Genomic DNA, 53,886 nt, shown 5'->3' with positions numbered 1-53,886 from the left:
GGAAGACGCGTACCAGCATCGACGACATCGCCGCGTACGGCGCTGAGCTCGACGAGGGCCAGCTGCTCCAGGTGAGCGGCGGCGCCAAGAGCCAGGTCATCGTGATCCACGGCGGCCACTCGCACACCTCCGGCGACAGCAACTAGTGTGCCGCGGGGGCGCGGCCCGGGTCGCGCCCCCGACCGGAACCACGCTGATGATCCTCGTACTGACCTGCGACGGAGACGAGCACGCCGAGCGCGTCGTGGGCACGCTCGCCGGGGCGGACGTCACCGTCTTCGACCCCGCGCGCTTCCCCGCCGACGCCACCTTGCAGATCGGCCATCCGGGAGACGGCTCGACCGTCCGCACCCTCGTCCAGGACGGACGACGTCTCGTCCTCGACGAGCTGACCGCGATCTGGTACCGCCGCCCGGGCGACCCGGTGGCCCATCCTCGGACCGTCGCCCGCGACCACGTCGAGGAGGAGTGCCGCGTCCTGGCCGAGAGCCTGTGGGACGGCCTGGGGTGCCTCAAGGTCCCGGCCTCCAGGCCGGTCATCGACCGTGCGGGGCGCAAGCCGTACCAGCTGGAGGTGGCCAGGCGGCTGGGCTTCGACCTGCCCGCGACGCTGATCACCAACGATCCCGACTGCTTCCTCGACTTCTACGACCGGCACGAGGGCCGGGTGATCACCAAGCCGGTGCACGGCAATCAGCCGGAGGCGGGCGGTGAGCGGTTCGGGCGGTTCGCGGCGCCCGTGACCCCGGCCGACCTCGGTCACGCCGACGCCCTGCGCCTGTGCCCGGTCATCGTCCAGGCGTACGTTCCCAAGCGGGTCGAGGTGCGGGTGACGGTGGTGGGCGGCGAGCTCTTCGCCGCGGAGATCCACTCCCAGGTCAGCAACCACACCCGCTACGACTGGCGGCACTACGACCCCGGGGCCACCCCCGTCCTGCCGCACGACCTGCCCGGCGACGTCGCCGGACGCTGCCTGGAGCTGGTCGAGCGGCTCGGGCTGACGTACGGCGCGATCGACCTGATCCTCACGCCGGACGGCCGCCACGTCTTCCTGGAGATCAACCCGAACGGCCAGTTCCTGTGGATCGAGGACGCGACCGGGCTGCCGATCAGCACGGCGATCGGCGAACTGCTCAAGAACGGAGTGCGGCGATGACGTACGGGCCGATGCTCGCCGACGCGGTGGGCCTGCTCAGCTCGGGCGCGCCCGAGGGCGGCCTGGAGGGGTTCCGCGCGGCGTACCCGCACACCCGGACGCGACTGGTCGCCCAGCGCGAGGAGTTCGACGGGTCACTGCACCACGCCCTGCTCATCAAGGACGGCGACGGCGCCACGATCTCGCTGTCCTGGTGCGCCGACCGGGCCCTGCCGTGGCCGTTGCGCGGCGTGCACCGCGCGGGCGAGCACCTGCTGCTCCGGGTCAACGGCATCGAGACCCCCGTGGCCAGGGCGATCGCCTGCCTGGACTTCATCTGGGACGAGTCCGCGCTGGCCGACCGGCTCATCGCCGACAGCCTCGTACGCGAGGAGTTGGCGGAGGCGCGGGAACCGCTGAGCGACGCCGCGCTGCAGCAGGCGATGGACGCCTTCCGCCGCGCACGCGGCCTGCTGACCGGGGCGGCGACCCGGGCCTGGATGGACCGCAACCGCATCTCCCACCGGGAGCTGGAGGAGCTGGTCGCGGTCGAGGCCGCCGTCGCCGCGCTGCGCTCGCGGGTGACCGCGGGACGGGTGGAGGACTGGTTCGCCGAACACGGCGGGGAGTTCGACGTCGTCCGGGTCGCGCGCGTGGTGTTCGCCGACGTACCGGCCGTGCCCGACGCGGCCGCGTTCCTCCAGATGGTCGAGCGGGCCTTCGCCGATGGCAGCGCCCGGCCGGGCGAGGTGTTCGCCACCCTCCGCCGGGGCGACCTCGACGCGGAGACGGCCGAGCGGATCTTCGGGGCGCCTCCCGGGACGGTCGCCGGGCCGTTCCCCGTGGAGGGCGGGCACCTGCTGGTCAAGGTCCTGGCGGTGGAGCCGGCCGTGCTCGACGGGACGGTCCGCGACCTCGTCGAGCGCCAGATCTTCGGCGAATGGATCGAGGAGCGCAGGCACGCGGCCAAGATCGAGTGGTTCTGGGGGGTCGCGGAACGGACGTCGGGCAGGTGACGCCGCTTCCATAACGGGGAAGGCGGTTCGTCCCCATCGGGGTGCCCCGACGGCCGCCCTCGCCCTGGCCACGGCCACCACCGCCGCGCGTATCCAGGCCGGCACGGCTCAGGCGAGCACGGCCCTGGCCGGGTGGCACACCCAGCGGCACGAGGCGCTGGGCCCGTACAGGGATACTTCTCGACCGCGGAGTGGAACCGGCCCTCGGGCGTACGCGTGATGCAGGTCAAGGCCCGCTGCTGGGGCGGCGGCGAGAGGATCGCCAAGTCCGGCACGTGGCCCTGCAACGGCGAGTACGGCATCGTCCGCCAGGGTCGGCAGCGGTCAGCCCGGCACGTCGGTGGGGAAACGTTCGTAGCCCAGCACCGCGAGGAGTTCCAGCTTCTCGCGGGCCTCGGTGCGCGGCGGAGCGGTGAGCACCAGGAGCGCCTGCGACTGATCCTCGGTGAACAGTGCCTGGCAGTCGAGCTCGATCGGCCCGAGCCGGGGATGGACGATGATCTTGTGGTCCGCGAAGCGGGCGGCGACCTCGTGCCGGTCCCACAGCGCGACGAACTCCGTGCTCGCCTTGCACAGCGTCCGCACGAGCTCGCCGGCCCGCGAGCGCGGCCCCATCGTGCCGTACGCGGCCCGCAGGTTCGCGACCAGAGCGCGGCTCTGCCGGTCGCGGTCGTCCTCGGGGTAGACGAGCCGCTCGCCGGGGTCGGTGAACCAGCGGTAGATGTCGCTCCTGGCAAGCCCGGTGTGGGCGGACCTGTCGCCGAACAGCGCCTCGGCCATGCGGTTCTGCACGAGCGTCTCGCACAGGTTGGACATGATGAGCGCGGGGGTGTCGCTGAGCCGGTCGAGGACGCGCAGCAGCGCGGGGGCGACGTGCGTGGCGGCCGTGACGGCGGCCGGGGCGTTCTGGCCCGCCACCCGGAACAGGTAGTCGCGCTCGTCGGTGGTCAGCCGCAGCGCGCGGGCCAGCGCGGCGAGCATCTGGAGGCTGGGCTGCGGGCCGCGCCGCTGTTCGAGCCGGGTGTAGTAGTCGGTCGACATCATGGCGAGGGCGGCGACCTCCTCGCGCCGCAGCCCCGGGGCGCGGCGGCGGGCACCCGCGGGCAGTCCGACGTCCTCGGGCTGCAGCGACTCGCGGCGGCGTCGGAGGAAGTCGGCGAGCGATGCGCGGTCCATGCCTCCCAGTATCGTGCCGCCTCACCAGGGCTGATGACCGTCAGCCAGGGATCGCCGATCCCCCGATGAGCGCTCTCTGCACACGCTGCGCCCGGAGGGGGAACCTGGACGGCATGAACATCTCAGGCAACACCGTCTTCATCCCCGGTTCCACGAGCGGGATCGGGCTCGCCCTCGCCCTCGCGCTGCATGCCAGGGGGAACACCGTCATCGTCGGCGGGCGGCGCGCCGACCTGCTGGAGCGGATCGCGGCCGAGCACCCGGGCCTCGACACCGTGCGGATCGACACCTCGGACGCCGCGAGCGTCGAGTCGGCCGCGAAGGAGGTCCTGGCCAGGCACCCCGATCTCAACGTGCTGGTCACGATGGCGGGGATCATGCGCGTCGAGGACTGGCACGACCCCGCGACGTTCCTCGCCACGGCCGAGGAGACCGTGACGACCAACGTGCTGGGCCCGATCCGGCTCATCGCCGCGTTCATCGAGCACCTGCGGTCCCGGCCGGACGCGACGATCGTCACCGTCTCCTCGGGGCTGGCGTTCGCGCCGCTGAGGATCACGCCGAGCTACAACGCCTCGAAGGCGGCCGTCCACATGCTCAGCGAGTCGATCCGGCTGCAACTGGCCGACACGTCGGTGAAGATCGTGGAGCTCGAACCGCCGGCCGTGCGCACCGCGCTGCTGCCCGGCGAGGAGTTCGTCGAGCACGCGATGCCTCTGGAGGAGTTCGTGGCAGAGGTCATGGAGCTGCTGGAGACCCGGCCGGACGCGAAGGAGATCCAGGTCGAGCGGGTGAAGTTCCTGCGGTACGGCGAGGCGCGCGGCGACTACGACCAGGTCGTGGCCACCCTGAACGCCTAGCGCGACGTCCCCTGCCTCGCCGGACGCGAGCTCCTCTGGCAGGGTTCGGCCATGCACGATCATGAACTGGACGACGGGGTGGTACGGCTCCGCGCGTGGACCGACGAGGACGCCGGCTGGTACGCCGAGAGCGTGCGCGACCCGCTCATCCAGCGGTTCACGACCGACTCGCCGACCCTGGACGCCGCGCAGGTGCTGGCCGCGATCGTCCGGCTGCGCGAGTCGGCGGCCGACGAGGGCTTCCTCGTCTGCGACTCGGTCACCGGGCGGCGGCTGGGCAACATCGCGCTGCGGCATGACGGCCGGTTCGGGGAGATCTCCTACTGGGTGGCCGCCGAGGCGCGCGGGCGCGGGGCGGCGACCAGGGCCGTGGCCCTGTTCAGCGCCTGGGCCTTCCGGAACGTCGGCCTGGGCGAGCTGTGGCTGCGTGCGCATCGCGACAACGTCGCCTCGCGGCTGGTGGCATCGCGCACGGGGTTCCGTCGTGATCCACGGCGGGACGAGACGCAGGAGGTCAAGGGCGAGGTGTGGCCGATGCTCGGTTATACGCTCGCCCGGCCCGCGTCCTGACCGGGGACGGCGTACTGCGCCATTCCAGGCCGGCGGCAGTCTCCATTCGAGTATGCGGGTCTGCGCCATTCTCAAGTTCAGGCCGGCGACATTCTTGCTGTGCGACCATGGGCGGGTGTCCCCCGTTTCCGGTGCCGTCACGTGGACCGCCGTTGCCGCCGCGCTCATCCAGGCGGTCGCAACAACGCATGACGTTCGTCACGGCCGGAATTCCGATTCACCCATGGCCGCGGCGAACACCCTGGTGATCAGGATGTGCCTGGTCGCCACGGTGTTCGCGGCCGTGTGGGTGGCAATGGTGAGCTACGCGCAGGAACGCCGGCAGTTCGCCACACTTTCCTACATCGCGATCCGCGACGACCTGGACACCCCGTTCATTCAATTGGCGCTCTTCGTCGGCGACGTGGTCGCCGAGATGCTCTTTCCCATTCTGGCGGCGGGGATACTCGGCGCGGCCATCAACATTCTGCTCACCGAACGCCCGAGCAGGCCCGAGACGTTTGTCCATGTCGCGACGCTGGTCACGATCACGGCAGCCGGCGTGTCGGTCATCGCCACCAAATTCAGCATTTCCCATGACTTTCACATTCCTTGGCTGATCATCGTCATCGCCACCGTCAACAACCTTCTGGCGACCGCCATCGGCCCCTTCCGACGACCACGTGACGACGGCGGCCACATTGACGGCCGGGCCGTTCAAAGCCCCGCCCGCGGACGGGTGTTGACCGTTCTGGGATGGACACTGGGCGCCCTGGCATTGTTGGTGCCTCTCATCGGCAGCTCGCTGTACAAAGAGCTGGTGTCCGATGCGGATCTTCCCTTGTGGGCGCCGCCGCTGATCGCGGTCGCGATCGTGGTGCCTCCGATGCTGCTCTACGGTGTCAGCGCCGATCTCCTGAAACGGGGAAGGCGGCACCGCCACCGGATCATCCCGTCGTTCGAGGAGCTCGCCGGGAAACGGTATCTGCTCTATCTGCGCCCCTTCGCCGTCGACCCCGCGATGGCCCTGCCCCCGGACCAGGCTCCGGGCTGGACCACCCGTTCGCCCTTCGAGCTGCCCGGGACGCAGGAGGAGTTCCTGGTGCGTCAGTTCCGCGGGCTGGGTCGCGTCGTCGCGATCGGGCAACCCGGCGAACGCCTGCCGGAGCTGGGGGCCGAACGCGGATATCTGCCGGTCGACGACTGGCAGGGCACGGTGAGCGGGCTGATCCGGGGCGCGCACGCGGTGATCATGACGGCGGCCCCCGGTCCCGGGACGATGTGGGAGTTCACCGAGGCGCTCCGCACCACCACGCCCGTCCGGCTGCTGCTGCTCGTCTATGACGACGAGATCTACCACGCCTTCCGGGAGAGCGCCGCCCAGGAGTACGCGACGAGGTCGTCCGCCGAGCCGGACGTCGACTGGCCGCCCCTACCGCTGCTGCCGGACGTCCCGCCGCCCGACCCGCACGCCAAGGGCCTCCGCTGGGACTTCCCGCTCCAGGGAATCCTGTCCTTCGACCACGCGTGGCGTCCGCGGTTCACCCCGTTCCCGCCGACCGTGCCGCGACTGAGGCATGTGTGGACCATCCGCCGGCTGGTGCGGCGCAAACTGAGGCCCGTACTGCACCCGGTGTCCCAGTTGCCCCCGGCGCCGCCCCGGTGATGAGTACGGACACGCGGCTGGACGGGGTCGACCGCCCTCCTCGGGCTCCACCTCGTCCCGGCGACGGTGGTGATCCCCGTCCTGGCGCGCAGCCTGCGCGCCAGGACCGGCTGACGGTCCCGCTACGGGTGTCCGTCGCGCTCGCCGGCGAAGGCCGGGGGCCGGTCAGGCGGTCTCGCCAACGATGCGCTGGTGCCATTCCGCCAGCTCGACGAGCAGCCCGTCGGCCGCGCCGCCGAACATCGCCGTCAGTTCCTCCGCGTCGTCCACCACCACCACGTGATCCAGCAGGTCCGCGCGCAGCCGGGCCGCCCTCGGGTCGCCGGCGCCGTCCGGGTCGAAGGCGGTGGCGGCCAGGAACAGGCCGCCGACCCCGGCCAGCGCCGCGGTCTGCCGGGCCTGCGTGCCGAGCACGGTCGCCGCGTCCGCCGGTACGACCGGCAGCGCCGGCCGCCCGTCGCGGAGCAGCAGCGTCAGCGGGCGAGCGGGCACCTGCTCCCCCGCCTCGCCCGCCGGCACGTGGGTGCTCCCGTCGGCGTGCCGGGCGGTGTGCCGGGGACGCCCCCACGGCACACCGTCCGCCTGGTCCTGCGCACTCGCGCGCGTGAACAGGCCGCCGTCGGCGTCGACGACGAGATCCCCGGGCTGCCACTGCTCGCCATCAAGCGGAATGTGCGCATTCGTCATGCCTGAACGCTACGCCCTGGTTGCGACAAATCTTCGTGGCGTGCGGACGCCTGTGGTGGGCATCTGTCAGGACATGGTGGAGGCGCACGGTTGGGGCAGGCCACGGGTGGCGGTGTCGAGCTGCCTGCTCGGCGAGCCCGTACGGCACAACGGCGGGCACAGCCGCGCCCGATTCCTGACGCAGGAGCTGGCGCCGTTCGTGGACTGGGTGCCGATCTGCCCCGAGATGGAGATCGGCCTCGGCGCGCCCCGCGAGACGTTGCGCCTGGAACGTTCCCCCGCCGGCCCCCGCCTGATGACCCGGCAGAGCCGCCGCGACCTCACCGCCGCCATGGACGACCTGGCCGCCGAACGCTCCCCGCGCCTGGCGGCCGACGGTTACGTGTTCAAGGCCAAGAGCCCGAGCTGCGGCATCCACGGCATCCCGCTCTACGCCGGGGACAACGCGGTGACCAGGAACAACCGGGGCCTGTTCGCCGACGCGGTGATCGAGGGCCACCCGCTGCTGCCCGTCGAGGACGAGGGGCGGCTCAACGACGCGGTCCTGCGGGAGGCGTTCGTCGAGCGCATCTTCGCCCACGCGCGGCTGCGCGAGCTGCTGGAGGGCGACTGGCGGCCGCGCGACCTGGTCGCCTTCCAGGCCCGGCACAAGATGCAACTGCTGGCCCACTCCCCCGACGGCTACCGCGAGACCGGCCGCCTGGTGGCCGCCGCGGGCGTCCGGCCGCGCGAGGAGCTCGCCGAGGAGTACGGCAGGGCGTTCCAGGAGGCGATGGCGGTCAAGGCGTCGATCGGGCGCAACGTCAACGTGCTGCAACACTGCCTCGGCATGGTCGGGGACGAGCTGGACCCGGTGCGCCGCGCCGACCTCGTCGAGGTCATCGGCTCGTACGCGGCGCACCGGGTGGCGCTGAGCGTGCCGCTCACGTTGCTGCGCCACCATGCCAGGGGCGAGGCGGCCACGTACGTCCAGGACCAGACATACTTCTCGCCCTATCCGGAGGAGCTGGGCCTGCGCAACCACGTCGTGTGACCCCGCCGCGCCGGGCGGACCGGCGCGGCGGGCACGCGCCTACAGCGGGGTGGGCTCGGTCGGCAGCTGGCCACCGGACTCCGGGGTTTCGGGGGTGCGCGGCGGCACGTGGTGCACCCGCGCCGAACCGATCTCGAAGTACAGGCCGACCAGCGTCAGCTGCCCCGCTCTGACCTGCTCGTCGACCTTGCGGTAGGTCCGCAGGTTCTCCAGCTGCTGCTGGATGTTGAGCCGGCACAGCGCGTCGAGCGAGGCGTCCTCGGCGGAGGTGTCGTGGCCGTCCTCGCCGAGCCGGTCGATGCTGGGACGGCCGTGCCGGAGCCAGCGGCTGAGCTGCGGCAGGCCCTCGATGGTCGCCGGGCCCTTCAGCAGCGCCGCCATCGCGCCGCAGCCGGAGTGCCCGCAGACGGTGATGGTGTGCACGTTCAGGACGCCGGTGGCGTACTCGATGGCGGCGGCCACCGAGTCGTCGTGCGGCTCGGAGCCGGCGCACGGCACCAGGTTGCCGATGTTGCGGACCGTGAACAGGTCGCCGGGCCCGCTGGAGGTGATCAGGCTGGGCACGACCCGGGAGTCGGCGCAGGTGATGAACAGGTGGGAGGGACGCTGCTGGGTGGCGAGCTGGGTGAAGATGGGCCGCAGCAGCGGGGCCGTGCGCTTGTGGAACTCGTCCGCGCCCTGGGCGAGCCGGCACTCGATCGCCGCCGTGGCCGACAGCGGACGACCGCGGTGGGTCCACGGCAGCCACCAGCGGCCGGGCGCCTTGGGCGGGCTCTTGGCCGGGAACATGCGCCCGCCGCTGGCCGCCATCGTGTACCACTCGTCGTGCAGCTCGTCGATGGTGACCGTACCGCCCAGGCGTTCGTGGTCGAGCCGCCAGGAGTGGATCGCGTCGAAGGCGGCGTTGTCCATGAAGTCGATGTTCAGGTCGAGGTCGACGGCGACGCCGGGCGGGATGGCGCGCAGCTCCTGGGTCAGCCGGGGCACGCCCAGGAAGGTGAGCGAGCCGGAGACCGTCGCGTGCATGACCCCGCCGGGTTCCTGCCGCTTGTCCACGGTCACCCGGGTCAGCCGCCGCAACGCCAGCAGCGCGGCCAGCGCCAGCCCGGCCAGGACGCCCTCGGCGAGCCCGACCAGGATCACGCCCGACATGGTCATGACGTAGACGGGCACCTCGTTGTGGCCGTGGACCTTCCTGAGGTGGCCGAGGCTGATGGTCTTGATGCCGATGAAGACCAGCAGCGCGGCCAGCGCCTCCATCGGGATCAGCTTGATCGTCCAGCCCAGGCAGAGGGCGAACAGCAGGACCCAGACGCCGTGCAGGATCGCCGCCCAGCGGGTGCGGGCGCCCGCCTGGATGTTGGTGGTGCTGCGCACGATCACGCCGGCGACCGGGAGCCCGCCGAGGAAGCCGCTCACCATGTTGGCCACACCCTGGCCGGTCAGCTCGCGGTCGAGGTCGGAGCGGGGGCCGGTGTGCATGCTGTCGGTGGCCACGCAGCACAGCAGCGACTCCGCCCCGGCCACCAGCGCCACCAGCAGCACGCCCATGGCGATGTGCTGCCAGTCGCCGGCCGGCAGCACCGGAGGCGCCCACGCGGTGATCGCGCCGGACAGGTCGATGCGGGTGACGTTCCAGCCGAACACCGCGGCGGTGACGGCGGCGGCGAGCAGCGCGGCCAGCGGCGCGGGGATCGCCCGGACGGGCTTGGGCATCCGGCTCCAGGCCAGCAGGACCGTGATGGTGAGGATGCCGACCATCACCTTGTGGCCGTGCAGGTCCATGATCTGGCTGGGCAGCTCGGCCAGGTTGGCCCACGGCGACTGCTCGGGGCTGCCGCCGAGGACGACGTGCAGCTGGGCGAGCGCGATGATGATGCCGACCCCGGCGAGCATGCCGTGCACGACCGCGGGCGAGACCGCGAGCGCGGCCCGGGCCGCCTTGAACGCGCCGAGCAGCACCTGAAGGGCGCCGGCCACGATCGTGATCAGGCAGGTGGCGCGCCAGCCGTAGGTCTGCACCAGACCGGCGATCACCACCGTCAGGCTCGCGGTCGGGCCGCTGACCTGCACCACCGAGCCGCCCAGGCGCCCGGCGACGATGCCGCCCACGGCGGCGGCGACGAGCCCGGCGGCCAGCGGCGCCCCCGCGGCCAGGGCCACGCCGAGCGAGAGGGGCACCGCGACGAGGAACACCACCAGCGATGCCGGCACATCATGTCTGAGAGTACGCATGACGCTACTCTCCGTAGTTGTATTCATGCGGCACACCTTAGTGCCAGATCAACCCCACGTCGGACGACGGTAAAACGCGCCGGACTTGTCCGGTTGCCCGGCGCGCCGCGCCCACCGTGACGCCCTACAGGGCCGCGTCCTCGCAACTCACCGTGACCAGGGCGGAGAACACGTGCGTACGCGCGTCCTGGGAGGTCACCGACTCGAACACCTGGCACGTCGTGAACCCGTGACGCAGCGCGTTCGAGCGGGCGTCGGACTCGGCGTCGGCGAGCGCGACGTTCTCGGCGAGGTTCCGGCCGAAGCCGTCGAACAGCGTGCCCGTCCGCGCGGCGGCGGGCGTCGCGACGACCGCCGCGAGGGCGGCGCCGGCCAGTACCGCCGCCGGCACCTTTCTCCTCAGGTACGTCATGGTCTCCTCCTGGATCGGGATGGATCGGCCTGCACCTGTTGGGGCGTTCCAAGCCGTTCCATCCCGCGCCGCGCCTAGGAGGAGGCGCTGGGGATCTTCAGGGGGTCGCGGGGGGCCTCGGCCTTCGCCTTGTCCATCTCCTCACCCAGCTCCCGCAGCCGGTTGCGGCCCATGGACTCGCGCACCTGCGGGAACCACTCCTTCTCCTCCTCCTCGACGTGATGGCGGACGTTCTCCATGAGCACCGTCATCTTGGCGTCGTAGCGCTCGTCGGCCGGGTCGAGGTCCTTCAGCTCCGCCAGCATCCAGACGACGACGTGGTGTTCCTCGACGCTCTCCAGGATGTGGTCGGTGGTGTCCGGCGTGTCCGCGCGGGCGGCCGGGTAGAAGATCGTCTCCTCGATGTAGGTGTGCGCGGTCAGCTCCTCGATGACCTGCGCGACGATCTTCTGCTTGGTCTTGTGGGCGCCGGAGCCCGCCTTCTCGAACTCCTTGAACAGCTTCTCCACCGTCTTGTGGTCCTCTTTGAGCAGCACGATCGCGTCCATGGACGGCCTCCCTGGGGTCGGGGCGCCCGGCCGGGGTCGAAGATTGCCGGGCGTCGGGTCCGGCCCAGGTACCCCGAGGTCAGGCGCTCACACCCGCGTCCTCAGTGACGTTCCTGACGAGGCAGCACCACGTGGTTGACGATCACCTGGACGGCGGCGGCGACCGGGATGGCCAGCAGGGCCCCCACCACGCCGAGCAGGGCGCCGCCGATGAGGGCGGCCACGATGGTGGCGGCGGCCGGCACGTCCACGGACGACTTCATCACCTTGGGCGCGATCAGGTAGTTCTCGATCTGCTGGTAGACGATGAAGAAGATGAGCGTGGCGATGGCCACCGGGAGCGAGGCGAACAGCGCGACCAGCGTGGCGATGCCCGCGCCGATGAACGCGCCGATGAGCGGGATGAGGTCGGTGAGGGCCACGATGATCGCCAGCGCGAGCGCGTACGGCACGCCCGCGATCGACAGGAAGACGAACGTGGTGACGCCCGCGATCAGGGAGATGATCAGGTTGCCGGCCACGTAGCCGCCGACCCGGGCGAGGATCTCGTCGCCGAGCAGCCGGGCCCGGTCCCTGCGGCTGCGCGGGATCAGCCGGTAGCCGGTGCGCGTGATCGAGCGCAGCGCGCCCAGGAAGTACAGGGTGAGGATGAGCACGGTCAGCGTGGAGAACACGGCGCTGACCACGATCGAGGCGATGCCGAGCAGCCCGCCGAACACCTGCCGGCCGAGGTCGCCGCTGGTCAGGTACGCCTGCAGCCGTTCCAGGAGCTGGTAGCGCTGGTCCAGGTCGCGGATCTGGGGGTTGTTCTGCAACTGCTGGATGTAGGTGGGCAACTGGTCGGCGAACTGGCCCGCCTGCTCCGACAGCGCCGGGATGACCGCCATGGCGAACCCGGCGAACAGCACGATCACCGCCGCGAACACCGCGGTGATCGCGGCCCAGCGGGGCAGGCCGTGCTCCTCCAGCCACCGCACGGCGGGGTCCAGGCCGACGGCCAGGAACAACGACACGACGATCAGCATGAGCATCGAGGCGCTGGCGGTGAGCGCCTGGACCAGCAGCCAGGCGGTCAGCACACCGAGCGCGGCGGTGAACCCGAAGACGAAGGGCGTGCTGCCGAACGGCCGTCCGGGCCTGCCGAAGGGCAGGCCCGGCGCGTCCGTTCGCGGGCCGGACGCGCGGCCGTCCCGGCCGGCCGTGCCGGGTTCGCCCGGCGGGGCGGAGGGCGTGAACTGATCACCAGACATGGGGGCTCCTGAACCTGAGAAACCCCCTTCTCTGCCCGGCCGGGACGCGGTCTATCGTCACCGCCGCCGCCGGTGATCCGTCCGGTGGCCGAGGCGGGGACGCCGTGCCGCGCCCGCCGCGCGATCAGGGCTCTGACCTGCGTCGTTTCGCCGGACCGGGCAGGGGGTAGGCCGCTCATCCCGGGGTGGGCGGGGAGCGGGCAGGACACGAGCCAAGGAAGAACGGCATGGGGGAACCGCAGCAGGTGCAGGTCGAGATCCTCGACCAGGTCGCCATCGAGGACCTGATCGGGAAGGTGGAGGACGTCGCCCGGCAGCCCGGCGCGGCCGACCGGGTGGCCAGCTGGCGTGCCGAGCACGGCTCCGAGCACGCCACGCCGCAGGCCCGTTCGTTCGTCGTCGTGGGGCCGACGCTGATGTTCCTGCACCCGTGCCCGGACGGCGTCGTCCTGCCGTTCGCCGCGTACCCGGACGGGACGGTGAAGGTCTACACCGATCCCGAGCACGCCGGGCTGAGCTTCTACCGCGACTCCGGCGGGTAGGCGCGTCCGGCATGGGGGCCGGTCAAGGGGGTACATCGTGGTTGCGGTCAACCCCCCGCAGGCGGCGCTCGTGCGAGCGGGCCCGCGCTGTGGCCTCGTCACCGGCCTCACACCACACGAAGGCACGAACATGAGGACATCAAAACGGGGCCCGCGAGCGCTGCTGCCCTTCCTGTCGGCCCTCTGCGTGCTGGCGCTGCTGCCGGCCTGCAACCCGGGGCAGCGGGAGTCGCCCCTCCCCCAGGGCACCTCCAGGGAGGGGCTGGTCGACGGGCAGGTGGGCGCGATGCGGCTGCTGCACGTGCACATCCTGGCGCCGCCCATGGACCGGCAGAAGGCGGGCGACGACCTGGGCCTCTACCTGACGCTGGTCAACGAGAGCGACCAGCCCCAGAAGCTCGACGGCGTCACCACCGTGCACGCCAGGAAGGTCGTCTACCGTGCGGGGCCGGGCGCGCCGCAGCAGGACGTCAACGTGACGGTGCCGGCTCGCTCGACCGTCTCGCTCCAGGAGGGGCAGAGCCGTCCGCACCTGGAGGTCCTGGACATCGACCGTCCGCTCGGCGCCACGCCGATCGACGTCACCTTCCGCCTGACCACCGGCACGACCACCCTGCGCATCCCGGTGCTGCCGCTGGAACCGGGGAGCACGCCCGCCCCGGGCCACAGCTGACCCGGTCGCGAGGCTTCTGCCATTCTGTGGAGCTATGTATCCCGGGTCCGCGCTTGGTGAGTTCCTTCGTTCCCGTCGTGCCCGGCTCAGCCCCGAGAAGCTGGGGCTGAGTCACGGCGTCCGCCACCGCCGGGTGGCGGGGCTGCGCAGGGAGGAGGTGGCCCCGCTGGCCGGGGTCAGCGTCGGCTACTACACGCGTCTGGAGCAGGGGCAGAGCCCGAACGTCTCCGACGACGTGCTGGACGCGATCGCCCGCGTGCTGCGCCTGGACGAGGACGAGGTCAGGCACCTGCACCGGCTGGCCAGGGTCGCGCGGGCCAGGGAACGGGTCCGGCCCGAGCGGCTGCGTCCCGGCATCAGGCTCATGGTCGACTCCTTCGCCGGGGCGCCGGCGATCGCGGTGGGCCGGCGGGGCGACATCCTGGCCTGGAACCGGCCGGCGCACGCCCTGCTGGCCCCCCACTGGGCCTTCGACGCCGAGGAGCGACCCAACTTCATCCTCATGGACTTCCTGGAGCTGGACTTCGCCCGCCGCCTGTACGTGGACTGGCCGGGCAAGGCCCGGGACGACATCGCGTACCTGCAGGGGTCGCTGTCCAGGTTCCCCGGCGACGAGGGCGTGACCGGCCTGGTCGAGGAGCTGCTGGTGCGCAGCCCGGAGTTCCGGGAGATGTGGTCGGAGCATCCGGTCAGCAACTGCGCCTCCATCTCCCGCGACTACCGGCATCCGGAGGTGGGCGTCATGACCCTCACCGCCGAGCTGCTGCGCACGCCCGACGACGAGGGCCAGGGGGTGACGGTGTTCCAGGCCGAGCCGGGAACGCCGTCGGCGGAGCGACTGGGCCGCCTGATCGAACTCGTCGCCGCCCGACCCGTCCCGTCGCACCGGCTCGCCGGCGCCTGACCGGTCGCGTCGCCCGTCAGGCGGCGAGCCGGCGGTCGGCGGGGCGTGCGGCGGGGGCGCGGCGCGGGAGCAGCGCGGCGGCCGCCGCGCCGAGCAGGGCGACCGCCCCCGCCACGACGAAGGCGGCGTGCAGCCCGCCCAGCGTGGCCAGCACGCGGGTGGTGACCGGGACGAGGGCCTCGGTGCGCGCGGCCACGACGGCGGTCAGCCCCGCAACGCCCACGGCTCCGACGAACGTGGGCAGCTGCGCGAGGCTGCCGGCCACGCCCTGGTCGGCCTCGTCCAGGCCGGAGGTGATCGTGGTGATGGCGGCCACCACGGTCAGCACGTGCCCGAAGCCCATGGCCGCCGAGGTGGCCAGCAGCACCGGCAGCCCGCCCTGGGCCGGCAGCAGCACCATCGCCGCCGTGCCGGCGGCCTGCACGACCAGGCCGAGCACGATGGTCGCGGCGGTGCCCCTGGCGCCGATCAGCCGGGCCGCGACGGTGCCGGCGAGCAGCGCGGCGACGCCCTCGCCCAGGAAGCCGAGCCCCGTCCGCAACGGCGACCAGCCGAGCACGTCCTGCATGTAGATGCTGAGCAGCAGCGTCGCGCCGCCGCACATGCCGAACGTCACCAGCCCGATCGTCATCCCCCACGTGACGGTCCGGCGGCGCAGCAGGCGCAGGGGCACCAGGGGGACGGGGTGCCGGGACTCGACGACGAGGAACGCGCCCAGCAGGGCCGCCGCGGCGAGCAGGATCACCGGCGTCACGAAGCCGTCCCCGTCGCCGGCGGAGATGCCGTAGACCAGGGCGAACAGGCCGGCGGCGGCCAGCAGTGCGCCCGGCACGTCCAGCCGGGTCCGCTGCCTGGCGGCGCTCTCGCGGACCACGGCGAACGCGCCCGCCACCACGAGGACGCCGATGCCGAACAGGATGAGCATCGTCCAGCGCCAGTTCAGTCCGCTGGTGATGAGCCCGCCACCGATCGTGCCGATGACGAACCCCAGCGAGAGCAGGGCGCCGTTGACGCCCAGCGCCCGCGTCCGCCGCGGCCCTTCGGGGAAGGCGGCGGTCATCAGGGCCAGCGCGGTCGGGCCGATCATGGCCGCCGCCACGCCCTGCCCGGCCCGCGCCGCGACCAGCAGGCCGGGGGTCGGCGCGAGGCCCGCCAGCAGCGAGAACGCCGCGAACGTCAGCACTCCGGCGATGAACAGGCGGCGCCGGCCCAGCGTGTCGGAGGCCCGCCCGAACAGGGGCATCAACGCAGCCGTGGGCAGCAGGCAGGCGGTGGCCACCCACTGCAGGCCGGAAGCGGTGGCGAAGCCCAGGTCGCGGCCGATCTCCGGCAACGCCACCGTGATGATCGAGTAGTCGAGGCCGGTCATGAACGTCGCACCGCACAAGGTGATCAGGATGAGCCGGCCGCGCAGCCCCAGCCGCGCGTCGCTCCGCAAGGTCTCTGTCATGCCGGCAAGCCTGCGGCGCCGCCAGGATTCCAGCCAGCGCCCTGTTGAAGGTACCTCTGCCAGATGCAGGCTGAGCGCGCGGCCGGACGGCGGTCAGGAACGGAGAAGCGCCGCCAGGCGGGGCGCGGCTAGCGTGACCGGCATGGACATCACCATCCACTCCAGCTACCTCCCCCACGACGACCCGGACGCCTCCCTGGCCTTCTACCGCGACGCGCTCGGCTTCGAGGTGCGCGGCGACGTCGGCTACGACGGGATGCGCTGGATCACCGTCGGCCCCGCAGGCCAGCCCGGCACGTCGATCGTGCTGCAGCCGCCGGTCCCCGACGGCTGCGGGATCACCGAGGACGAGCGCCGCACCATCGTCGAGATGATGGCCAAGGGCACCTTCGCCGGCATCAACCTGTCCACGGACGACCTCGACGCCGTCTTCGACCGGCTGGCGGCCAACGGCGCGGAGATCGTCCAGGAGCCGGCCGAGCAGCCGTACGGGGTGCGCGACTGCGCCGTACGCGACCCGGCGGGCAACCTGATCCGCATCAACCAGCGGCTCTGAGGCGGCGAGGTCAGGGGCGGGCCGCGTCGAGGAACCGTCGCGCACCGCGCAGCTCGGTCCGCAGCGCCCGCCGGGTGGCGGCGCAGTCGAGGCGCACGTCCAGCGGGCCGGGCACGCCCGACCCGGCGCGCAGGCCCGCAGGGATCCGGTCCGGGTCGAGGCCGTCGCGGCGGGCGACGAGCAGGCCCAGTTCGTACCGGCTCAGCGCGTCGGCGCCGGCGACGTGGTGGACGCCGGACCGGCCGGAGGCGGCCAGTTCCAGGAGGGCCGCCGCGAGGTCGGCGACGTGCACCGGGCATCGCACGTCGTCGGTGAACAGCGCGCCCTTCGTCCGGCCGGTGGCCAGGGCGTGCACCAGCGCCTCGTGCGGCGAGCCGGCGCCGACGATCAGCGACGTCCTGGCGATCACCGCGTCCGGCGCGACCGCGGCCACGGCCGTCTCGGCGGCCGCCTTGGCCGCGCCGTACGGGCTGATCGGGTCGGGGAGGCACGTCTCGTCGTAGCGGGTCGCGGCCCCGGAGAAGACGGCGTCGCTGGAGACGTGGACCAGGTGACCGCCCGCCGCGGCGGCGGCCAGGGCGACGTTCGCCGCCCCGGTGGCCATGGTCGCCCAGTCGTGCTGCCGGGAGGTGGCGTTGACGACCGCGTCCGGCCGGACCTCGGCGACCAGCGCCTCGACGTCGGCGCGCCGGCGCACGTCGAGCGGCGACCACGCGACGCCGGACGCCTCCCCGGGACGGCTGTGGCAGGTCGCGGCCACCTCGTGCCCGGCCGCCACGCCCTGCCGGACGAGTTCGCCGCCCAGGAAGCCGCTGCCGCCGACGACGAGCAGCCTCACGGGTTCGTGGCCCCGACGTAGGCCGCCAGGTGCTCGCCGGTCAGCGTGGAACGGGCGGCGACGAGGTCGGCGGGGGTGCCCTCGAAGACGACCCGGCCGCCGTCGTGGCCGGCTCCGGGGCCGAGGTCGATGATCCAGTCGGCGTGCGCCATGACCGCCTGGTGGTGCTCGATGACGATCACCGACTTGCCGCCGTCGACGAGCCGGTCGAGCAGGCCGAGAAGCTGCTCGACGTCGGCGAGGTGCAGGCCGGTGGTGGGCTCGTCGAGCACGTAGACGCTGCCGCTCTTGTCGGCCATCTGGGTGGCCAGCTTGAGCCGCTGCCGCTCGCCGCCGGACAGCGTGGTGAGCGGCTGGCCCAGGCTCAGGTAGCCGAGCCCGACGTCGGCGAGCCGGCCGAGGATGGCGTGCGCGGCCGGGGTGCGCGCCTCGCCCGCGCCGAAGAAGTCCTCGGCCTCGGTCACCGGCATCGCCAGCACCTCGCTGATGTCCCGGCCGCCGAAGCGGTACTCCAGCACCTCGGCCTGGAAGCGCCTGCCCTCGCACTCGTCGCACACGGTGGCGACGCCGGCCATCACGCCCAGGTCGGTGTAGATGACGCCGGCGCCGTTGCAGTTGGGGCAGGCACCCTCGGAGTTGGCGCTGAACAGGGCCGGCTTGACGCCGTTGGCCTTGGCGAACGCCTTGCGGATCGGGTCGAGCAGGCCGGTGTAGGTGGCCGGGTTGCTGCGCCGCGAGCCGCGGATCGGGCTCTGGTCGATCGACACCACGCCCGCGCCCGCCGGGACGGACCCGTGCACGAGCGAGCTCTTGCCGGAACCGGCCACGCCGGTGACGACGACCAGCACCCCGAGCGGGATGTCGACGTCGACGTCGCGCAGGTTGTGCTTGTCCGCGCCGCGGATCTCCAGCGCCCCGGTGGGCTTGCGCACCTCCTCCTTCAGGCGGGCGCGGTCGTCGAGGTGGCGGCCGGTGACCGTGCCACTGGCCCGCAGCCCCTCGACGGTGCCCTCGAAGCAGACGGTGCCGCCCTCGGTGCCGGCGCCGGGGCCGAGGTCGACGACGTGGTCGGCGACGGCGATGGCCTCCGGCTTGTGCTCGACGACGAGCACGGTGTTGCCCTTGTCGCGCAGCCTGGCCAGCAGGCCGTTCATCCGCTGGATGTCGTGGGGGTGCAGGCCGATGGTGGGCTCGTCGAAGACGTACGTGGTGTCGGTGAGGGAGGAGCCGAGGTGCCGGATCATCTTGACGCGCTGGGCCTCGCCGCCCGACAGCGTGCCGGCCGGCCGGTCGAGGGACAGGTAGCCGAGCCCGATCTCGACGAAGGAGTCGAGCGTACGGCCCAGGGTGGCCAGCAGCGGCGCCACGGACGGCCGGTCGAGGCCGCGGATCCACGCGGCCAGGTCGGTGATCTGCATCCGGCAGGCGTCGGCGATGCTGACGCCGTCGATCTTCGAGGACCGGGCCTCGGCGCTGAGCCGGGTGCCGTCGCACTCGGGGCAGGTGGTGAAGGTGACCGCCCGTTCGACGAAGGCGCGGATGTGCGGCTGCATGCCCTCCTTGTCCTTGGACAGGAACGTCTTCTGGATCTTCGGGATGAGCCCTTCGTAGGTGAGGTTGACGCCCTCGACCTTGACCTTGGTCGGCTCCCGGTAGAGGAAGTCCTGCATCTCCCGCTTGGTGAAGTCGCGGATCGGCTTGTCGGGGTCGAGCAGCCCCGACTCGGCGTAGACGCGCACGGTCCAGAAGCTGTCGGACTTCCAGCCCGGGATGGTGAAGGCGCCGCCGGCCAGCGACTTGGAGTCGTCGTAGAGCTGGGTGAGGTCGATGTCGGAGACCGTGCCGCGGCCTTCGCAGCGGGGGCACATGCCGCCCAGGCGGGTGAAGCTCTGCCGGACCGTCTTGCTGGAGCCGCGCTCGACGGTGATCGCGCCGGTCGCGCGAACCGAGGGCACGTTGAAGGAGTAGGCGTTGGGCGAGCCGATGTGCGGCTGCCCGAGCCGGCTGAACAGGATGCGCAGCATCGCGTTGGTGTCGGTGGCGGTGCCGACGGTGGAGCGGGGGTCGGCGCCCATGCGCTGCTGGTCGACGATGATCGCGGTGGTCAGCCCTTCGAGCACGTCGACCTCGGGCCGGGCCAGCGTCGGCATGAAGCCCTGGACGAACGTGCTGTAGGTCTCGTTGATCAGCCGCTGCGACTCGGCGGCGATCGTGGCGAACACCAGGGAGCTCTTGCCCGAGCCGGACACGCCGGTGAACACCGTGAGCCGGCGCTTGGGGATCTCGACGCTGATGTCCTTGAGGTTGTTCTCGCGCGCGCCGTGGACCCGGATCAGATCGTGGCTGTCGGCGACCTGCCGCTCGGGCGGCGTGTGCGTGCTCATCGTTTCTCCATCTCTCGCGCGGGCCCCCCGCCTGCGTCGCCTGGGCGGATCCGACCAGCTACGAGGGTATGACCTCACGGTAGCGGGGGTTCGGGGGCGGGTGCTTCTCCGTTCCTGACCGGTGCGCCGGCCCTCCCGCGGAGACGGCGTTCAGCGGCCGGTGCCGGCGATGAAGTCGAGCACGTCCTGGTTGAGCCGGTCGGCGTGGGTGATGAAGATGCCGTGCCCGGCCCCGGCGTACTCGTGGTAGACGTTGCCCGGCACCAGTTTCGCCAGCCGCCGCCCGCACAGCCAGACGGGGGCCGAGGCGTCGGCGTCGCCGTGGATGATCAGGGTCGGCACGCGGACGGCGGCGCTCTCCTCGCGCAGGTCGGTGCAGACGCCGGTCCTGACGACCTCGTGGGCGGCCCTGGCCGAGCAGTCGAGGCAGCGCTGCACGGTCCACTCGACGAGCTCGGAGGAGATCTTGTTGCCCAGGTGCGTGGCGAAGAACGCCTGGGCGTTCTGGGCCAGCCACCTCGGGCGGTCCTTGGCGCGGTCGGCCGCGACGGCGTCGAAGCGGGCCTGCTCGACGCCGTCGGGGTTGTCGGGCGTCCTGACGGCCAGCGGCGCGGTGGGCGAGATCAGCACGATCCGGCTCACCCGGTCGTCCCCGTGGCGGGACAGGTAGCGGATCACCTCGCCGCAGCCCATCGAGTGCGCCACCAGCGTCACGCCGCGCAGGTCGAGGTGGTCCAGCAGCGCCGCCAGGTCGTCGGCGAGGTTGTCGTAGTCGTATCCGTGGCCGGGCCAGTCGGAGCGGCCGTGGCCGCGCTTGTCGAAGGCGACGCAGCGCAGGCCGCTCTCCGACATCGGCATCATCTGGAACTCCCATGAGCTGCTGCTGAGCCAGGCCCCGGCCACGAACACGACAGGCTCGCCCTGCCCCCAGTCGGTGTAGAACAGGCTGGTCCCGTCGTGGCTGTCGAAGTACGGCATGTGATCCTCCCGCAAAGTCCTCGCGCTTACGGAAGAACTCTCGCGCGGGGCAGGTCATGCCGTCGATTACGTGTCAGGTAATGCCGCCGCCTACGTGCCGGCCAGCCCCCGTTCCAGCACCTCGAACGCCAGGTCCACGGCGGCGACGTGGTCGGCGAGCACGCCGGCGGCCCTCTCCCCGGCCAGCTGGCGGGCCGCGGCGGTCAGGTAGGCCGAGCGGAACGCGCCGACGAGCATGGCCGCGGTCAACCGGCCGGGCAGCCCCTCGCCGGACTCGTCGATCAGGGCCGCGAGCACGGCCTCCAGCTCGTCGGCGATCTCCCTGGCGCGGGCCCGCAACGCCGCGGAGCCGATCACCACCCGGAAGAAGTGCACGAACCGGTCGTCGATCCCGCCGAGCGGGTGGCCCTCGCGCGCGTGCCGGACGAGCATGTCCCGCAGCGCGGACAGCACCGGCTCGCCCGGCCGGCGGCCCCGGACGGTCTCGGTGACCAGGTCGACCAGCTCGGGGATGCGGTCGAAGAAGATGTCCTCCTTGCGGGGGAAGTAGTTGAACACCGTCACCTTGGAGACGTCCGCCGCCTCGGCGATCTCGCCGATGGTCACCTCGTCGAAGCCGCGTTCGTAGAAGAGCATCGAGCCGTGGTCGGAGATGCGCTTGCGGGTCTCGGCCTTCTTGCGTTCGCGGAGCGATGGGGTCTCTTTCACAGAAAAAATGTATCGCACTCAAAGTTTAGTCGGGTATAGTTTTCGCCATGGACTACGACGTGATCATTTCCGGTGGCGGTCCCGTGGGGCTGATGCTCGCCTGTGAGCTGCGGTTGCACGACGTCCGCGTGGCGGTGCTGGAGCGGCTGACCGACATCGACCAGACGGTCAAGGCGGGCTCGGTCAACACGCCCACGGCGGAGGCGTTCTACCGGCGCGGGCTCTTCCCCGTGCTGGAGGAGGCGCAGGCCGAGACCATGAAGGCGATCCAGGCGTTCATGGCGCAGCGGGGCGGGGCGGCGGCGGCCGAGCAGCCCAAGGTGTCCTCCTTCGCCGGGCACTTCGCCGGGCTGTGGCTGCTCAGCGAGCTGGTGGACGAGAGCGACCCCGACTTCGCCGACCGCGGGCCGGCCACCCGCCTCACCGGCATCCGGCAGCAGGACATCGAGCGGGTGCTCGGCGAACGGGCCGCCGAGCTCGGCGTGGACGTGCTGCGCGGCGTGGAGCTGACCGGCTTCGAGGCCGCCGCCGCCGACGGCGTCGTCGTGCGGGCGGGCGAGCGGGAGTTCCGCTGCGGGTGGCTGGTGGGCTGCGACGGCGGCCGCAGCACGGTGCGCCGCCTGGCCGGCTTCGACTTCCCCGGCACGCCCCCGCTGATCACCGGCCACCAGGCCGTCGTGACGATGGAGGGCGGCGAAGGGCTGGCCGCCGGCTGGAACCACACCGACACCGGCACCTACGCCAACGGGCCGACCCCCGGCCGCATCCTCACCGTCGAGTTCGACGGACCGCCCGAGGACCGCACCACGCCGGTCACCGCCGAGGAGCTCCAGGCCAGCCTGCGGGCCGTCTCCGGCGTGGACGTCACCGTCACCGGCGTCAGGACGGCCACCCGCTTCACCGACAACGCCCGCCAGGCCACCACCTACCGGCTCGGCCGGGTGCTGCTGGCCGGCGACGCGGCGCACGTCCACTCGCCCTTCGGCGGTCAGGGGCTCAACCTGGGCATCGGCGACGCCGTCAACCTCGGATGGAAGCTCGCCGCCGTGGTCCGGGGCCGCTCGCCCGAGGCGCTGCTCGACACCTACACCGCCGAACGCCACCCCATCGGCGCGTGGGTGCTCGACTGGACCCGCGCCCAGGTGCAGCTCATGCGGCCCGAGGCCGGTCCCCGGGCGCTGCGGGCCGTCGTGTCCGACCTGATCGGCACGACCGAGGGCACCACGTACTTCGTCAAGCGGCTCTCGGGCGTCTGGCAGCGCTACGAGCTGCCCGGCGACCATCCGCTGGTCGGCCGGAGCGTCCCCGACCTGGAGCTGGCCGACGGCAGCCGGGTCGGCGACCATCTCCACGACGGGCGGGGGCTGCTGCTGGACCTCGGGGCCGGCCTGGCGGCCGACCCCCGCGTGCCGCTGCTGGCGGCCAAGCCGGTGGACGTCCGCGACTTCGCCGGCCTGCTGGTCCGGCCCGACGGCGTCGTCGCCTGGGCGGGCGACGCACCGGACGCGGCGCTGAAGGAGGCCCTGGCCACCTGGTTCTGACCGCGCTCCGGGCGGCGCTCAGCCCTGGACGCGGCGGGCGGCGCGCGGATCCGGCACGAACCCGAACGCCGGACGGACCTCCTGCAGCACGGTCAGCGCCGTCCGCCGGGCCGTCGAACGCGGCCTCCCCGGTACGTCGTGGGACATGCGGGCCCTCCTTCCGGCCGCCGGCGGCCTACTGGGCGACGGCCCAGTCCTGGTACGTGGTCCGCCCCAGGACGGCGTCGTCGCCGGGCACCAGCGAGCGCTCGCTCAGCTCGCTGCCGAAGTAGCGGGCGTGCACGTCCCTGACCACCTCGCGCGGGTCACCGAGACCGGCCAGGGCGTTGCGGAAGAACTCGTCCATGCGGTACTGCTCGGGGCCGGCGATCTCGATCCGGCCGTTCAGCGGCGTCCCGGTCGCGACCCGGCCGACGGCCGCCGCGACGTCGTCGCCCGCGATCGGCCGGAACAGCACGGGCGCGATGTGCACCTCGCCGTCCACAGTGGACGCGTCGGCGATGGCGCGCACGAACTCGAAGAACTGCGTCGCGTGCACCAGCGAGTACGGGATCCCCGACTTCTCGATCAGCCGCTCCTGGGCGATCTTCGCGGCGAAGTAGCCGTTGTCGGGCATGCGCTCGGCGCCCACGACCGACAGCGCGACGTGGTGGCCGACGCCCGCCGCGGCCTCGGCCGCCATCAGGTTGCCCGTGGAGCTCTCGAAGAACTCCAGGGCCGCCGCGCGCTCGAACGACGGCGAGTTGGAGACGTCCACGACGACCGACGCGTCCTCCAGGACCTCGGCCAGCCCCTCCCCCGTGACGGCGTCGACGCCCGTCCTCGGGGACGCGGCGACCGCCTCGTGCCCCTCCCCGGCCAGCTTGTTCACGAGCTTCGACCCGATCAGACCGGTCCCGCCGATCACGACGATCTTCATGACGACCTCCCTTTCGCCCGGGGCACCCCCTCTGGTGACATGTCCAGTCCGCGGCCCGGCGGCACCGGCCATGACGCGTCCATTACCCGTCGATGTCCTGTCCTGTCCGGACGACCCGGGAGATGATCGGGACGAGAGATCCCCGCCCTGGAAGGACCCCGCCTTGAGCGACGCGTACGCGACCCGGAGCCGGCTCAGCCCGAGCGCCTTGGCCCGGCCCTCCGCGATCCACGGCACCGGCCTGTTCGCCGTCCGCCCGATCAGCCGGGACGAGCCCGTGATGCGGCTCGGCGGCCAGGTCATCGACGACGACGCCCTGGCCCGCCTGCCCCCTCCCTACAGCAGCCTGACCGTCGGCGAGGGCGTCCACCTGTTGCTCGACCCCGATCACCCGGTGCGTTTCGGCAACCACTCCTGCGACCCCACCCTGTGGCACCTCGACGCGACCACGGTGGCCGCGCGCCGCGACCTCGATCCCGGCGAGGCGCTGACGATCGACTACGCCACCCACAGCGGGGTCGGGACGTGGTCGATGCCCTGCCGGTGCGGCACGTCCCTGTGCCGCGGACGCGTGACCGGCGGCGACTGGCGGCTGCCCCGGCTGCGGGCCGCGTACGGCGACCATTGGACCCCGCCCCTGCTCGCCCGCATCGCGGCCGACCGCGCGGAAGGTTAGCCCGCGCCGCGGTCAGTCGTGCGCCGGGGGCAGGAGTGCGGCGACCAGGGCGCGGAGGGCGGCCAGGGCCTCGGCGTGGTCGACGCGTTCCGGGGCGAGCAGCCACTGCTGGTGGATGCCGATGCCGGCGCCGACGAGCGCGACGGCCAGGGGCTCCGCCGGCAGGCCAGGCGGCAGCGGGAGGCGTTCGAGCCAGCGCCGGCAGTGGTCGCGCAGCGCCTCGTGGATCTCGACGTAGCGGTCGCGGACGGGCGAGCCGGGCTCCAGCGCCTCGACCAGCAGGGTGACGAAGAGCTTGGTGGTCGGAAGGGCGAACAGCGCGCCGACCCCCTGATCGAACGGCTCGAACCCCGGATCGCCGGTCTCGGGGACGGCGGCCAGGCCGTCGCGCACCCTGGCCACCGAACGTTCGAGCACGGCCAGCAGCAGGCCCTCCTTGCCGCCGAAGTGCCACGGGATGGAGCCGCGGCTGATGCCCGAGCGCCGGGCCACGTCGTGGAACGTGGTCTGCCGGTAGCCCTTCTCGGCGAACAGCTCGGCCGCCGCGTTGAGGATCAGCTCGCGGCTCTCGTTGCTGGTCTGTTCCCGTCGCGTTGTCATGCCACCTCCTCTGTGCTAACAATCATATTCTATGTTGACCAACACAGAGGAGAATTCCATGAACGTCGCGATGATCGCCAAGCACTACCCGCAGGCCGCGTACCGGGAGGAGTTCGTCGGGCGGGTGCGCAAGGTGGCCGAGGCGTTCCGGGGCATGCCCGGCTGCCTGTCGGCCGAGTGCTGGCTGTCGGAGGACGCGGTGGTCTCCATCGTGCGCTGGGAGTCCGACGAGGCCTTCGCCGCGTCGCTGGCCGCGCTCGGGACCGCCGACGTCGACGTGGCCTTCGACGAGCGCGAGGCCCGGCCGCGCGAGATCGTCCGGCTGGTCGCCGCCTGAGGCTAGTAGCCCGAGGGGCGGACGAGCCCCGTCTCGTACGCGAAGACCGCCGCCTGCGTACGGTCGCGCAGCCCGAGCTTGACCAGGATCCGGCTCACATGGGTCTTGACCGTCTGCTCGGCGACCACCAGGCGCTCGGCGATCTCGGCGTTCGACAGGCCCTGCGCGATCAGCGACAGCACCTCGGTCTCGCGCTCGGTCAGGTCGCCCACGCGCTCCTTCAGCGGCGCGCGCCGCGCGCCGCTGACCCGGGTGAACTCGGCGATCAGGCGCTTGGTGAGGTTCGGGGCCAGCAGCGCGTCGCCGGCCGCCACCACCCGCACCGCGTGGGCCAGCTCGGCCGCCGAGGCGTCCTTGAGCAGGAAGCCGGACGCCCCGGCGCGCAGCGCCTCGTAGACGTAGTCGTCGAGGTCGAACGTGGTCAGGACCAGCACCTTCGCCGACGCGTCCGGACGGGCGGCGATCCGGCGGGTGGCCTCGATGCCGCCGAGCTCGGGCATGCGCACGTCCATGAGGACGACGTCGGGGTCCAGCTCGGCGACCTGGGCGACGGCGTCGAGCCCGTTGACGGCCTGACCCACGACCTCGATCCCGGGCTCGGCGTTGAGCAGCACGGTGAAGCCCTGACGGACCATGACCTGGTCGTCGGCGATGAGCACGCGGATGCTCGTCATGAGGTGGCCTGGATGCCTTTCTCCTGGTCGACCGGCAGGAACACGCTGACCTCGTAACCGCCCGCAGGCGTGGGCCCGGCGACCAGGTCGCCGCCCAGCATGGCGGCGCGCTCGCGCATGCCGAGCAGCCCGTGCCCGGCGCCGGGCGAGGGCCGCGCCGGCCTGCCGGGCGGACCGTTGACGACCCTGATCGCGAGCGAGCCCGGCCGGTACTCCAGCCGGACCGTCACCGCCGCGCCGGGCGCGTGCCGCATGGCGTTGCTGAGCGCCTCCTGCACGATCCGGTACGCCGACAGCTCCACGCCCGGCGACAGCGGACGCGCCCGCCCGGCGATCTCGGCGGTGAGCGTGACGCCCGCGCCGCGCACGTTCGCCAGCAGCTCGTCCAGCCGGTCGAGCGTGGGCTGCGGCGCGTCGCCCGGCTGATCCTGCGCGCGCAGCACGCCCAGGACCCGGCGCAGCTCGGTCAGCGCCTCGACGGCGTTCTGGCGGATGCCCGCCAGGTTCTCCCTCAGCTCCTGCGGCGGGTCGTTCACCAGGTGCGGCGCGACCTGCGCCTGGATGGAGATCACCGACATGTGGTGGGCGACCACGTCGTGCAGCTCGCGGGCGATCCTGCTGCGCTCCTCCAGCAGCGTGCGGCGGGCCCGTTCCTCGGCGGTCAGCCCCTCCTGGGCCTCCAGCCGGGTACGGGTCGTCCTGAGCTGGCGAACCCCGGCCCCGACGGCGACCGCGACCGCGTCGGCCATCAGGGCCGTCACCCCCAGCCCGCCCCCGTTGGCCTCCGGCATGAGCGCCACGATCGCCACCCCGGTCAGCGCGGTGATCGCCAGCGCCTTGACGGCGACGCGGGGGCGTACCCGCAGCGCCAGCAGGAACAGCACGCCGGCCTGCAGGGCGACGCCGGAGCCCGTCCACGGGAAGGCGAGCGGTCTGGCCTGCGAGAAGGGCAGCCCCTCGTACGCCTCGGGATGCACCGTCCAGGGGAAGCTCAGATCATTCGCCACGTAGACCATGCCCGACCGCGCCCCGGCGACCATGAGCACGATCGTCGCCCACCAGGCGGGCACCGGCCGCCACATCGCCAGCACCATGGCCGCCGCCATGGCCATGGCCAGCAGCGGGACGGTCGGGTCGATGCCCTCTCCGCCGGGGTACAGGCCCATGGCCGTCGCGTACAGGACGACGACGGCGTGCGGCAGCCGGGACAGGGCGCGCGGCCCGCCCATGCGGGGCAGGGGGTCAAGGGCCGTCGTCCACAGATCCGCGCGCAGGGTCGCGAGGGCCTTCCGCAGCCTGCTCATCCGCCCTCGCCCATGTTCCTTAAGTCCCGGCTTGCACCCTTGGTCCAGCTTATTGGTGAGCCGGTCACGATCCGCGCGAGGTTCGCCGGCACCACCCTCGACACGCACGCCGCCGGGCCCGCCACCAGCGCGACGACGGACGTGGCGAGCGGAATGCGGCGGCCGCAGGTGCCCATGGGGTTCCTTCCGGTGCGGGGGGGCGGTCCCCCTCGACGCTACGGCCCCCCCGGCTCGCGGGCCTCCCGCTGCGGAGCTCACTTCCCGCGTAGCTCTCGGGTACTACGGGATGTACCTCAGCCGTCAGCCGGCAGGCGCAGGCGGCGGCCCCGCCAGCGGTCGCGCAGCCAGCGGTCGTGGCTCGCCACCACGATCGCGCCCGGACCGTCCTCGGCCATGGCCGCCTCCAGCTCGTCGGCGAGGCCGGGTGACAGGTGGTTGGTGGGCTCGTCGAGCAGCAGGACGTCGGGCGGATCGGCGATCAGCAGCGCCAGCGCGAGGCGGCGGCGCTGGCCGACCGACAGCTCGCCCACGCGCAGGCCGTGGTCGCGCGGGCGGATCAGGCCGAGCGAGCGCAGCGGCACGGCCTCGGCCCGCTCCGGCCCCAGGGCTCGTTCGTACGTCTCCCGGACCGTGCGGGCGGGGTGCTCGAACGTCGTGTCCTGGGGCAGCAGGCCGACGGTCAGCCCCGGCCGCCGCCGTACCCGCCCGGCCGGTTCCAGGTCGCCGGCCAGGATCGCGAGGAGGGTGGACTTGCCCGCGCCGTTCGGGCCGGTCACCAGCAACCGGTCCCCCGGGCTCAGGTCGAGCCGGTCGAGCGAGAGCCGCCCCGCCACCTCGACGCCCCGCACCGACAGCAGCGGCTCGCCGCCACGGCCCTCCCCAGGAGCAACCGGCTCTTCCCGGGCGGCGACGTGGTCTTCCCGGGTGGCGACGGGCTCTGCCCGGGTGGCGACGCGCTTTTCCTGGGTGGCGAGGGGGGCTTCCCGGGGAGCGGCGGGGTCCTTCTTCGGGGGGAGGAGGGGGGCGGTGAGGCGGAGTGGGGGTGGCGGGGCGGGGACCTGATCGCGTTCCAGCTCGGCGAGCCGGCGGGCGGCCTCGCGCACCCGCCGGGAGATCTGCTGCTGCACGCGTCCGGCGCGGTGGCCGTAGCCCATCTTCTCGTTGTCGCGGCGCAGCCCGTCCTGGGCCACCCGCCGCGCGGTCACGGCGACGGCGCGACGCAGTTCGTCCAGTTCCTCCTGCTCGGCCGCGTGACGCCGCTCCCAGCGTTCGCGCTCGGCGCGTCTCCCCGTCAGGTACGCGCTGTAGCCGCCGCCGTACCGGACGGGGCCGTCCACGGCGGGGTCGAGGTCGAGCAGGTCCGTGCAGACGGCGTCGAGGAAGGCCCGGTCGTGGCTGGCCACGACCACCACGCCGGTCATGCCGCGCAGCTCCTCCTCCACGAAGACGGCGGCGTCGTCGTCGAGGTGGTTGGTGGGCTCGTCCAGCAGGAGCGCGGCGGGCCGCCTGATCAGCAGCGCCGCCAGCGCGAGCCGGCCGCGCTGCCCGCCGGACAACGACCCGAGCGCGCGCGGACGCGGCACGCCGCCCAGCCCCAGCCGGTCGAGGACGATCTCCGCGCGCCGGTCGGCGTCCCAGGACTCGCGCTGCTGCGCCTGGTCGAGCCGGGCCCCGTACGCTTCGAGCAGCGCGGCGTCGTCCGGCGACCCGGCCAGCTCGCGGGTGAGCCGGTCGAGCTCGGCCAGGTCCGTCCGCGCCTCCCGCAGGGCGTCGTCGAGCACGTCGGCGAGCGTGTCACCGGCCGCGAACGGCAGCTCTTGGTGCAGGAAGCCCAGGTCGGCGGGGCGTACGACGGTGCCGGAGTCGGGCTCGTCCGCACCGGCCAGCAGCCGCAGCAGGGTGGACTTGCCCGCGCCGTTCTCGCCGATGAGCCCGATCCGGCGGCCGGGGGCGGCGGTGAGCGACAGGCCGTCGAGCACGCGCCGCGTGCCGAGCGTCCGGACGAGATCGTGGGCCAGCAGCGCGTCACTGACCGGCGGGCAGGGGTGGGAGACCATGTGAACCTCGGAGGAGGACGCGGGCGCGCCGAAACCGCCCGGTGAGAAGGACAGGGATTCGGGGACGACGAAACAGGGCCTCGCCGGCGGCGCTCACGCGCTCACGCCGGGGCCGATCAACCTCCGGTGTCACCCGGAGATGTCGTCGTCACCTGCCATGTCCGGTCTCCTGGTCGTGGATCACAAGCGTTTCCCGACGTAGCCTACGCGGCCCCGGCAGGCGACGCACCCCGTGGGGACGGCGGGCGGCCTGCCGTACTGCCCGTCGCCCGATCTAGGGCCGGAGCACGATCTTGCCGTGGGCGTGGCGGCGTTCCAGCTCGCCGAAGGCGTCCCGCACCCGCTCCAGCGGGTACACGCCGGCGATCGGCACCTCCAGCTCGCCCCGCGCGGCGAGCCGGGCCAGCTCCCCCACCACGACGGCGCAGGCGGCCGCACCCTCCCCGAACGTCCGCGCGCCGACCCTGGCCGCGCCCGCCCAGTCGCAGATGGTGTCGATGCGCTCGGGCCGCACGCCCAGCTCGACCGCGAGCTCCACGTAGCCGTCCCCGTAGGTGTCGATGAAGGCGTCCACGTTCCCGCCGGAGGCCGCCCTGATCCGCTCGGCCACGCCCTCCCCGTACGCCACCGGCACGACGCCGTGCCCCTTCAGCCAGGCGTGGTTCGCCTCGCTCGCCAGCCCGATCACCGTCGCCCCCCGGCGCCGCGCGAGCTGCACGGCGATGGACCCGACACCGCCCGCCGCCCCGGACACCACCACCGTCTCCCCCGGCCCGGGATCGACCGCGAACACCGTGGCGTACGCCGTCGTGCCGGCCACGTACAACGACCCGGCGACCTCCCACGGCAGTCCCGCCGGGCGCAGGGTCAGGGCCACGTCGTCCACCACGACGAACTCGGCGTGGCTCGCCCTGCCGTGGGTGAAGCCGAGCACCTCGTCGCCCACCGCGAACCCGCGCACCTCCGGACCGGCCTCCACCACCACACCGGCCAGATCGCTGCCCTGCCCGGACGGGAACGTCGCCGGCCAGCGCCCGTGCCGCGCCCCCTGGCGGATCATGCTCTCGCCGGGCTGGATCCCGGCCGCGCGCACCTCGACCAGCACCTGACCCGGTCCCGGCACCGGACGCCCGACCTCCTCCACCCGCAGGACGTCGATCCCGCCGTACTCGTGGAACCGCACAGCCTTCATCGCCTGATCACCGCTCTTCCTCCTCGGGGCCGGTCCTCGGATCGGCCGCACCCCACCATGCCCGCACCCGGCCGCCGGAGGAACGGAGCGCTCTTCCCAGGACCGGCGATCCTAGGGAGGGCCACTTGACTTCAAGTGGACTTGAAGCCGCAGGATCCCCCACATGACCAAGAACCAGACGACAGGCCGTACCGGCGAAGAGACCGACGCGCTCATCGCCCTGCTGGACATGGCGGACAACATGCCCGGGGCGGGCGAGCTGCGTGCGCGTTCCTACGAGTTGCTCGACCTCGTCCCGGAGGCGGCGGTGGCCGACGTCGGCTGCGGATCGGGCCGCGCGGTGGCGGAGATGGCCGAGCGGGGCGCGCGGGCGATCGGCGTCGACCCCGACGAGCGGATGATCAGCGTGGCGGGCGGGCGCTGGCCGGCCGGTGAGTTCCGGGTGGCGCAGGCGTACGAGCTGCCCTTCGCCGACGGCGAGCTGCGCGGCTACCGGGCCGAGAAGGTGTTCCACGTCCTGGACGATCCCGCCCGCGCCGTCGCCGAGGCGCGGCGCGTGCTCGCCCCCGGCGGGCGGATCGTGCTGCTCGGACAGGACTGGGACACCTTCGTCATCGACTCCGGCGACGCCGCGCTCACCCGCCGGATCGTGCACGCCCGCGCCGACCTCGTCAGGGCGCCGCGCGTGGTCCGCCGCAGCCGCAACCTCCTGCTGGACGCGGGCTTCACCGACGTCACCGTCGAGGTGCGCACCACGGTGTGCACCGACGCGACGATGGTGCCCGCGCTGGCCGATCTGGCCGGGAAGGCGCGCGCGGCCGGGGCCGTCACCGACGAGCAGGCCGAGACCTGGCTCGCCGAGCAGCGCGAGCGCGGCCGGACCGGGCGGTTGTTCCTCGCCCTGCCGATGTTCGTGACCGCGGCGACACGCTAGCCCACCTGCGCCTGGGTCAACGGCGGGGCGGGGCGAGAGCGGCGAGCTCGCCGCTCTGGTGCCGTTCGAGCAGGGCCTCGGCGCCGTGCTCAAGGGCCCGGGCCGCCTCCGCCGCGCGCGGGAGCATGGTCGTCTCGTACGCGGCCACGGCCTCGGCCACCGTGGCGGAGCCGGCCAGCGCGAGGGCGAGCTCGCAGGCGTCGAGCATGGCCAGGTTGGCGCCGGCGCCGAGCGGCGGCATCAGGTGGGCGGCGTCGCCGAGCAGGGTCACGGACGGCGACCGCTCCCACGCGTGCGGGACGGGCAGCGCGAACAGCGGACGGTCGACGTACCGCCCGTCGTTGCCGCTGATCATGCGCAGCAGCGACGGCGACCAGCCGGAGAAGGCGTCGAGCAGCCAGGAGCGGATTCCGGCGGTGTCGCCGGCGTTCAGGCCGTTCGCGGCGATCCAGCCGGCGGGCAGGCGCTGGATGACGTAGACGCGGATGTGGTCGCCGCCGTTGCGCTGGGCGAACAGGGCGCGGTCGCCGTCGGCCGCGGTGGCGCCGCCCTGGCCGACGAGCTCGGCGAGGTCGGGGTGCGCGTTCCCGACGTCCTGGAACCACGCCTCCAGGAAGGTGACCCCGGTGTAGCGCGGCACGGCCGCCGACACCGCCGGCCGCACGCGGGAGAACGCGCCGTCGGCCCCGACGACGAGGTCCGCCTCGACGGACGTGCCGTCGGTGAAACGCACCCGCCGCGGGCCGCCGGCCGGGCCGGTGACCTGCTCGACGGCCTGGCCCCACCGCACGGTCCCCGGTTCCAGCGAGCCGAGCAGCAGGTCGCGCAGCGCGCCCCGGTCGATCTCCGGCTTGAACAGCTCGTCCTCGGCCGGGACGTGGTGGTCCAGCAGCCGTCCGGCCGGGTCGAGCAGGCGCATCTCCTGCCCTTCCGGGCGGGCCAGCCGGAAGAAGCCGTCGAGCAGGCCGGCCTCGCGCAGGGCGACCTGCCCGTCGTCGGCGTGCAGGTCGAGCGTGCCGCCCTGGTCGCGCGCCCGCGGGTGGGGGTCGCGTTCGTGCACGGTCACGGGGATGCCGTGCCGCTGCAGGACGCGGGCGCAGGTGAGCCCGCCGGGGCCTGCCCCGATGACGTGGATCCGCGCGGCGGCGGGTGCGGGTGAGCGCATGGCTGAACCTCTCGTTCAGAGGGCCGGGTGGGTACGGTCCCAGAGAAGCAGAACAAGTACAAAAGTGCAACCGGTCCACTTATTGCCTCATGCCACCTTTTGCTAGGGTGGGCGGCATGGACACGCCACCCGTCACCGGCCGCCGCGAACGCAAGAAGGCCGCCACCCGCAAGGCCATCGCCGACGCCGCCCTGCGGCTGTTCCTGGAGCGCGGCTACGACCGGGTGAGCGTCCGGGACGTCGCCGAGGCGGCCGACGTGTCGACCACCACGCTGTTCAAGCACTTCCCGAGCAAGGAGGCGCTGGTCTTCGACGAGGAGGAGGACCGGGAGGCGGAGCTGGTCGCGGCGGTGCGCGGGCGCCCCGAGGGGCAGAGCATCGTCGAGGCGCTGCGCGGGCACGTGCTGGCGTCCTGGCCGCCGCTCGCGGCCCATCCGCTGCGGGCCGAGTTCACCGCGCTGGTGGAGTCCACGCCGGCGCTGCTGGAGTACTACGAACGGATGTGGACCCGGCACACCGCCGCCCTCGGCACGGCCGTCGCCGAGGACGCGGGCGTGGCCCCCGACGACGTCGCCTGCCACGCGCTGGCCCGGTTCGTCCTGGAGACGCCGGCGCTCACCCGGGGGCGGAAGGATCTTCGCGGGGCCGTCGAGCAGGTCTTCGACCTCCTCGCGCACGGCTGGCGTCCGCCGAGCTGACGGCCGGACGCCGGCCCGCGCCCCTCAGACGATCCGCGACGACCGCCCTCCGTCGATCCCCCACGAGACGATCCTGGTGGGCGTGATCGTGATGACCTCCCGCGAGAAGTACGGCACCGGCGGCTCATGGTCGGTCGAGGCCACCGCCGTGCCCCGGATCTCGATGCCGCGCACCACCCACGGGTCGACCGAGGCCAGGTCGTCCACGACGAGGGCGACCGTGCTGCCCCGCTGGACGTTCCTGAACTTCTTGGAGGCGCCCATCGCGTGCCCGCCGATGGTGATCGTGCCCGAGGCGGCGTCCACGAAGAAGCCCACGGGGTTGTTCTGCACGTCTCCGGAGGGGGAGACGGTGGCCAGGCGGCCGAGGTGCTGTCCGGCCAGGTAGTCGAGCTCTGGCTGCGTGAAAATCATGGGGGAAGTATGCAACGTTGACACCGGCGTCATCCCAAATCACCTCATGGGGCGCGGATCGCTGTCACAGGCGCCCGGTGGCCGGCATCTCCTGTGCGACCGGCCACGACGGCGGCGGACGACAGGTCCTGGACGGCCTGGGGCAGCGGCGACTCCTGGGCCCGGGTGCGCGAGCACCACGACGACGACCAGATCGTCGCGCTGGTCTCCCTGATCGCCATGATCAACGCCAACAACCGGCTCAACGTGATCGTCCGCAACCCGGGCGGCTCCTACGAGCCCGGCATGTTCACCGGCCTGGCGAACTGACGCCGGCACGTCGCCCCGGACGGGGGCCGGGGCGATGTGTCAGCATGCGGCCATGAGCGACGACGATCTGATCGAGTTACGCCGCGAGATCCACCGCCACCCCGAACCGGCCGGCCAGGAGCGGCGCACCGCGGCCCTGGTCGCGGACGCGCTGCGGGCGGCGGGCCTGGAGGTTCGGACGGGCGTGGGCGGCCACGGCGTGGTGGCCGTCCTGGACGCGGGCGACGGGCCCGCCATCGGCTACCGGGCCGACATGGACGCGGTCGCCGTGCCCGGCGGCGCGGAACACCTGTGCGGGCACGACGTGCACACCGCGATCGGCGTGGGCGTCGCGCGGGCCCTGGCACGCGAGCAGTCCTCGGGCCGGACGGTCTTCTTCTTCCAGCCCGCCGAGGAGACCTGCGAGGGCGCCCGCGCCATGATCGCCGACGGGGCCCTGGACGCGGTCCCGCCGCAGGAGGTGTACGCCGTGCACTGCGCGCCTCTGCCCACGGGGACGTTCGCGGTGGCCCCGGGGTTCGGGCACCCCGGCCAGGACATCTTCCGCATCGAGGGCCTGTCGCCCGAGGAGGCGCGGCGGTTCGAGGCCCTGGTCGAGGGCCTGTCGACGGTGACCCCGCCGACCACCCCCGAAGGCATGGCCCGGCTGGCGGCCGACATGCGCGTCCCCGGCGGCCCGCTGGCGACCTTCGTCCACGCCCAGGCCCATCGCGAGCCGGACGCGGTGCAGGGCTGGGTCCGGGCCTGGCCGGACAGCCGGTACGACGACATCCGCTCGCTGCTGCGCGCCCAGGCCGGGGACCGCGTACGGTTCGTCGGGCGTCATCCGGCGTCGGTCAACTCGCCGGAGCACGCACGGGCCGGCGCGCGTCACCTGAACGCCATGCTGCTGAACGCCTCCTATCCGTTCAACGGGGAGGATTTCGGACTTTTCCTGGAGCGGGCTCCAGGAGCGATGTTCTTCTTCGGCGTCGGCGAGGAGGGCACGCCGCACGCCCCGGACTTCGCGGCGGACGAGCGTGCCGTCGGCCTCGGCGTCGAGGCGGTGACCGGTTTCCTGCGCACCCGTGGTGACCGTCACGGCGTCGAGCCCTGACGACCCGCATCGCCCTGGCAGCCTGCTCGGTCCTGCTGCCGGCCGTACCCTCCGCCCAGGCGGCCGCCGCGGCGCGCTTCCGGCCCGGTCAGTGGCGGGACACCCGCAGCGGGAAGGTGCCGGCGCCGACGCCGCCGAGGGTGGTGGTGTAGGCCGCGAGGTACCGGTCCAGGTACGGCGAGCGGTCGCCCTGGGTGGCCACGTCGGACCGCGCCGACAGCAGGTCGAGGCCGAGCCGCGCGCCGGAGACCCTGATCGTGTTGCCCGAGGGCACGTCCAGCCAGCCGTTGGACTCGATGGTGCCGATCTGGACGCCCAGCCGGTGCCCCCGCTCGAACGTCCAGTCGGGCGACTTCAGGTCGAACGCGGCCGGGCCGGCGCGCTCCAGCAGGGCGACGTTCTCGTCGAACATGGTGGCCCGGCCGTCGGGGGCGACGTCCCACAGGCGGACCATCACGTTCCCGCTCGTGCTCGCGTCGAGCCTGATCCTCGGCGTGCCGGTGAGCCTGAGCTTCTCGGCGGCGGGCGTGGACCAGGTCCAGAAGCTGCTCGATGCGGCCGCGCTCTGCCTGGCCGAGTTCTTCTCGGCGGTGGTGAGCGGTTCGAGGGGCGGCGCGTGCTCCATGTCCCAGCGGCCCGAGGGGGTCGAGGTCGCCGTCGCGGCGCCGCCGCCGTCGTCCAGGTACGCGCCGGCCGACAGCCGGGCCTCGTACGACGTCGTGGCCACCGGCCAGGTCGGCTGGGCGCGCCACAGGCCGAGGCTGTCCTCGACCGCGTACGCCGGGTCGGCCACCGAGGGCCGCACGCCGCGCAGGTACTGGTCGTAGAACCGCATCACCTCGTCGAACCAGCCCGCGCGCCCTTGCAGCAGCCGTCCCTGGGCGTCGGTGTCGTTGCCGCGCACGTGCTCCCACTGGCCGAGCCAGCCGCGTTCGCGGCCCCGGTGGTTGGCGAGGTAGACCTCCATGTCCTCGGGCTTGGTGTTGGGCTCGATGAAGCCCTGGGTGACCAGCAGCGGCGTGCTGGTGCCGGACGCCCGGTCGGCCAGGTTGCGCGCCCGCCAGTAGGCCGAGCGCAGGTCGGGATTGTTGTTGTTGGTGACGTTGTCGGTCAGGCAGGCGGGATGGGCGGTCTCGTACTGGGCGTTCGCCTTGTACCGGTCGCTGTCGTCGGCCATCGGCGGCATCGTCGCGATCGAGTTGTACGCCTGCGGCGTGCCCGTGACGTTGGGCCGCGGGACCTTGTTGCTGAACAGGTAGTTGTACATGTTCCAGACCGGCTCCTGGGCGACGACCGCCTTCAGGCTCGGCAGCCTGAGATTGTTGCCGACCAGGCCGGTGACCGCGTCGTAGGACTTGCCGTACATGCCGACCTTGCCGGACGACCAGGGCTGGGCCGCCGACCACTCGACGGCGGCCCGCACGTCGGCCTGCTCACCGGGGCCGACCCAGTCCAGGCAGCCGGTGCTGCCGCCGAAGCCGCGCAGGTCGACCATCACGAAGGTGTAGCCGCGGGCCATCAGCCCGGCGCCGTCGACGAAGTCCTGGAAGCGCGCCGACGGGCCGACCCGGTCCCAGCCTTCGGGGCCGGTCTGCCCGGCGTGGGCGAAGTAGGGGCCGACCGAGACGATCACCGGCGTCCGCGCGGCGGCCGGCAGGTACGCCGGGCGCAGCACGTCGGCGTGGAGCTCGACGCCGCTGCCGTCGGAGGAGGGGAAATACGCCTCGGTCCAGGCGGCGCCCACGGGGACCCGGGGGTTCTCCTCGTGCGTCACCCCCGGGGCGGCGGTCCGGGCCGAGGCGGGCGGGCCGCCGGCGGTGAGGGCGGTGAGGGTGACCAGGGCGCCGGCCGCCACAGTGGCCGTCGCCTTTCCGCGGATGTTCATCGACTCTCCCATGCATGGGCGGCGTCCGAACGAGCGTGCATCACTCATATGCCAGCGCGCACGCCGAGGCAAGACCCGCCACACCCGTCCGGCGCGTCAGCGGGGGCGGCGGCCGGTCAGGCGCATGCGGATGTCGTGCTCGGCCCACAGCACGAAGCGTTCGACGGGCGTCACCGGATGGTCCTCGACCGGCTCGAAGGCGAACCTCCTGAGCAGCACGGCGAGCACCAGCTCGGCCTCGACCATGGCCAGGCTCGCGCCCTCGCAGCCGCGCGGCCCGAGGCCGAAGGGAAGGTAGGCGTAGCGGTGGCGAGCGGCCTGCGCCTCGGGGGTGAACCTGTCGGGTCTGAACGCGTGCGGGTCCGGCCAGTGGCGCGGATCGAGGTGGACGGCCCAGAAGGGGTAGAAGATCGTGGTGCCCGCCGGGACGTGGTGGCCGCCCAGGGTGAGGTCCTCGGTGGTCTCGCGGGCGCCGTACGGGCCGGGTGGGTAGAGGCGCATCGACTCCTTGAGCGCCATCTCCAGGTACGGCAGCCGTCGCAGGTCGGCATAGTCGGGGGCGGCGCGCTCGCCCAGCACGTCGTCCAGCTCGGCGGTCACCAGCGCGGCCGGGCCGGGGTTGCGCGCGAGCAGGTGCAGGGTCCAGGAGACGGCCACGCCGGTGGTGTGGTGGGCCGCGAGCATGATCATGAGCACGGTGTCCCTGATCCGGGCGGGCGACATGTCCGCCTTCGCCAGGGCGGTCACCAGTTCGCTGCCGCCGCGGGCCAGGACCCCGTCCACGACCTCGCGCAGATACGCCAGCGCCCGCTCGCCGCGCGCCCGGTCGTCGTCGCGCTCGTACAGGCGGCCCAGGTGCACGGTCAGCACGGTCTCGAACGCGCTCACCACCCGGGCCGGGTCGGCGAGGCCGCCGCCCAGGGCGTACTGGGCGATCATGCGCAGGGACAGCTCGCTCAGGTCCTGCTGGAGCGCCACCGGGCCGTCGGCGGCGCGGCGTTCCCAGCGGTCGGCCAGCTCGGTGGCCAGGGTGACGAAGCCGGCGAAGTGCGCCTCGTGCGACCGGCGGCCGGCGAGGACCGAGAGCAGGACCCGGCGGAAGGGGCCGTGCTCGTCGGCGGGCAGCGTCTGCAGGTTGCCGGCCTCGCACAGGGGGGCCAGGAACTCGAAGAGCTCGTCGGGGCGCTCGTCGATCGCGGCCGTGGCCTCCAGCAGCACGGGGTCGGCCACCGAGATCGCCGCCGGTACGCCGGGGAGCTGGAAGCGCACCAGCGGGCCGTACCGCTCGTGCAGCCGGAGCTGGTAGGTGTGCAGGCCGCCGGCGGCCGCGACGGCGCTCAGCCCGCCGTCCGGCGCGGGAGGGGGACCGGGGATGTCAGGCACCTGGCCACCGTCTCGCGTACGCGCCCGCCCGGCAAGTACGCCACCCGGACCGAGAATTGACGGAGGTCGTCCCGTGCTGCACGATCGGTTGGAAGATTTCCGGCCTACCTTCGGTGCGCGGGCCGGCCGAGGCGCTGGAGGCCGTCCTGCCCATGCCGGTGCTGCCGGAGAACGACGTCGACCTGGCCGCGGTCGCCGAGCCGCACGAGCCTCCACCTACGAAGGGTTCCCTGATGACGCTCGCCTCCCGGCTCGGCCACGCCCCCGACGACCGGCTGCTCATCGTCAACGCCGACGACTACGGCATGAGCCGGTCGGCCAACCTCGGCATCACCTCCCTGCTGCGGGCCGGGGCGATCAGCTCGGCCACGGTGATGACGCCCTGCCCGTGGGCGCCGCAGGCCGTCGCCGAGGCCGCGGGCTTCGACGTCGGGGTGCACCTGACGCTGACCAGCGAGTGGGAGGGCTACCGCTGGGGCCCGGTCACCCGCGACCGGCCCGTCCCCACGCTGGTGGACGAGACCGGCTACTTCTTCCGCGACTGCGCCTCCTTCGAGCGGTCCGCCGACCCCGACGAGGTCCGCGTCGAGATCGTCAACCAGATCCGCAAGGCCGTCGCGCTCGGCCTGGACCCCTCGCACGCCGACAACCACATGGGCAGCCTGTACGGCCTGGCCACCGGCCGCCACTTCCTCGACGTCGTCCTGTCGGTGTGCGCCGAGTTCGGCCTGCCCTTCCGCCTGCCGCGCTCGCTGGAGGGCACCGGCGCGCCGGAGGAGCTGGAGCCCGTGGCGCGGGCCCTGGCCGCGATGGCCGACGAGGCCGGGGTGGTCATCCTCGACCGCCTGTGGTCGCTGCCCTTCCAGCAGGCCGACGGCGACGACTACGAGTCGCTCAAGAAGGACATGATCGGCCTGCTGCGCTCGTTGCGGCCGGGCGTGACGGAGATCTACATCCACCCCTTCGAGGACACCGACGAGCTGCGCGCGATCATGCCGGGCGCGGCCAAGCGCGGCTGGGAGCTGGCCCTGTTCACCGACCCCGACGTCCGGGAAGTCCTGGACGGCGAGGACGTCAAGCTGATCGGCTGGCTCGACCTGCGGGCGGTGCAGCGCGGAGAACGCCCCTGACCTCGGGCGTGGCGGCGGCGTACGAGGGCCGGGGCCGGCCGGGCTTGGGGTGGCGTTCGGCCTGGTCGACCCGGCGCCACCGGGCTCCTGCGGGCCGTCAGTCCGCTTCCAGGACGAAGAACACGAAGGCCGGGAACCTCGTGCGGGTGGGCTCGATCTCGCGGAGCTCCTCGGCGCGCCGGCCGGTCACGTCCCCGGCGAGCTCCAGCATCGCGGGCCGCTCGTAGCAGGCGGGTGCGCAGGCATACGGCGTTCGTCACCGAGTGGGTGCCGGGCTGCAGGTTGAGTGGCGGCGGGCCGCGTGGGGGACACGCCGGGAGTCGGGCGGTGCCGTTGTCCCGGTACACGCCATCGCACGATGGCCGGCCGTCTTCGTCATCGCCGCCGCCATCCCGGCGGGAACGGGCTCGTCAACCGCGGACGTTGTCGTCGAAGTTCGGCTCGTGGAAGAGCGGAGCGTTGGCCGCGGGCGGCACCTGGAGGTATTTCCAGTCGGTGCTGTCGTGGCCGAGTACGGTGACGACCTTCTGCCGCCTCCTGGCCCGTGTGGCCTTCGTCGGCTACATGCTGCTACTCGGCCTGATGTCCGCCGATCCACCCCTCCCCCGCCGGACGGCGGCGGCCCTTCTCCTGTGGACCGTCGTGGCGGCCGCGGCCGCGCTCGCCCACCGGATCACGTCCAGGGGGCACTGGCCGTTCAGACGCGGGCCCGGCGTCTGGATCAGCGCCCTCCTCGCCTCCTGTACAGCGCTCCTTATGATCCTTTAACATCTGGGACTCTAAAGTGCTAGCAGGCTAGATAAATGGAGAAGCCGGTGATCGAGTTCCACCTGGACAGCAGGTCGGGCGTCTCGCCGTACCTGCAGCTGGTCCAGCAGGTACGGCACGCGCTGCGGCTCGGCGTGCTGCGCGAGGGCGACCAGATGCCGACCGTCAAGGAGGTCGTGGCCCATCTGGCGATCAACGCCAACACCGTCCTGAAGGCCTACCGCGAACTGGAGCACGAGGGCCTGGTCGCCGCCCGGCCGGGGGTGGGGACGTTCGTGACGGCGACGCTCACCAACGCCTCGCTGGCCGCGCACGGCCCGCTCCGGCTGGAACTGCGGCGCTGGCTCGCCAAGGCCCGCCGCGCCGGCCTCGACGACGAGAGCATCGAGGCCCTCTTCATGACCACCTTTCGGACCGCCGCTCAGGAGGACATAGCGTGAACAGTGTCTTGAAGGCCCAGGGACTGGGCCGCAAGTACGGCAGGCGCTGGGCGCTGCGCGAGTGCACCGTCGACGTCCCGGCGGGATACGTCGTGGGGCTGGTGGGCCCCAACGGAGCCGGCAAGACGACGCTGCTGAAGCTGGCCAGCGGCCAGTTGGAGCCGTCGGCGGGCGGCATCACCGTGCTGGACGGCCGTCCCGCGGGCGGCCCGGCGCAGCTGGCCAAGGTCGGGTTCGTCGCCCAGGACACCCCCGTCTACGCCGGGCTGAGCGTCGCCGATCATCTGCGGCTGGGCGCGCGGCTCAACCCCCGCTGGGACGCCGCCATGGCGCGGGACCGGATCGCGCGGCTCGGTCTCGATCCCGCCCATCGGGCGGGCAGGCTGTCGGGCGGCCAGCGCGCCCAGCTCGCCCTCACCCTGGGCCTGGCCAAGCGGCCCGAGCTGCTGATCCTGGACGAGCCGGTCGCCTCGCTCGACCCGCTGGCCCGCCGGGAGTTCCTCCAGGGACTGATGGAGGCCACGGTCGAGCACGAGTTCAGCGTGGTGCTCTCCTCCCACCTGGTCTCCGACCTGGAACGCGTGTGCGACTTCCTGATCGTGCTCGTCGACTCCCGCGTCCAGGTGTCCGGGGAGGTCGAGCACCTGCTGGCCACCCATCACCGGCTCACCGGCCCGCGCCGCGATCCCGACCGGCTGCCCGCCGACCAGCACGTAGTCTGCGCGCGCCACACCGACCGCCAGAGCACGTACGTGATCCGCACCGAGGCCCCCATCCACGACCCCGCCTGGACGGTCACCCCACTGGGCCTGGAAGACCTCGTCCTGGCCTACCTGGACAAGCACAGCGCGGACCGGCGAGTCGCCCTGGAGGTGCGCCGATGATCTGGCTGACCTGGCGCCAGTTCCGCGGTTCGGCCGCGGCGACGGCCGCCCTGCTCGTCGTCCTCGCCGTCGTCCTGGCCCTGACCGGCCCCGGTTTGGCCTCCGACTACTCCGCCGGGATCGCGGCCTGCGTCCAGGACGACACCTGCGACCGCTTCTACAACCGTTTCTTCGGCGGGCACGAGACCTCGTTCATGGGCCTGACCCTCGTCGTGCTGCTCCTGCCCGCCCTCGCCGGGGTCTTCTGGGGAGCACCGTTGATCACCCGCGAGCTGGAGGCGGGCACGCACCTGATGGTGTGGAACCAGAGCATCACCCGCGGCCGCTGGCTGGCGGTCAAGCTCGGGCTCATGGGCCTGACCGCCGTGGCCGTCGCCGGTCTGTGCGGTCTCATGGTGACCTGGTGGTCCAGCCCTCTGGACAGGTCAGCCTCCGAGAGCCTGGCCCTGATGGCTCCTCTGGTGTTCGGCGCGCGCGGCATCGCCCCGCTGGGGTACGCGGCCTTCACCTTCGTCCTCGGCGTGACCGTGGGCATGCTGGTACGCCGCACGCTGCCCGCCATGGCGCTGACGCTGGCCGTCTTCGCCGCCTTCCAGTTCGCCATGCCGCTGCTGGTCCGGCCGCACCTGATGCCCCCGATCACCGCGACCTTCGAACTCGGCAAGGCGAACGTGGACGGCATCGGCATCAACCGGGACCGAGGCGGATATGTGGAGATCCGTCTGAGGTCGGCGGTTCCCGGTGACGCGGGAGCCTGGGTGCTGTCCACCGACCTGCTCGATCCGTCCGGGCGCGTGCTCGGCGGCGACGGCGGCGACGGCGGCTATGGCACCGCCCGGGTGTCCACCACGTCGGGGCCCTGCGCGCCGTCGGCGGGGGCCGGGGGCGGCTGCATGGTCGAGCTCAACCGGCTCGGCTATCGGCAGCGGGCCACCTACCAGCCCCTTGAGCGCTTCTGGCCCTTCCAGTGGATCGAGACCGGGATCTACGCCCTGCTCGCCCTCGGCCTGTCGTGGTTCTGCTTCTGGTGGATCCGCAGGCGCCTGTCATGACCGTCACCAGGATCGCGTCCGCCGGGCTCGTCCTCCTCCTGGCGGCGGCCTGCACGGCCCCGACGCCGCCGCGTGGCCAGGCGAGCGCGGCAGCCGGTACGGTCTGCGCGCCGCCCCAGGGAGCTCCCGGCCCGGAGACGGCCACCACGATCGACGTCATCGAACAGGCCTACTTCTGCATCCTCGGCACCTACTACAGCGGCGCCACGCTGGACGCCCGCGCGCTGCTGAGCGCCGGATTCGCCGCCCTGATCCGGGAGCTCAACCGCAACGGACGCGACCTGCCCGAGGCCACCATGCCGGCGCTGACCGGCGACCGCAGGACCGACTGGGCCGCCTTCGAGGCCGCCTACCGCAGGATCACCGATCAGGTCCCCGACCTTCGCGACAAGCTGGCCGTCGTCACCCTTGAGGCCATCGTGGCCGCCCTCGGCGACGACCACGCCCGCTGGGCGCACGACATCAAGCAGCCCCCCGACCACTACGACGGCGACGGCTACGGCCTGGGCTTCCTGGCCAACGTCAACGGCCCGCAGGCGGACGGCGACCCCGGCGTCGCCGTCCCGCCGGTGTTCGTCACCGCCGTGGAGGGGGGCGCGGCGCGGGCGGCCGGGCTGCGGCCGGGCGACGTCATCGAGTCGGTCAACGGATCGGCGCCGTTCATCGACGGGAAGGCCACCCCCGCGATCGCCGCCCTCCACCCGGCGTACCCGGAGGCGCGCCCGGTCCGGTTGCGGCTCCTGCGGCAGAGCACCGGCCGCCGCTGGAACGTGACGCTCAAGCCCGGCCTCTACCAGCGGGACTGGGCCACCTTGCGAGTGGTGACCTCGAAGCTGCTGGACGACGACGTCGCCTACGTACGGCTGCGCGGGTTCGCCCCCGACTCCGCGGACCGGGTACTGAAGGCGATCGCCAGAATGCGCACCGGCCGTCCCCTGTCCGGCGTCGTGCTGGACCTGCGCGGCAACGGCGGCGGCAGTCCTGTGGAGGCGACCCGGCTGGTCAGCGGGTTCGGCCACGGCAAGGTCACCGCCTACCAGTGCACCGTGGACGGCAGGTGCGAGACCTCGCGCACCGACGACACCGTCGAACTGATCGGCCTGCCGCTGGTGGTGCTCATCGACCGCGGCTGCGCCTCGGCGTGCGAGCACTTCAGCTCCGCGATCAAGGACCTGCGCCTCGGCCGGCTGGTCGGCACCAGGACCGCCGGCGTCATCTCCGGCCCGGCGCGGCCGTTCCTGCTCGCCGACAACACCACCCTGAGCTTTCCCGTCAGGCACCACCTCGGGCCCGATCGCGAGGTGATCGACCGGATCGGCGTGCCGCCCGACCACCACGTGCCGCCGACCCCGCGGGACGCGGCCGCCGGGCGCGACCCCGCGCTGGCCAAGGCCCTCACCTTGCTGGAGGAGTGAATGGACCTCTCGATGAGACGGCTCCCGGCGGTCGCCGCGGGACTGGTCGTCCTGGCCGCGTCCGCCTGTTCCGCGCCCATGCCGCCCCGGTCCGCCGTGCCGTCGGCCGCGCCGGCCGGGCCCGCCACGCTGCCCGCCCCCACCGGCGCCCATCCGGTCGGCACCACCGCCCTCTACCTGAAGGACGCCCTCCGCCCCGACCCCTGGAACCTCGACGTCGACGCCAGGGAGCTCAAGGTCACCCTGTGGTATCCGGCCGAGCGGCGAGACGGGCGGCGGGCGGCGTACATGACACCGCAGGAGGCGGAGCTCGGCCTGCGGCGCCTGGGGGTCGGGAGCGTGCCGGACGGCACGCTCAGCGGGACGCGCACCAACGCCGTCGCCGACGCCGAACCCGCGGGCCGGAACCTGCCGCTGGTGGTGTTGTCCCCCGGCTTCACCAATCCGATGAACACGCTCACGTCCCTGGCCGAGGACCTGGCCAGCCGCGGGTACGTGGTGGCCGGGATCGACCACACCTACGAGAGCTACGCCACGACCCTCCCCGGCGGGCGGGTCGCCGAATGCCTGGCCTGCGACAGCGACACCGACCCGGGCTTCGGCACGGGGGTGGTCGCGGGACGGGCGGCCGACGTCTCCTTCGTGCTCGACCAGCTTCCGGCGAAATGGCGTGGGTCCGACCTGATCGACCGATCCAAGATCGCGATGGTCGGCCAGTCGATCGGCGGGGCGAGCGCCATGGCGACCATGGTGCGGGACTCCCGCGTGCGCGCCGGCGTCGACATGGACGGCACCACCTACGCCCGCATCCCCAAGAACGGGTTCTCCCGGCCGTTCCTGTTCCTGGGGTCGCCGCAGCACGTCCCCGGCGGTCGCGACACCTCGTGGGAGCGGGACTGGAAGCTGCTGACCGGGTGGAAGCGCTGGCTCGTGTTGTCGGGGGCGGAACATCAGTCCTTCACCGACGGGCCGCTGATGGCCGGCGCCCTCGGGATCAGGCCCGCCTCCGGCGTCCTGCCCGCGGCGCGCGCGGCCGAGCTCACCCGCACGTACGTGGCCGCCTTCCTCGACCTGCACCTGAAGTCGAAGCGGCAGCCCCTCCTGGACGAGCCGTCCTCGCGCTACCCCGAGGTCAGATTCTGCCCCGCGGCGTGCGGGCCGCGATGACGTCGAGCTCCGGCACCACCTTCCGGCCGACCAGGACGGCGGTGACGGCGGCGGCCGGCCTGGCGATCCTGGAGCGCACGGTCAACGGCCGGCCCGGCCTGGTGGCCCAGCAGGACGGTGTGACCGTGGCGGTGATGGCCTTCGAGGTGGCGAACGACCGGATCAGCCACTTCTGGGCCGTACGCAACCCCGACAGGCTCCGCGCCTGGACGGCGGGCTGCCCCCCGCCGGTCAGGGGGCGGACATCGCCTCGACCGGCCCGACCCGCAGCGCCCCCGCGGCCGTGGGGATCGAGGCCGCCAGCACGAGCAGCAACGCGCCCCCGGCGACGGCCGCGTACGTCCAGCCGGGCCCGGCCGCCATCGGCGAGCCGGTCCTGACCAGGTTGTACGGCACGGTGGTCGCCGCGGCGGCGACCGTGCCGAGCACGACGGCCAGGAGCGCGGTCACCACGCCCTCGGCCACGACCGTCGCCATCACCTGCCCTCGGGTGGCGGCCGACAGCCGCAGCAGCCCGAACTCGCGGCTCCGGCGGCGGGTGGCGGCGATCAGCGTGTTGACCACGACGATCGCCGTGAACATGATGATCATGGCGACGACCAGGTAGTTCACCGGGGCGAGCCGCGCGCTGACGTCGGCGGCGCCCCGGTGGAGGCCGTCCTCGGTGCTCTGCATGGACAGCGTGCCGCCGGCGATGCCGACCAGGAGGATCAGCGGCCCGGCCACGCTCCCGGTGTGCTGGGCGCGGGCGTGCAGGTTGCGGACGGCCAGCCGCCCGGACGCGCCCAGCCTGGCCTCGGCCAGCCGGCCGACCGGCCGTACGGCGACCGGGCTGAGCAGGGCCAGGCCGACCGCGACGGCGACGCCCGCCGGGCCCGCGGTGCTGGACAGCAGGGGGCCGTCGTCCATGAACAGGGTCGTCACCGACAGGCTCAGGCCCAGTGCCAGCAGCAGCGCGCCGGCGACGACGCGGCCCCGGCCGAGTGACCGGCCGGGCGCGGCGGCGGCGAGCGCCCGCACCGGCGGGATGGACGCGGCGCGCCGGCTGGAGATCATCGCGGCGGCCAGGGCGGCGGCCAGGGACGTGCCCGCGCCGATCGCGACGCTCGGCCAGCCCGCCACCGGCTCGACGCCCGCCTCGACGAGGCCGCCGTCCGCCAGCCGGGCCAGCACGACCGCCCCGAGCCCGGCGCCCGGCGGCAGCCCGGCGGCGATCGCGGGGACGGCCACGAGGAGCGTCTCCAGCACGACGTTCTGCCGGATCTGGCGCGGGGTGGCCGCGATCGAGCGCAGCAGGGCCAGCTCGCGCTCGCGGTGCCCGATGGTCAGCGACACGGTGGACACGACGCCGAAGGCCACGATCGCCAGGGTCCAGCCGCCCAGGATGGCCGGCAGCATGACGAGGAAGCCCTGGTCGCGGCTCGTGCCCAGGCCGGTCTCCAGCAGGCTCGCGAACGCCGTGAGCAGCGCGGTGCCGGCCGCCATGACGGCGGCCGAGGCCAGGTAGGACGCCCGGTGGGCGCCGATCGTGCCGAAAGCCAGCCGCCACCTCATCGCACGCCTCCCGCGTGGACGGGCGCCGACAGGCGGGCCATGCGGGCCGCGACCGTGGCGGCGTCGGGGCGTGTCAGGTGGTCCACGACGCGGCCGTCGGCGAAGAACACCACGACGTCGGCGTACGAGGCGGCCACCGGGTCGTGGGTCACCATCACGATCGTCCGTCCCTCCTGGGCGGCGGCCTGGCGCAGGAGGCCCAGCACCTCGCGGGCGGCCTGCGTGTCGAGCGCGCCGGTCGGCTCGTCGGCGAACACGACGGCCGGTTCGCCGAGCATCGCGCGGGCGATGGCCACCCGCTGCTGCTGGCCGCCGGACAGCTCGCCGGGCCGGTGTCCCGTCCGCTCCCCCAGGCCGAGCCGGGTGAGCAGCGCCCGTACCCGCCGCCCGTCGGCGCGGCGGCCGGCGAACTCCATGGGCAGCGTCACGTTCTGCGCCACCGTCAGTGTGGGCACCAGGTTGAAGGACTGGAAGACGAACCCCATCCGCTCGCGCCGCAACCGGGTCAGCGCCGCCTCGTCGAGGCCGTCCAGGCGGTGGCCGTCGAGGACGACCGATCCGGAGTCGGGCCGGTCCAGACCCGCCGCGCAGTGCAGCAGCGTGCTCTTGCCCGAGCCCGACGGGCCCATCACGGCGGTGAAGGTGCCGTGCGGGATCGCCAGGGACACGTCGTCGAGCGCGGTCACGGCGGTGGCGCCGCCGCCGTGGAGTTTCGTCACATGGTGGAGTTCAAGAGCCATTTTCGTCACAGAATTGACGTACGGTGCACGAGTCATAAATACACCGTACATCAATTGCCGATTAATGCGGCTTTAAAGGGATGAAGTATAATTTCGTCACAGAATTCGGCGGTGACGAAAAGGGGCGCTACGTGGCGGCGTGCGAGGTGTGCGGGCGGGAGCTCCGGACGGCGGAGCGGGGGCGGCCCCGGCGCTACTGCTCGCGCGCCTGCCGCACGAGGGCCTACCGGGCGCGGCTCGCCGAGCCCCCGCCCGCCGAGGAGCCCGCGGCCCCGGCCGGACGGGCCGCCGAGGCGGCGCTCGACCAGGGCCGGGTCGTACGGGCCGCCGTCGCGCTCGCCGACCGGGAGGGGGTCGCCGCGGTGTCGATGCGCCGGATCGCGACGGACCTGGGCGTCGGCGTGATGTCCCTCTACCGGTACGTCCCGAGCCGGGAGGAGCTCAACGACCTCATGGTGGACGCCGTCTTCGCCGCCCGCCCGCTGCCCGAGCCGGGGCCGGACGGCTGGCGGGCCAGGCTGGAGCTGTCCGCGCGGCTGGAGTGGGAGCTCTACCGGCGGCACCCGTGGATGTCGCACCTGGTCGCGGTCACCACCCGGCCGCCGGTCGCGCCCGCGCTGATGGCCTACACCGACTGGCGCATGCGCGCGCTCGACGGCCACGGGCTCGACTTCGCCACGCTCGTCCAGGTCGCCATCCTGATCGGCACGTACGTGCAGAGCGCCGCCGTGCCGCTCGCCCACGAGGCGCAGGCCGCACGTACCAGCCGGCACTCGCGGCGGGAGTGGGCGCGGGCCCGCAAGGAGGCGTTCGCGCGCAGCATCGGGGCGGAGCGGCTGCCGATGGTGTCGGAGTTCGGGGACGAGGCGTTCGAGGCGTCGGAGCCGGAGAACATCTTCGAGTTCGGCATCCACCGCCTGCTCGACGGCATCGAGCTGCTGCTGCGGCGCGGGTGAGCGGCTATTCGGGGCCGGTGGGCACCCGGTAGCGGCGTTTGCGCTCGGTGAGGTCGAGGAGCCGGCCGCCGTTGGCCTCGATGACCCGCCGGGAGGCGGTGTTCGTCCGGTCGCACATGACCAGGGCGTGGGCGATGCCCAGCCGTCGCGCGATCGGCAGCGCCGCGGCGAGCATCGCCGTCGCGTGCCCCAGCCGCCGGGCGCCGGGGCGCACGTCGTAGCCGATGTGGCCGCCGAGCCTCTCCAGCTCAGGGGTGAGCCGATGGCGGACGGCCAGCCTGCCGAGGAAGCGGTCGCCGTCGGCCCACCACAGCGTGGTCATCGGCACGAAACCCGCGCGCGTGCCCGCCTCGGTGCGTTCGCCGAGCAGCCGGCCGGCGTACGCGGCGAAGGCCGCCGGGTCGGTCAGGGCCTCGGGATCGACGTCCTGGACGAACCACGGGACCGGGAAGTCCCGGTCGGCGCGGAACTCGGCCACCGCCTCCAGGAAGGACGTCCGCAGCCCGGCCGTGGGGTCGATGAGATCCGGCATGCCGGCCATCATGCCCGACGGCCGGTCAGGACGAGCGGGGTGTTCCGGCGGTGGCGCGGTCGAAGAGGTCGACGAGCTCGTCCGCGCAGTGGCCGGGGTCGAGGCCGCCGGCGACGCGGTCGGCCACGGCGTCGATGCAGGCGCGCAGGGACGTGGCCATCAGCACGCTGTCGAACGCCCGGAACGCGCCGGTGCGCTGGCCGTCCTCGAACAGGGCGGCCAGCCTGGCGACGGCGGCGTCCTGCTCGCCGCCCCCCACGGGCGCGCGGCCGAACGCGATCTGCTGGACCGCGCGCACGTGGGCGGGGTGGGCGGCGATGAAGGCGATGTTCGCCCTGATGAACGCCTCAAGCCGGGCACGGGCTCCGGACGCGGCCTCGATCGCCGGCCGCATGAAGGCGGCCGCGTCGGTGACGACCTGCCGGACGACGGCCTCGAAGAGCTGCTCCTTGGTGGAGAAGTGGTAGGAGATCAGCCGTTTGCTGCTCAGCCCGGCATGACCGCAGATGGCCTCGAACGTGGTCTCCGCGTAACCCCGTTCGGCCAGCACGGCGATCGCGGCGGAGGCGATCTGGGCCTTGCGGGCCTCGGTGGCCGCCTGACGGGTTCCGGAGCTCTCCATGTCAGCCCAGCTTGCCACGCTTCGGGAACGCGGCGCGCACGGCACGGCGGTTGACGACGACCGCGACGGCGGCGACCAGGACGCCGACCACCGCCTGCTCGGCCTTCATCCACACCGGGTAGCCGCTGTCCGGCGCGAGGAGGATGACGACGACGCCGATCGGCGCGGCGAAGGAGACGAAGCGGATGCGCACGTAGGCGGCCCGCCTGCCCTGGGCGGCCTGCCCGGCCAGGGAGACGAGCCAGGCGGAGGCCGCGGCGACGGCGGCGGCGCGCAGCCACACCACCCAGTTGCCGCCGACGACGGCGGCCACGCCCAGCGTGGCGATCGAGAGGACGAGTACGACGGCGAAGAGGATCCGGACGAGCCGCCAGACCTGAGAGTTATCCATATGGATAAATTTACACGCCCGGATAAAGAAGTGCGCAGTCCTTCGCGGTGGAGTGATAATCCGTTGCCGCCCGCGCGGCCGTACGGTCACGATCGACGATGACCGTGACACGAGAGGTACTGGCCTACTACGCACAGGGCCTGGAGCACGACCGGCTGCGCCAGGGGCGCGGCCGCCTGGAGTTCTGGCGCACCCAGGACGTGCTGCGCCGCACGCTGCCGCCGCCCCCGGCCCGGGTCCTCGACGTGGGCGGCGGCACCGGCGTGCACGCCGAATGGCTGCTGGCCGACGGATACGAGGTGGAGCTGCTGGACCCCGTGCCGCTGCACGTGGAGCGGGCGGCGCTGGTGCCGGGGCTACGCGCCGCGACGGGCGACGCGCGGCGGCTGCCGGTTCCCGACGGCGGCGTGGACGCCGTCCTCCTGCTGGGCCCGCTCTACCACCTGTCCGAGCGGGCCGACCGGGTGCGGGCGCTGAGCGAGGCCCGGCGTGCCGTTCGGCCCGGCGGCGTGGTGGCCGCGGCCACCATCAACCGGTACGCGGCCGTGCTCGACACCGTGAACCTGGGCACCTACCTGGAGGAACGGCAGCGGGAGGCGGCCCACGCCGCCGCGGCGCACGGCGTGATGCTCTCCCCCCGGCGCGGCTTCCCGGCCTACTTCCACCACCCGGACGAGGTTCCCGCCGAGTTCGCCGACGCCGCTCTGCCCGAGGCCGCCCGGTACGGCCTGGAGGGCACGTTCTGGCTGCACGGCGACGTGAACGACTGGCTCGACGACCCCGGACGCCGGGCCCTGCTCCTGGACGCCCAGCGCTCGATGGAGTCGGAGCCCTCGCTGCTGGGCGTCAGCGGACATCTGCTGACCGTCGCCCACCGGCCCGGCTGAGCCCGGACCGCTCCTGGACGACCAGGCCGCCACACGTCCCTGGCGCCGGGGCGCCCGCGGTCAGGTGAGGCGGTCGAGCAGGTCGTCGAGCGTCTCGGCGAGGGCCTCGGACCTGGCCGGGGTGAACCAGGTGGTGCGGACGCGTTCGTTGCTGCCGTTCGGGGTCTCGTGGTCGGCCGCGAGCCGGGCCAGGGAACGGCTCTCGTCGCCCAGCGCCCGCCCGAGCTCCTGGAAGAGCCCGCGGACGTAGCCCTCGGCGACCTCGGGCGGGACGCCGTGCCCGGTGGCCCACGTGCTGAGCGTGGCCAGGTAGGACAGGTGGGTGGTGAGCGTGGCCGTCAGCGCGGAGAAGACGTTGAAGGCCGCCTCGTCCTCGGCCGCGAGCACGCCGCCCAGCCGTCCGAAGAGGGCGTCGGTCGCCGGGTGCGCCGGCCAGGTCACCGTGACGGAGTCGCGTTCGCGGACGGCGGGCAGGGGGATGGCGCGCACCAGGGTGGCGCCGGTGTCCAGGATCTTGCGCAGCTCCTCGACGGACACGCCGGCCATCACGTTGACCACGATCGTGTCGTCGTCCACGCGCAGGCCGGCCAGCGCCTCGTGCCGGTCAGGGGGGCGCACGGCGACGACGACCAGCTCGGAGCGGTCCACGACCTCCTGGTTGGAGGCGCACACGTGCACGTCCTCGTAGCGCTCCGACAGCTCCGCCGCCGCGTGCGCTCCCCGTGGCGAGAGGAACACCTCGGGACGCTCGCCGGGGCCCTCGCACAGGCCCGTCACGATGGCCCGGCCGATCTCGCCCACCCCGATGACGCCGATCCGCTTCACAGTGTCTTCCTCCGAGATGCATGGTCTTGTGCCTGACGTACTACAGCAGTCTGTACCGTCCTTTCGGTTGCTGGCGGGATTCATCGCGGCGGCCGATGTCCGTAGCGTCGTCTTCATGAGCGATCCGTACAGAATTGACACATATGACCGTTCGGCGCACCGCCCTCGGACCCGGACGCGGCGACCGGTGTCGCGTGCCCTGCTGTGGGTGCTGGCGGTGTGCGGAGCCTCGGTGAACGTGGTGGCCAACATCGTCACGCGAGGCGATCTGAACCCCGTCGGGCTGATGGCGGGCGTGGTGGGCGTGGGCGCCATCGCCGGGCTCATCGTCCTGCACCTCGCCGGGCGCCGATCATGAGCGCGGGCACGGGCATGGGCGCGGTCGTCATGCTGGAGCGGGTCAGCAAGACCTACGGGGACGTGGTCGCCCTCGACGACGTCTCGCTGGCCTTCCCGCGCGGCCGGTTCGTGGCCGTGATGGGGCCGTCCGGCTCGGGCAAGAGCACCTTGTTGCAGGCCGCCGCCGCCTTGGAGCCGCCGACCTCCGGCGAGATCACCATCTGCGGCGTCGAGGTCACCCGCATGTCGGAGACCCGCCGCACGGAGTGGCGCAGGAAGCACCTCGGTTACGTGTTCCAGTCCTACAACCTGCTGCCGACCGTCACCGTCGAGGACAACATCACGTTGCCGCTGCGGATGGCCGGCGTGCGCCCGGACCGGGCCTGGCTCGGCGAGCTGATCGACCGGATGGGCCTGCGCGACCGGCTGCGGCACCGGCCCACGGAGTTGTCGGGCGGGCAGCAGCAGCGCGCGGCGATCGTCCGGGCCCTGGCCGCGCGCCCGGACGTGGTGTTCGCCGACGAGCCCACCGGGGCGCTGGACCTGCGCAGCGCCGCCCACGTGCTGGACCTCCTGCGCGAGCTGGTCGACGACCTGGGCCAGACCGTCGTCATGGTCACCCACGACCCGGCCGCCGCGGCCCGCGCGCACGACACCGTGGTCATGGCCGACGGGCGGGTCCTCGACGTCCTGCCCGCCCCGAGCGCCGAGGACCTGGCCGTCCGGCTGGCCCGGCTGAGCGCGGAGCGGGTCGCGTGATCAGGCTCGCGCTGGCGCTCGCCAAGGCGGGCGGCCTGGTCGTGGTGTTCGCGGCGGTGCTGGGCGGGATGGCGCTGGTGACGGCGACCGGCGTGCTGGTGGACTCGGCCTTCCGCGCTCAGCCGCCCCTGCGGCTGTCGGGCGCGGACGTGGTGGTCTCGGCGCGGCAGTCGATCCCCCTCAAGGAGGAGCCGGACATCGCGCTGCCCGAACGCGCCCGGCTCCCCCGCTCGCTGGTCGCCTCGGCCGCCGGGGTGCCGGGGGCGGCGGCCGTGGCCGGCGACGTCGGCTTCCCCGCCGCCGCCGCCGTCGTCGTCGTCGGGACAACGGAACACCCGGCCGGTGACGCCGGGCGTACCGCCGATCCCGCGACCGCCGGGCACGGATGGTCGTCGCTCGCGCTGAGCGGCCGGGTCACGGCGGGTCGCGCGCCGCGCGCCGCCGACGAGATCGCCGTGAGCGGCGGCCGGGTCGGGGACCGGCTGCGGGTGACGGCGGCCGGCACGCCCGCCACCTACCGGGTGACGGCCGTGGTGGACACCCCGGGCGTGTACTTCCCCGACGACGTCGCCGCCACGCTGGCCGCCCGGACGGCCGGCAGGCCGGGGACGGTGGACCTCGTCGCGGTCCGGGCGACGCCC

General features: G+C 73.2%; 57 protein-coding genes and 1 pseudogene (1 of these 58 only partly in view). 29 read left to right on the top strand and 29 right to left on the bottom strand.

Features of this window, described 5'->3' with window-relative positions; all coding sequences use genetic code 11:
- The 3 genes in view from ABZ815_RS45030 to ABZ815_RS45020 are tightly spaced (at most 50 nt apart) and all read left to right on the top strand, a layout consistent with a single transcriptional unit that may run on beyond the window.
- Positions 1 to 146, top strand: partial view of a hypothetical protein gene (locus tag ABZ815_RS45030; protein ID WP_357707891.1) — the 3' portion only. The gene continues 4 nt to the left of window position 1, outside the view; 146 of the gene's 150 nt are visible here — the last part of the coding sequence; its start codon lies off the left edge, out of view; the stop codon is at positions 144 to 146.
- A 50-nt stretch (positions 147 to 196) separates the two neighbouring features.
- Positions 197 to 1,156 carry an MvdC/MvdD family ATP grasp protein gene (locus ABZ815_RS45025; protein WP_357707890.1) on the top strand — a complete coding sequence of 320 codons (960 nt, stop codon included), beginning with the start codon at positions 197 to 199 and terminating at the stop codon, positions 1,154 to 1,156.
- Positions 1,153 to 2,151 (top strand): TIGR04500 family putative peptide maturation system protein, encoded by a 999-nt coding sequence (locus ABZ815_RS45020; protein ID WP_357707889.1) that lies wholly within the window; start codon positions 1,153 to 1,155, stop codon positions 2,149 to 2,151. The genes ABZ815_RS45025 and ABZ815_RS45020 overlap by 4 nt, the downstream gene beginning before the upstream one ends.
- A gap of 324 nt (positions 2,152 to 2,475) precedes the next feature.
- Here ABZ815_RS45020 and ABZ815_RS45015 read toward each other — a convergent pair whose 3' ends face one another.
- Positions 2,476 to 3,327, bottom strand: a complete 852-nt coding sequence (locus ABZ815_RS45015; protein WP_357707888.1) for a helix-turn-helix transcriptional regulator — start codon at positions 3,325 to 3,327, stop codon at positions 2,476 to 2,478.
- Positions 3,328 to 3,440: 113 nt separating this feature from the next.
- Here ABZ815_RS45015 and ABZ815_RS45010 point away from each other — a divergent pair, with 113 nt between their 5' ends.
- The 3 genes from ABZ815_RS45010 (at position 3,441) to ABZ815_RS45000 (ending at position 6,402) form a co-directional block, all read left to right on the top strand.
- A complete protein-coding gene (locus ABZ815_RS45010; protein ID WP_357707887.1) occupies positions 3,441 to 4,187 on the top strand; it encodes an SDR family NAD(P)-dependent oxidoreductase in 747 nt (248 codons plus the stop codon).
- A gap of 51 nt (positions 4,188 to 4,238) precedes the next feature.
- A complete protein-coding gene (locus ABZ815_RS45005) occupies positions 4,239 to 4,757 on the top strand; it encodes a GNAT family N-acetyltransferase (protein ID WP_357707886.1) in 519 nt (172 codons plus the stop codon).
- A 115-nt stretch (positions 4,758 to 4,872) separates the two neighbouring features.
- Positions 4,873 to 6,402 carry a hypothetical protein gene (locus ABZ815_RS45000; RefSeq protein ID WP_357707885.1) on the top strand — a complete coding sequence of 510 codons (1,530 nt, stop codon included), beginning with the start codon at positions 4,873 to 4,875 and terminating at the stop codon, positions 6,400 to 6,402.
- Positions 6,403 to 6,567: 165 nt separating this feature from the next.
- Here ABZ815_RS45000 and ABZ815_RS44995 read toward each other — a convergent pair whose 3' ends face one another.
- Positions 6,568 to 7,089, bottom strand: a complete 522-nt coding sequence (locus ABZ815_RS44995; RefSeq protein WP_357707884.1) for a hypothetical protein — start codon at positions 7,087 to 7,089, stop codon at positions 6,568 to 6,570.
- Positions 7,090 to 7,162: 73 nt separating this feature from the next.
- Here ABZ815_RS44995 and ABZ815_RS44990 point away from each other — a divergent pair, with 73 nt between their 5' ends.
- On the top strand, positions 7,163 to 8,122 hold the full coding sequence (locus ABZ815_RS44990) for a DUF523 and DUF1722 domain-containing protein (protein WP_357707923.1): 960 nt from the start codon (positions 7,163 to 7,165) through the stop codon (positions 8,120 to 8,122).
- Positions 8,123 to 8,161: 39 nt separating this feature from the next.
- On the opposite strand, the gene ABZ815_RS44985 is transcribed toward ABZ815_RS44990, so the two are convergent.
- From ABZ815_RS44985 to ABZ815_RS44970, 4 genes are all read right to left on the bottom strand, one after another.
- Positions 8,162 to 10,357, bottom strand: a complete 2,196-nt coding sequence (locus ABZ815_RS44985; RefSeq protein WP_357707883.1) for a SulP family inorganic anion transporter — start codon at positions 10,355 to 10,357, stop codon at positions 8,162 to 8,164.
- 124 nt (positions 10,358 to 10,481) lie between these two features.
- On the bottom strand, positions 10,482 to 10,769 hold the full coding sequence (locus ABZ815_RS44980; protein ID WP_357707882.1) for a hypothetical protein: 288 nt from the start codon (positions 10,767 to 10,769) through the stop codon (positions 10,482 to 10,484).
- Between the two features lie 74 nt (positions 10,770 to 10,843).
- Positions 10,844 to 11,317, bottom strand: a complete 474-nt coding sequence (locus tag ABZ815_RS44975; RefSeq protein WP_357707881.1) for a hemerythrin domain-containing protein — start codon at positions 11,315 to 11,317, stop codon at positions 10,844 to 10,846.
- Positions 11,318 to 11,418: 101 nt separating this feature from the next.
- The gene (locus ABZ815_RS44970; protein ID WP_357707880.1) at positions 11,419 to 12,567 is read right to left on the bottom strand and encodes an AI-2E family transporter; all 1,149 of its coding nucleotides are present in this window, start codon (positions 12,565 to 12,567) and stop codon (positions 11,419 to 11,421) included.
- Positions 12,568 to 12,794: 227 nt separating this feature from the next.
- On the opposite strand from ABZ815_RS44970, the gene ABZ815_RS44965 reads away from it, so the two are divergent.
- The 3 genes from ABZ815_RS44965 (at position 12,795) to ABZ815_RS44955 (ending at position 14,686) form a co-directional block, all read left to right on the top strand.
- Entirely contained in the window at positions 12,795 to 13,109 is a 315-nt protein-coding gene (locus ABZ815_RS44965; RefSeq protein ID WP_357707879.1) for a hypothetical protein, read from the top strand.
- 130 nt (positions 13,110 to 13,239) lie between these two features.
- Positions 13,240 to 13,782, top strand: coding sequence for a hypothetical protein (locus ABZ815_RS44960; protein WP_357707877.1), 543 nt, complete (start codon positions 13,240 to 13,242; stop codon positions 13,780 to 13,782).
- Between the two features lie 34 nt (positions 13,783 to 13,816).
- Positions 13,817 to 14,686, top strand: a complete 870-nt coding sequence (locus tag ABZ815_RS44955) for a helix-turn-helix transcriptional regulator (protein WP_357707875.1) — start codon at positions 13,817 to 13,819, stop codon at positions 14,684 to 14,686.
- 16 nt (positions 14,687 to 14,702) lie between these two features.
- Here ABZ815_RS44955 and ABZ815_RS44950 read toward each other — a convergent pair whose 3' ends face one another.
- Positions 14,703 to 16,136, bottom strand: coding sequence for an MFS transporter (locus tag ABZ815_RS44950; RefSeq protein WP_357707874.1), 1,434 nt, complete (start codon positions 16,134 to 16,136; stop codon positions 14,703 to 14,705).
- A 142-nt stretch (positions 16,137 to 16,278) separates the two neighbouring features.
- Between ABZ815_RS44950 and ABZ815_RS44945 the strand changes: the two genes are divergently transcribed.
- Complete coding sequence (locus tag ABZ815_RS44945; protein WP_357707873.1) at positions 16,279 to 16,692, top strand: VOC family protein; 414 nt, start codon at positions 16,279 to 16,281, stop codon at positions 16,690 to 16,692.
- 10 nt (positions 16,693 to 16,702) lie between these two features.
- On the opposite strand, the gene ABZ815_RS44940 is transcribed toward ABZ815_RS44945, so the two are convergent.
- From ABZ815_RS44940 to ABZ815_RS44925, 4 genes are all read right to left on the bottom strand, one after another.
- Entirely contained in the window at positions 16,703 to 17,530 is an 828-nt protein-coding gene (locus tag ABZ815_RS44940; RefSeq protein ID WP_357707872.1) for a sugar nucleotide-binding protein, read from the bottom strand.
- Positions 17,527 to 19,914, bottom strand: a complete 2,388-nt coding sequence (locus ABZ815_RS44935; RefSeq protein WP_357707871.1) for an excinuclease ABC subunit UvrA — start codon at positions 19,912 to 19,914, stop codon at positions 17,527 to 17,529. The genes ABZ815_RS44940 and ABZ815_RS44935 overlap by 4 nt, the downstream gene beginning before the upstream one ends.
- 150 nt (positions 19,915 to 20,064) lie before the next feature.
- Positions 20,065 to 20,892 carry an alpha/beta hydrolase gene (locus tag ABZ815_RS44930; RefSeq protein ID WP_357707869.1) on the bottom strand — a complete coding sequence of 276 codons (828 nt, stop codon included), beginning with the start codon at positions 20,890 to 20,892 and terminating at the stop codon, positions 20,065 to 20,067.
- Positions 20,893 to 20,982: 90 nt separating this feature from the next.
- Positions 20,983 to 21,600, bottom strand: coding sequence for a TetR family transcriptional regulator (locus tag ABZ815_RS44925; RefSeq protein ID WP_357707867.1), 618 nt, complete (start codon positions 21,598 to 21,600; stop codon positions 20,983 to 20,985).
- Between the two features lie 47 nt (positions 21,601 to 21,647).
- Between ABZ815_RS44925 and ABZ815_RS44920 the strand changes: the two genes are divergently transcribed.
- A complete protein-coding gene (locus ABZ815_RS44920; protein ID WP_357707866.1) occupies positions 21,648 to 23,141 on the top strand; it encodes an FAD-dependent oxidoreductase in 1,494 nt (497 codons plus the stop codon).
- 18 nt (positions 23,142 to 23,159) lie between these two features.
- Here the strand turns inward: ABZ815_RS44920 and ABZ815_RS44915 are convergent, their stop codons facing one another.
- The gene (locus ABZ815_RS44915) at positions 23,160 to 23,288 is read right to left on the bottom strand and encodes a hypothetical protein (protein ID WP_357707865.1); all 129 of its coding nucleotides are present in this window, start codon (positions 23,286 to 23,288) and stop codon (positions 23,160 to 23,162) included.
- 28 nt (positions 23,289 to 23,316) lie between these two features.
- A complete protein-coding gene (locus tag ABZ815_RS44910) occupies positions 23,317 to 24,060 on the bottom strand; it encodes an SDR family oxidoreductase (protein ID WP_357707863.1) in 744 nt (247 codons plus the stop codon).
- Positions 24,061 to 24,223: 163 nt separating this feature from the next.
- Between ABZ815_RS44910 and ABZ815_RS44905 the strand changes: the two genes are divergently transcribed.
- Positions 24,224 to 24,736, top strand: coding sequence for an SET domain-containing protein-lysine N-methyltransferase (locus ABZ815_RS44905; protein ID WP_357707861.1), 513 nt, complete (start codon positions 24,224 to 24,226; stop codon positions 24,734 to 24,736).
- A 12-nt stretch (positions 24,737 to 24,748) separates the two neighbouring features.
- On the opposite strand, the gene ABZ815_RS44900 is transcribed toward ABZ815_RS44905, so the two are convergent.
- Positions 24,749 to 25,336 (bottom strand): TetR/AcrR family transcriptional regulator, encoded by a 588-nt coding sequence (locus tag ABZ815_RS44900; RefSeq protein ID WP_357707859.1) that lies wholly within the window; start codon positions 25,334 to 25,336, stop codon positions 24,749 to 24,751.
- Positions 25,337 to 25,394: 58 nt separating this feature from the next.
- Here ABZ815_RS44900 and ABZ815_RS44895 point away from each other — a divergent pair, with 58 nt between their 5' ends.
- Positions 25,395 to 25,673 (top strand): antibiotic biosynthesis monooxygenase family protein, encoded by a 279-nt coding sequence (locus ABZ815_RS44895; RefSeq protein ID WP_357707858.1) that lies wholly within the window; start codon positions 25,395 to 25,397, stop codon positions 25,671 to 25,673.
- A 2-nt stretch (positions 25,674 to 25,675) separates the two neighbouring features.
- Here ABZ815_RS44895 and ABZ815_RS44890 read toward each other — a convergent pair whose 3' ends face one another.
- The 4 genes from ABZ815_RS44890 to ABZ815_RS44875 form a co-directional block, all read right to left on the bottom strand.
- A complete protein-coding gene (locus tag ABZ815_RS44890; protein ID WP_357707856.1) occupies positions 25,676 to 26,347 on the bottom strand; it encodes a response regulator transcription factor in 672 nt (223 codons plus the stop codon).
- Positions 26,344 to 27,651: a sensor histidine kinase gene (locus ABZ815_RS44885; RefSeq protein ID WP_357707854.1), complete on the bottom strand. Its 1,308-nt coding sequence runs from the start codon at positions 27,649 to 27,651 to the stop codon at positions 26,344 to 26,346. Before ABZ815_RS44885 ends, ABZ815_RS44890 begins: the two co-directional genes overlap by 4 nt.
- A gap of 293 nt (positions 27,652 to 27,944) precedes the next feature.
- The gene (locus ABZ815_RS44880; protein ID WP_357707852.1) at positions 27,945 to 29,708 is read right to left on the bottom strand and encodes an ABC-F family ATP-binding cassette domain-containing protein; all 1,764 of its coding nucleotides are present in this window, start codon (positions 29,706 to 29,708) and stop codon (positions 27,945 to 27,947) included.
- Between the two features lie 274 nt (positions 29,709 to 29,982).
- Complete coding sequence (locus ABZ815_RS44875) at positions 29,983 to 30,900, bottom strand: NADP-dependent oxidoreductase (protein ID WP_357707850.1); 918 nt, start codon at positions 30,898 to 30,900, stop codon at positions 29,983 to 29,985.
- 163 nt (positions 30,901 to 31,063) lie between these two features.
- On the opposite strand from ABZ815_RS44875, the gene ABZ815_RS44870 reads away from it, so the two are divergent.
- Positions 31,064 to 31,834 (top strand): methyltransferase domain-containing protein, encoded by a 771-nt coding sequence (locus tag ABZ815_RS44870; RefSeq protein ID WP_357707848.1) that lies wholly within the window; start codon positions 31,064 to 31,066, stop codon positions 31,832 to 31,834.
- A 16-nt stretch (positions 31,835 to 31,850) separates the two neighbouring features.
- Here the strand turns inward: ABZ815_RS44870 and ABZ815_RS44865 are convergent, their stop codons facing one another.
- Complete coding sequence (locus ABZ815_RS44865) at positions 31,851 to 32,999, bottom strand: NAD(P)/FAD-dependent oxidoreductase (protein WP_357707846.1); 1,149 nt, start codon at positions 32,997 to 32,999, stop codon at positions 31,851 to 31,853.
- A gap of 116 nt (positions 33,000 to 33,115) precedes the next feature.
- On the opposite strand from ABZ815_RS44865, the gene ABZ815_RS44860 reads away from it, so the two are divergent.
- Entirely contained in the window at positions 33,116 to 33,697 is a 582-nt protein-coding gene (locus ABZ815_RS44860; RefSeq protein ID WP_357707844.1) for a helix-turn-helix domain-containing protein, read from the top strand.
- 24 nt (positions 33,698 to 33,721) lie between these two features.
- Here ABZ815_RS44860 and ABZ815_RS44855 read toward each other — a convergent pair whose 3' ends face one another.
- Entirely contained in the window at positions 33,722 to 34,111 is a 390-nt protein-coding gene (locus ABZ815_RS44855; protein WP_357707843.1) for a PPOX class F420-dependent oxidoreductase, read from the bottom strand.
- Positions 34,112 to 34,204: 93 nt separating this feature from the next.
- Between ABZ815_RS44855 and ABZ815_RS44850 the strand changes: the two genes are divergently transcribed.
- Positions 34,205 to 34,420, top strand: coding sequence for a hypothetical protein (locus ABZ815_RS44850; protein WP_357707842.1), 216 nt, complete (start codon positions 34,205 to 34,207; stop codon positions 34,418 to 34,420).
- Between the two features lie 52 nt (positions 34,421 to 34,472).
- Positions 34,473 to 35,516, top strand: a complete 1,044-nt coding sequence (locus ABZ815_RS44845; protein WP_357707841.1) for a M20/M25/M40 family metallo-hydrolase — start codon at positions 34,473 to 34,475, stop codon at positions 35,514 to 35,516.
- 88 nt (positions 35,517 to 35,604) lie between these two features.
- Here the strand turns inward: ABZ815_RS44845 and ABZ815_RS44840 are convergent, their stop codons facing one another.
- Together ABZ815_RS44840 and ABZ815_RS44835 are read right to left on the bottom strand one after the other, a co-directional pair.
- A complete protein-coding gene (locus ABZ815_RS44840) occupies positions 35,605 to 37,401 on the bottom strand; it encodes a CocE/NonD family hydrolase (protein WP_357707839.1) in 1,797 nt (598 codons plus the stop codon).
- A gap of 96 nt (positions 37,402 to 37,497) precedes the next feature.
- Positions 37,498 to 38,784 carry a cytochrome P450 gene (locus tag ABZ815_RS44835; RefSeq protein WP_357707837.1) on the bottom strand — a complete coding sequence of 429 codons (1,287 nt, stop codon included), beginning with the start codon at positions 38,782 to 38,784 and terminating at the stop codon, positions 37,498 to 37,500.
- A gap of 113 nt (positions 38,785 to 38,897) precedes the next feature.
- Between ABZ815_RS44835 and ABZ815_RS44830 the strand changes: the two genes are divergently transcribed.
- From ABZ815_RS44830 to ABZ815_RS44805, 6 genes are all read left to right on the top strand, one after another.
- A complete protein-coding gene (locus ABZ815_RS44830; RefSeq protein ID WP_357707835.1) occupies positions 38,898 to 39,914 on the top strand; it encodes a polysaccharide deacetylase family protein in 1,017 nt (338 codons plus the stop codon).
- Between the two features lie 803 nt (positions 39,915 to 40,717).
- A complete protein-coding gene (locus tag ABZ815_RS44825) occupies positions 40,718 to 41,122 on the top strand; it encodes a GntR family transcriptional regulator (RefSeq protein ID WP_357707833.1) in 405 nt (134 codons plus the stop codon).
- On the top strand, positions 41,119 to 42,006 hold the full coding sequence (locus ABZ815_RS44820) for an ABC transporter ATP-binding protein (RefSeq protein WP_357707831.1): 888 nt from the start codon (positions 41,119 to 41,121) through the stop codon (positions 42,004 to 42,006). Before ABZ815_RS44825 ends, ABZ815_RS44820 begins: the two co-directional genes overlap by 4 nt.
- Complete coding sequence (locus ABZ815_RS44815; RefSeq protein ID WP_357707830.1) at positions 42,003 to 43,058, top strand: ABC transporter permease; 1,056 nt, start codon at positions 42,003 to 42,005, stop codon at positions 43,056 to 43,058. Before ABZ815_RS44820 ends, ABZ815_RS44815 begins: the two co-directional genes overlap by 4 nt.
- Complete coding sequence (locus ABZ815_RS44810) at positions 43,055 to 44,473, top strand: S41 family peptidase (RefSeq protein WP_357707829.1); 1,419 nt, start codon at positions 43,055 to 43,057, stop codon at positions 44,471 to 44,473. Before ABZ815_RS44815 ends, ABZ815_RS44810 begins: the two co-directional genes overlap by 4 nt.
- Positions 44,474 to 44,485: 12 nt before the next feature.
- Positions 44,486 to 45,640, top strand: coding sequence for an alpha/beta hydrolase (locus tag ABZ815_RS44805; protein ID WP_357707827.1), 1,155 nt, complete (start codon positions 44,486 to 44,488; stop codon positions 45,638 to 45,640).
- Here the strand turns inward: ABZ815_RS44805 and ABZ815_RS44800 are convergent.
- The 3 genes from ABZ815_RS44800 to ABZ815_RS44790 are packed head-to-tail and all read right to left on the bottom strand — an operon-like array spanning position 45,606 to position 47,934.
- The gene (locus ABZ815_RS44800) at positions 45,606 to 45,827 is read right to left on the bottom strand and encodes a hypothetical protein (protein WP_357707826.1); all 222 of its coding nucleotides are present in this window, start codon (positions 45,825 to 45,827) and stop codon (positions 45,606 to 45,608) included. The two genes, ABZ815_RS44805 and ABZ815_RS44800, sit on opposite strands and share 35 nt — an antisense overlap.
- A 44-nt stretch (positions 45,828 to 45,871) precedes the next feature.
- Positions 45,872 to 47,194, bottom strand: coding sequence for an FtsX-like permease family protein (locus tag ABZ815_RS44795; RefSeq protein ID WP_357707825.1), 1,323 nt, complete (start codon positions 47,192 to 47,194; stop codon positions 45,872 to 45,874).
- Positions 47,191 to 47,934 (bottom strand): ABC transporter ATP-binding protein, encoded by a 744-nt coding sequence (locus tag ABZ815_RS44790; RefSeq protein ID WP_357707824.1) that lies wholly within the window; start codon positions 47,932 to 47,934, stop codon positions 47,191 to 47,193. The genes ABZ815_RS44795 and ABZ815_RS44790 overlap by 4 nt, the downstream gene beginning before the upstream one ends.
- 131 nt (positions 47,935 to 48,065) lie before the next feature.
- Between ABZ815_RS44790 and ABZ815_RS44785 the strand changes: the two genes are divergently transcribed.
- Positions 48,066 to 48,890, top strand: a complete 825-nt coding sequence (locus ABZ815_RS44785) for a TetR/AcrR family transcriptional regulator (protein ID WP_357707822.1) — start codon at positions 48,066 to 48,068, stop codon at positions 48,888 to 48,890.
- 4 nt (positions 48,891 to 48,894) lie between these two features.
- On the opposite strand, the gene ABZ815_RS44780 is transcribed toward ABZ815_RS44785, so the two are convergent.
- The 3 genes from ABZ815_RS44780 to ABZ815_RS44770 are packed head-to-tail and all read right to left on the bottom strand — an operon-like array spanning position 48,895 to position 50,435.
- Entirely contained in the window at positions 48,895 to 49,422 is a 528-nt protein-coding gene (locus ABZ815_RS44780) for a GNAT family N-acetyltransferase (RefSeq protein WP_357707820.1), read from the bottom strand.
- A 25-nt stretch (positions 49,423 to 49,447) separates the two neighbouring features.
- Positions 49,448 to 50,044, bottom strand: a complete 597-nt coding sequence (locus ABZ815_RS44775) for a TetR family transcriptional regulator (RefSeq protein WP_357707818.1) — start codon at positions 50,042 to 50,044, stop codon at positions 49,448 to 49,450.
- A 1-nt stretch (position 50,045) separates the two neighbouring features.
- A complete protein-coding gene (locus tag ABZ815_RS44770) occupies positions 50,046 to 50,435 on the bottom strand; it encodes a hypothetical protein (protein ID WP_357707816.1) in 390 nt (129 codons plus the stop codon).
- A 98-nt stretch (positions 50,436 to 50,533) separates the two neighbouring features.
- Here ABZ815_RS44770 and ABZ815_RS44765 point away from each other — a divergent pair, with 98 nt between their 5' ends.
- Positions 50,534 to 51,322 carry a class I SAM-dependent methyltransferase gene (locus tag ABZ815_RS44765; protein ID WP_357707815.1) on the top strand — a complete coding sequence of 263 codons (789 nt, stop codon included), beginning with the start codon at positions 50,534 to 50,536 and terminating at the stop codon, positions 51,320 to 51,322.
- A 60-nt stretch (positions 51,323 to 51,382) separates the two neighbouring features.
- Here ABZ815_RS44765 and ABZ815_RS44760 read toward each other — a convergent pair whose 3' ends face one another.
- The gene (locus tag ABZ815_RS44760) at positions 51,383 to 52,147 is read right to left on the bottom strand and encodes an NAD(P)-binding domain-containing protein (protein ID WP_357707813.1); all 765 of its coding nucleotides are present in this window, start codon (positions 52,145 to 52,147) and stop codon (positions 51,383 to 51,385) included.
- Between the two features lie 187 nt (positions 52,148 to 52,334).
- Between ABZ815_RS44760 and ABZ815_RS44755 the strand changes: the two genes are divergently transcribed.
- From ABZ815_RS44755 to ABZ815_RS44745, 3 genes and pseudogenes are all read left to right on the top strand, one after another.
- On the top strand, positions 52,335 to 52,505 hold the full coding sequence (locus tag ABZ815_RS44755) for a hypothetical protein (RefSeq protein ID WP_357707812.1): 171 nt from the start codon (positions 52,335 to 52,337) through the stop codon (positions 52,503 to 52,505).
- Positions 52,506 to 52,519: 14 nt separating this feature from the next.
- Complete coding sequence (locus tag ABZ815_RS44750; RefSeq protein WP_357707922.1) at positions 52,520 to 53,245, top strand: ABC transporter ATP-binding protein; 726 nt, start codon at positions 52,520 to 52,522, stop codon at positions 53,243 to 53,245.
- Positions 53,242 to 53,886: pseudogene (locus ABZ815_RS44745) on the top strand (ABC transporter permease); the annotation flags it as partial. The gene ABZ815_RS44750 and the pseudogene ABZ815_RS44745, both read left to right, overlap by 4 nt.

The organism is Nonomuraea sp. NPDC047529 (assembly GCF_040642995.1).
GTDB lineage: Bacteria > Actinomycetota > Actinomycetes > Streptosporangiales > Streptosporangiaceae > Nonomuraea.
This window is presented reverse-complemented; position numbering and strand designations above follow the sequence as displayed.

Bases quoted from the DNA above. Each gene is read 5' to 3' on its own strand.
- ABZ815_RS45025 (WP_357707890.1), top strand. From the start codon at position 197: ATGATCCTCGTACTGACCTGCGACGGAGACGAGCACGCCGAGCGCGTC.
- ABZ815_RS45020 (WP_357707889.1), top strand. From the start codon at position 1,153: ATGACGTACGGGCCGATGCTCGCCGACGCGGTGGGCCTGCTCAGCTCG.
- ABZ815_RS45015 (WP_357707888.1), bottom strand. From the start codon at position 3,327: ATGGACCGCGCATCGCTCGCCGACTTCCTCCGACGCCGCCGCGAGTCG.
- ABZ815_RS45010 (WP_357707887.1), top strand. From the start codon at position 3,441: ATGAACATCTCAGGCAACACCGTCTTCATCCCCGGTTCCACGAGCGGG.
- ABZ815_RS45005 (WP_357707886.1), top strand. From the start codon at position 4,239: ATGCACGATCATGAACTGGACGACGGGGTGGTACGGCTCCGCGCGTGG.
- ABZ815_RS44995 (WP_357707884.1), bottom strand. From the start codon at position 7,089: ATGACGAATGCGCACATTCCGCTTGATGGCGAGCAGTGGCAGCCCGGG.
- ABZ815_RS44990 (WP_357707923.1), top strand. From the start codon at position 7,163: ATGGTGGAGGCGCACGGTTGGGGCAGGCCACGGGTGGCGGTGTCGAGC.
- ABZ815_RS44985 (WP_357707883.1), bottom strand. From the start codon at position 10,357: ATGCGTACTCTCAGACATGATGTGCCGGCATCGCTGGTGGTGTTCCTC.
- ABZ815_RS44980 (WP_357707882.1), bottom strand. From the start codon at position 10,769: ATGACGTACCTGAGGAGAAAGGTGCCGGCGGCGGTACTGGCCGGCGCC.
- ABZ815_RS44975 (WP_357707881.1), bottom strand. From the start codon at position 11,317: ATGGACGCGATCGTGCTGCTCAAAGAGGACCACAAGACGGTGGAGAAG.
- ABZ815_RS44970 (WP_357707880.1), bottom strand. From the start codon at position 12,567: ATGTCTGGTGATCAGTTCACGCCCTCCGCCCCGCCGGGCGAACCCGGC.
- ABZ815_RS44965 (WP_357707879.1), top strand. From the start codon at position 12,795: ATGGGGGAACCGCAGCAGGTGCAGGTCGAGATCCTCGACCAGGTCGCC.
- ABZ815_RS44960 (WP_357707877.1), top strand. From the start codon at position 13,240: ATGAGGACATCAAAACGGGGCCCGCGAGCGCTGCTGCCCTTCCTGTCG.
- ABZ815_RS44955 (WP_357707875.1), top strand. From the start codon at position 13,817: ATGTATCCCGGGTCCGCGCTTGGTGAGTTCCTTCGTTCCCGTCGTGCC.
- ABZ815_RS44950 (WP_357707874.1), bottom strand. From the start codon at position 16,136: ATGACAGAGACCTTGCGGAGCGACGCGCGGCTGGGGCTGCGCGGCCGG.
- ABZ815_RS44945 (WP_357707873.1), top strand. From the start codon at position 16,279: ATGGACATCACCATCCACTCCAGCTACCTCCCCCACGACGACCCGGAC.
- ABZ815_RS44935 (WP_357707871.1), bottom strand. From the start codon at position 19,914: ATGAGCACGCACACGCCGCCCGAGCGGCAGGTCGCCGACAGCCACGAT.
- ABZ815_RS44930 (WP_357707869.1), bottom strand. From the start codon at position 20,892: ATGCCGTACTTCGACAGCCACGACGGGACCAGCCTGTTCTACACCGAC.
- ABZ815_RS44920 (WP_357707866.1), top strand. From the start codon at position 21,648: ATGGACTACGACGTGATCATTTCCGGTGGCGGTCCCGTGGGGCTGATG.
- ABZ815_RS44915 (WP_357707865.1), bottom strand. From the start codon at position 23,288: ATGTCCCACGACGTACCGGGGAGGCCGCGTTCGACGGCCCGGCGGACG.
- ABZ815_RS44910 (WP_357707863.1), bottom strand. From the start codon at position 24,060: ATGAAGATCGTCGTGATCGGCGGGACCGGTCTGATCGGGTCGAAGCTC.
- ABZ815_RS44900 (WP_357707859.1), bottom strand. From the start codon at position 25,336: ATGACAACGCGACGGGAACAGACCAGCAACGAGAGCCGCGAGCTGATC.
- ABZ815_RS44895 (WP_357707858.1), top strand. From the start codon at position 25,395: ATGAACGTCGCGATGATCGCCAAGCACTACCCGCAGGCCGCGTACCGG.
- ABZ815_RS44890 (WP_357707856.1), bottom strand. From the start codon at position 26,347: ATGACGAGCATCCGCGTGCTCATCGCCGACGACCAGGTCATGGTCCGT.
- ABZ815_RS44885 (WP_357707854.1), bottom strand. From the start codon at position 27,651: ATGAGCAGGCTGCGGAAGGCCCTCGCGACCCTGCGCGCGGATCTGTGG.
- ABZ815_RS44880 (WP_357707852.1), bottom strand. From the start codon at position 29,708: ATGGTCTCCCACCCCTGCCCGCCGGTCAGTGACGCGCTGCTGGCCCAC.
- ABZ815_RS44875 (WP_357707850.1), bottom strand. From the start codon at position 30,900: ATGAAGGCTGTGCGGTTCCACGAGTACGGCGGGATCGACGTCCTGCGG.
- ABZ815_RS44870 (WP_357707848.1), top strand. From the start codon at position 31,064: ATGACCAAGAACCAGACGACAGGCCGTACCGGCGAAGAGACCGACGCG.
- ABZ815_RS44865 (WP_357707846.1), bottom strand. From the start codon at position 32,999: ATGCGCTCACCCGCACCCGCCGCCGCGCGGATCCACGTCATCGGGGCA.
- ABZ815_RS44860 (WP_357707844.1), top strand. From the start codon at position 33,116: ATGGACACGCCACCCGTCACCGGCCGCCGCGAACGCAAGAAGGCCGCC.
- ABZ815_RS44855 (WP_357707843.1), bottom strand. From the start codon at position 34,111: ATGATTTTCACGCAGCCAGAGCTCGACTACCTGGCCGGACAGCACCTC.
- ABZ815_RS44845 (WP_357707841.1), top strand. From the start codon at position 34,473: ATGAGCGACGACGATCTGATCGAGTTACGCCGCGAGATCCACCGCCAC.
- ABZ815_RS44840 (WP_357707839.1), bottom strand. From the start codon at position 37,401: ATGAACATCCGCGGAAAGGCGACGGCCACTGTGGCGGCCGGCGCCCTG.
- ABZ815_RS44825 (WP_357707833.1), top strand. From the start codon at position 40,718: ATGGAGAAGCCGGTGATCGAGTTCCACCTGGACAGCAGGTCGGGCGTC.
- ABZ815_RS44815 (WP_357707830.1), top strand. From the start codon at position 42,003: ATGATCTGGCTGACCTGGCGCCAGTTCCGCGGTTCGGCCGCGGCGACG.
- ABZ815_RS44810 (WP_357707829.1), top strand. From the start codon at position 43,055: ATGACCGTCACCAGGATCGCGTCCGCCGGGCTCGTCCTCCTCCTGGCG.
- ABZ815_RS44805 (WP_357707827.1), top strand. From the start codon at position 44,486: ATGAGACGGCTCCCGGCGGTCGCCGCGGGACTGGTCGTCCTGGCCGCG.
- ABZ815_RS44795 (WP_357707825.1), bottom strand. From the start codon at position 47,194: ATGAGGTGGCGGCTGGCTTTCGGCACGATCGGCGCCCACCGGGCGTCC.
- ABZ815_RS44790 (WP_357707824.1), bottom strand. From the start codon at position 47,934: ATGGCTCTTGAACTCCACCATGTGACGAAACTCCACGGCGGCGGCGCC.
- ABZ815_RS44780 (WP_357707820.1), bottom strand. From the start codon at position 49,422: ATGCCGGATCTCATCGACCCCACGGCCGGGCTGCGGACGTCCTTCCTG.
- ABZ815_RS44775 (WP_357707818.1), bottom strand. From the start codon at position 50,044: ATGGAGAGCTCCGGAACCCGTCAGGCGGCCACCGAGGCCCGCAAGGCC.
- ABZ815_RS44770 (WP_357707816.1), bottom strand. From the start codon at position 50,435: ATGGATAACTCTCAGGTCTGGCGGCTCGTCCGGATCCTCTTCGCCGTC.
- ABZ815_RS44765 (WP_357707815.1), top strand. From the start codon at position 50,534: ATGACCGTGACACGAGAGGTACTGGCCTACTACGCACAGGGCCTGGAG.
- ABZ815_RS44750 (WP_357707922.1), top strand. From the start codon at position 52,520: ATGGGCGCGGTCGTCATGCTGGAGCGGGTCAGCAAGACCTACGGGGAC.